The sequence below is a fragment of the Kitasatospora sp. UYEF31 genome (genome assembly GCF_057291755.1).
On the sequence record NZ_JBXAWK010000020.1, the window covers coordinates 1 to 56,614 of the forward strand.

Sequence of the window (56,614 nt, forward strand, 5' to 3'; positions counted from 1 at the left end):
ACCCGACGATCCAACCACACGCCGCAGCAGGACCTCACACGCCGTCACGGAAACGCGTCCTGCATCACGCTCCGATTACCCGCTGAATGTTTACGCTCCGACTTCAAGAACATCGCGGATCCGGCTCGACTGGCTCGCATTCAAGGCTTGATTGGAAACAGTCGGCGCATTCACTGCACCGATTCTCTCGGCGTTTCGTTGCTCAACCTGGCGCATCCCGGTGGCGTTCTTCCGCAGACCGTCACCAGTCTTCACGACGGTCTTGTGCAGCGTCCTCCCAGCCCGGGAGTGACCGTCGGCGATGGGCTGGAAGACCTTGGCGAAAGCCTGACCGAGGCGGTCCTTCTGCATGAAGTCGCCCTTGGCTGCGGCCTTCGAAGTGAGCGTGTCGTGCGCAGCTTGAAGGCGTTCCGCAGCCCGGTCCATGCCGCCGGCGGCACTGTCGAAACTGTCCGGTGTCAGGTGAAAGCCCTGCCCGCCGCGCGGGGGCGGACCCGCGGGCGGAGCGGTGCCTTTGCCTGGTGGAGTCGGGGCGCCGGGTTTGCCGCCAAGGTCCTTCGGGCCGCCGAGGTCGGGTTTCCTGCCTGGCGGCACACCCTTTCCGGGATCGACAGGCTGCCCCGAAGGCTTGCCGTCCGTTGACGGCGTACTGCCAGGAGTCCGGCTACCGGTCGACGGGCTGCTGGTGCCCGGACTTGTGCTGTGCGGACCCCCACCAGATCGACGGCCGCTCACCGCGCGACGGCGGGCAGGTATTTTTCGTCGGCCCCGACGCGAGGGCCCACGGCCACATCAACGAGGTTGTCCAGCGCGGCAACCCGGATACGCCACTGCCCCGTCGGTCAATCCGTGCACTACGCCACAAAATGCATGCAGTATGCATGTGACCGAATGCGATCGAACCTACCGCCGACAGCAGGCAGTGGGCCACCTGTGACGGAGCGGTGCGATGCGATTCACATCGAAGAACCGAACCCGAGATTGACGGAGCGTCAATTACCGCAATGCTGCGACCTTGATCGTCCACGATCATGAGGTGCCACTCCTCCGGCCTGCGGTGATTGCTTGGTCGGGCTACACCTAAAAGATGCGGACCTGGAACCAGGTATCGCCGCAGGTCAGTCGGGGTGACCGCCCAGCATGGAGCGGTGTGGCGAACGATCGGGGTCGATGTCGAGCACGGACCAGCCCGTCAACGTGCGCCCGGCCACCTTGATCCAGGGGAAACCGTCCGGCCGCAGATCCAGCAGGGTGTGCACGTGGGCGCGGACCTTCGCCCGCGCTGAGGCGATCTTCCCCAGTTGGACGGGGCCGATACCGTCCAAGGTGCGATGCAGGGTGGAGGCCGAGGCCGGATGCCCCAACACCAGTGCGGCCTGACGCATTACGTCGATCCCCGCGATCGAGCGTGAGCCCAGCAGTATCGAGCACGCCGCGGACACCAGCACCTCACCCCGGTCATGGACCGGATGGAAGTCCCGCCGGACCAACGCCGTCGACAACGCGTCCGTCAGCCCGACCTTGTCCGCCAGGCGCCGCACCGGCACGACGCCCGCTTTGCCCGCCAGCTTCCGTCCACCCGCAGACAGCGACAGACCATCCGACCACTGGGTAAGCTTCGACACCGGAAGGGTGCCTCCTTCCCTGCACGATTCAGTTCTAGACAAGCCGAATCATTGCAGGTCGGGGCACCCTTCCTTGCTGATCTCACACTCCGTCACCAGCATCTGCCCGCCTCGTGAATTCATGAGGTCAGGGAGCGGGTCGCCTCTGCGGCGGTAGGAGCTGAGCCGCGCGCATCTTGTGGATGAAACGCCACCGGAACCAGCCCAGGACATGCGGCCGGCCGTGGTCGACCCGCAGGACCAGGGCGGCCAGGAGCCTCTGGACCTCGTCCACCGTGATCAGCGCGAGCCGGGCCGCGCTGTCCCGGATGCTCCGGCCGGACCGCAGGCCGGGTCTTTTCCCTCCGACCACCTGTCATCCGACGTGCCGTCAACCGTCGCTTCGGCTTCGGGAGCAGGTTCGCACGACGGCATACGGTGTGCGTCGGCGATCCCCAGCCGGGCCAGGACTAAAAACGCGTGGGCGAACATGCGGGCGGTGACCTGATGATGCCAGGCCGTCCAGGTCCGCACCTGATAGTCGTCCAGCCCCACCAGCTGTTTCCCGTGCCGGTTGTCCTCCTCGATCTTCCAGCGCGGTCCGGCACACGCCACCATCACCGCCATCGTCGTCGCCACCGGGGCGTGCGCCAGGAAGTAGGTGACCTGATCAGGATCGCTGACGGACCGACGGACCGACGGATCAACAGGACGTGCGCGAACCCCGAGGCGGGAGGGCCGTCCTTGACGTCCACCCCGAACACCGCCCAGTCGTAGAACCGCGCCCCTGTGGCCCCGTCGCCGCACGACCGCCGCTCCCACCGGTCCGCGGTGACCCGTGACAACAGGTCGTCGGCCCGCTTCACGGTCTGCTGCCCGGCGATGATGTCACCGGGCAGTGTGGTGAGGGGCAGGGTGCGGGGCGCCGCCGCGACATACCGCGGGGACCGGTCCCGCAGAAAGTGCCGGACCTGGGCGTACTGGCCATCTCCGTCTTCCGCGTCAGCTCGAACGACGCCTGGCCGCTGACCATCGGACACGCGCCCGAACAGCGGCAGGCGTCCTTCGCGCAGCGCGAAAGCCCAGGACGAAGCACCACCTATACGTTTACAATACGTCCATGCGACAGACCGCTGTGTATCTCAAGGACAACCAGACCAGCGCCCTGAAGGAAGCAGCGGGCCGCCTGGAGCGGAGCGAGGCCGACCTCATCCGCGAGGGCGTCGATCTGGTCCTCACCCGTTATCGCGAGCCCATAGGGAGGTGCGACATGCCCGTGGCGCGCGGCGGCGGGCGCCTGGCCTCCAGGACGGATGAACTCCTGGGTGAAGGATTCGGCGGCACTGGATGATCGTGATCGCGGATACCTCAGCGCTGCTCGCCAGCATCGACGCGGACGACCCTGAGCACGAGCCCTGTCGGCGGGCGATCGCCGAAGCCTCACATCTGGTGATCTCACCGATGGTCCTGGCCGAGCTTGATTACCTGGTGGCCAAGCATCTGGGGGACAAGACCGCGATCGCCCTCTCGGAACACTTCGTGGAGAAGTGCGGCATCGGGGCGTACGAGATCGCCGACACACCCGCAGACGTCATCGCCGCGTCCAGGGTCACCCGCATCCGCTACCAGGACCTGGAGATCGGGCTCACCGACGCGGTCAACGTGGTGCTGGCCGCCCGCTACAGCACGAACATCCTGTTGACCTTGGACCGGAAGCACTTCCGGGCGCTGCGTCCGATCGCCGGTCCCCACGACGGCTTCCGACTGCTGCCCGACGATCTCTGATCAGTGTTCGCTCGCATCCGCTACCGGTCATCCGGCTCTGTCGCGCGTTGACCGGTAGCGCGCGCGGTCCCGCTGCTCAAGCTCAGCCCCGAGCCACCCGATGCGCCCTGCTGTAAACATTCGCCCGCCGCCCCCGCAAAAACCCCACCAGCGTCACCCCGGCGTCCTCGGCCAGCTCCACCGCCAGGCCCGAAGGCGCCGACACCGCCGCCATCACCGGAATCCCCGCCATCGCCGCCTTCTGCGTCAGCTCGAACGACGCCCGCCCGCTGACCATCAGCACATGCCCGGACAACGGCAACCGCCCCTCGCGCAACGCCCAGCCGACGACCTTGTCCACGGCGTTGTGCCGCCCGATGTCCTCCCGTACGCACAGAAGTTCACCCTCGGCCGTGAACAACCCGGCCGCGTGCAGGCCACCCGTGGACTCGAACACCTTCTGAGCCGCGCGCAACGTGTCGGGCAATCCGTACAGCACCTCTGAAGTGACGACCGTCCGGTCCGCGCCGACGTCGTGCCGCAGCATCTTCCGCAGGCCCTCGACCCCCGTTGTGCCGCAGATGCCGCACGAACTGGACGTCCACACACCCCGCTGCAAGCCCTCGGACAGTGGCGGCACATGCGCCGCCAGCTTGGCGTCGACGACGTTGTACGTGTTGAAGCCCTGCTCGTCGGTGCCCGCGCAGTAGCGCAGCGCCGGGAGATCCTCCTTCGCGGCGATCACGCCCTCGCCCACCAGGAAGCCCGCCACCAGGTCGAAGTCGTGGCCCGGAGTGCGCATGGTGACCGTCAGTGTGCGGCCGGAGATCCGGATGTCCAGGGGTTCTTCGGCGGCCAGGGTGTCGGTCTTGAGCACGGAGTCGTCCCCGTCCAGGCGCACGATCTTGTGTCGGCTGGTCAACCGGGCCACGGGAACCTCCTGAGTTGTCACGGCAATCGTTGCGGCAGCTGGCTTATTCGCGATCCATGCACATAATGTCCAGGTGAATATGGATCTGCATGAGCCCGCTGTGATCATCCTCGCCGACGAAGGCGTCACCCCCCAGGATGTCCTGGCGGTCGCCCGGAACGGCGCCCGGGTCGAGCTGGCCCCGTCCGCGCTCAAATCCATGGCGGCCTCCCGGGCCGTCGTCGACGCGCTGGCCGCCGAACCCCGCCCCGTGTACGGCGTCTCCACCGGCTTCGGCGCCCTCGCCACCCGCCACATCAGCCCGGAACTGCGGGCCAAACTGCAGCGCAACATCGTGCGTTCGCACGCGGCCGGCCTGGGCCCGAAAGTCGAGACCGAAGTCGCCCGCGCGCTGATGTTCCTGCGCCTGAAGACCGTCGCCTCAGGCCGTACGGGTGTCCGCCCCGAAGTCGCCCAGTCGATGGCCGACCTCCTCAACGCCCACATCACCCCCGTTGTCCACGAGTACGGATCGCTCGGCTGCTCCGGCGACCTCGCACCGCTGTCCCACTGTGCGCTGACGCTCATGGGCGAGGGCTTCGCGTACGGCCCCGACGGAGTCGTCAAACCCTCCGGCGAGCTCCTGGCGGCAGCCGGGCTCGCCCCCGTCGAGCTGCGCGAGAAGGAGGGCCTGGCCCTCCTCAACGGCACCGACGGCATGCTCGGCATGCTGCTCATGGCCATCGCCGACCTGCAGAACCTCTTCACCACGGCCGACATCACCGCCGCCATGACGCTGGAGGCGCTGCTCGGCACCGACAAGGTGCTCGACCCGGCCCTGCACGCCATCCGCCCGCACCCGGGCCAGGCCGCGAGCGCGCAGAACATGCTGCGGGTGCTCGAAGGTTCGCAGTTCACCGGCCACCACCAGGACGATAAGCCGCGGGTCCAGGACGCCTACTCGGTGCGCTGCGCGCCGCAGGTCGCCGGAGCGGGCCGCGACACGGTCACCCACGCGCTGACCGTCGCCGAGCGCGAACTGGCCGCGTCCGTGGACAACCCGGTCATCCTGGCCGACGGCCGCATCGAGTCCAACGGCAACTTCCACGGTGCGCCCGTCGCCTACGTGCTCGACTTCCTCGCGATCGCGGTCGCCGACCTCGGGTCCATTTCCGAACGTCGTACGGACCGGCTCCTGGACCCGACCCGCTCGCACGGCCTGCCGGCGTTCCTGGCCGACGACCCGGGCGTCGACTCCGGCCTGATGATCGCTCAGTACACCCAGGCCGCACTTGTGTCCGAGTGCAAGCGGCTCGCGGTGCCGTCCTCCGTCGACTCCATCCCCTCCTCGGCGATGCAGGAGGACCACGTCTCCATGGGCTGGTCCGCCGCGCGGAAACTCCGTACGGCCGTCGACAATCTGGCCCGCATCCTGGCCGTCGAACTGTTCACCGCGAGCCGCGCCCTGGACATGCGCCGCGAGGGTTCCGCGACCACGGCGGCCCCGGCCACCGCGGCTGTGGTCGACGCGCTGCGCGTGACCGTTCCCGGCGCGGGTCCGGACCGGTTCCTGGCACCGGACCTGGCCGGCGCGGAAGAGTTCGTACGGTCGGGCAGCGCAGTGCGGGCCGCGGAGTCCGTGCTCGGTACGTTGAACTGACGCAGGGATATTCCAGCGTGTCGATCATGTACAAAACACCCCTGTGAAGATCAGCGAGGGGACTTTTGTACATGATCGACGCACTGCTTCCGAAGGAGAGCGGCACATGGCGGTCGACGACAGTCCCTCGGCGCGACTGCTCGCTCTTTTTGAGGAGCACCGGCTCACCCCGACCCAGCGGCGCATCGCGCACTGCCTGGTCCGGCACGCCGGAGAAGCGGCGTACCTGTCGAGCGTGGAGATCGCCCAGCTCGCCGGGGTCAGCCAGCCGTCCGTCACCCGCTTCGCCGTCGCCCTCGGCTTCGACGGCTACCCGGCACTGCGCCGCCGCCTGCGCGACCTGGAACTGCCCGCCCGTACCGAATCGACCTCCGAAGTCGAACGCAACGAGTACCAGGCGGCCGTCCACGCCGAGATCGCCAACCTGAACCGCCTGGTGGAGACCCTCGCCGACCCGGGGCCCGTCGCCAAGGCCGCCAGGCTGCTCGCCGACTCCCGGCCGCTTGTGGTCCTCGGACTGCGGACGGGCATGGCGCCGGCGCAGGGCTTCGGCTACTTCGCCTCGAAGGTCCTGCCGGACGTCCGTGTCTTCGACGAAGGCGGCTCACTGCTCGCCGACCGTCTGGAGCAGGCCCGTGCGGCGGGGGCCACCGGGGTGCTGTGCTTCGCGCTGCCGCGCTATCCGCGGGAACTGACCGAGGCGCTGCGTACGGCGCGGGACCTCGGCCTGAACATCGTGACCATCGCCGACAGTCCGTTCGCCCCGGCCGCGGAACTGGCCGATGTGGCGCTGGTGGCGGGGGTGGGCTCGCAACTGGTGTTCGACTCGTGCGGGGCCCCGCTGCTGCTCGGCCAGGTGCTGCTCCAAGCGGTGTGCGATGTCACTCCCGGGCGCGCGCAGGCCCGCCTGGAGGAGTTCGAACGGCGGGCCGGCGAGCGCGCGCTGTTCGAGCCCTGAGGACGCTGGTTACCCCGGCCTCTGCCAGTTGGCCCCTGACCGTCCTGGCCCCTGCCACCTGGCTCTGACCGTCCTGTTCCAGGGTTTCAGCGGCCGCCCGGCCCGTGCGCCCGCTCGGCGTCGACGCCCTTGGCGCTCCAGCCGGCCGTCGGGGGAGCGGCCTCCGGCGGCCTGTCGTTCCCGCGCCGGTTGCCGCCGTAGCCCAGCAGGACGCCCACCAGCAGACCGATGCCGGCCGCGCCGCCCATGATCGTGCCCGTGTAGAGGTACCGCGGTGTGCTCAGCAGGAAGCCGCCCACACTCAACAGCAGCCCGGCGAGCAGTACGGCCAGCACGACGCCGCTCTCGCGGATCCGCCACCGGCCGAGGGTCAGTTGGCACAGTGCGACCACGACGATCAACGCGCCGAGCGCGGCGACCCCCCATACGCCCTGTTCCAGCTTCATGCTTCGTCCTGTTCTGCGAGTCCAACCCGGTCTGTCCTGTTTTTAGGTCAATCAGTGCGTTTGTTACCCAAGGTCAGTCTATTTCGATCTATATCTGACTGCACTGCCGTCGTTTGGCCTAGATTTTCAGCCGCAGGCCTTGGTGTCGAGCAGATCGCCGCCCAGTTGGTTACCCCTGCCTTCTGGTGGGCCGTCGACAGAGCGGATAGATTCAGTCCGAGCTGTCTTGAAGAGATCAATACAGAAAACCGTCGTGTACGGAGTGCCCAGCCGCACCCGTCCCGTCGAGGAGGCCTCCCCGTCATGTCTTTCAATGGCACCCCCCGTGTCGTCCGCGCTGCCCGTGGGACGAAGCTGACAACGCAGGGCTGGCAGCAGGAAGCCGCCCTGCGGATGCTCATGAACAACCTCGACCCCGAGGTCGCCGAGCACCCCGAGAAGCTGGTCGTCTACGGCGGGACCGGCAAGGCCGCCCGCGACTGGCGGTCCTTCGAAGCGATGGTGCGGACTCTCGAAACCCTCAAGGCCGACGAGACGATGCTGGTCCAGTCGGGCCGCCCGGTCGGCGTCATGCAGACCCACGAGTGGGCCCCGCGGGTGCTGCTCGCGAACTCCAATCTGGTGCCCGACTGGGCCAACTGGGAGGAGTTCCGCCGCCTGGAGTCGGCCGGGCTGACCATGTACGGCCAGATGACCGCCGGATCGTGGATCTACATCGGCACGCAGGGCATCCTGCAGGGCACGTACGAGACCTTCGCGGCCGTCGCCGCGAAGAAGTTCGGAAACACGCTTGAGGGCACGATCACCCTCACCGCCGGGCTCGGCGGCATGGGTGGCGCACAGCCGCTCGCCGTCACCATGAACGGCGGCGTGGCGATCTGTATCGACTGCGACCCGTCGCGCATCACCCGCCGCATCGAGCACGGTTACCTCGACGTCGCGGCGACCTCGCTGACGCACGCTCTCGAACTCGCCGTCGAAGCCCGCGACAAGAAGCGGCCGCTGTCGATCGGCCTGCTCGGCAACGCCGCCGAACTGGTCCCGCAGCTCCTCGCCATGGACGCGCCGATCGACATCGTCACCGACCAGACCAGCGCGCACGACCCGCTCGCCTACCTGCCGGTGGGCATCGCGTTCGACGACATGGCCGAGTACTCCCGGACGAAGCCCGAGGAGTTCACCCTCCGGGCCCGCGAGGCCATGGCCGCGCACGTCGAGGCGATGGTCGGCTTCATGGACAAGGGCGCCGAGGTCTTCGACTACGGCAACTCCATCCGCGGCGAGGCCAAACTGCACGGCTACGAGCGGGCGTTCGACTTCCCCGGTTTCGTCCCCGCGTACATCCGGCCGCTGTTCTGCGCGGGCAAGGGCCCGTTCCGCTGGGCCGCGCTGAGCGGTGACGCGCAGGACATCCACAAGACCGACAAGGCCGTCCTCGACCTCTTCCCGGAGAACGAGTCGCTGGCCCGCTGGATCAAGCTCGCCCAGGAGAAGGTCCACTTCCAGGGGCTGCCGGCGCGCATCTGCTGGCTCGGCTACGGCGAGCGCGACAAGGCCGGCGAGCGGTTCAACGACATGGTCGCTTCGGGCGAGTTGTCGGCCCCGCTGGTCATCGGCCGCGACCACCTCGACTGCGGCTCGGTCGCCTCGCCGTACCGCGAGACCGAGGCCATGCTCGACGGCTCGGACGCGATCGCCGACTGGCCGCTGCTCAACGCCATGGTCAACGTGGCGTCCGGCGCGAGCTGGGTGTCCATCCACCACGGCGGCGGCGTCGGCATCGGCCGGTCGATCCACGCCGGTCAGGTGACGGTCGCCGACGGCACCGAGCTCGCCGGTGAGAAGATCCGCCGGGTGCTCACGAACGACCCCGGCATGGGTGTCATCCGGCACGTCGACGCGGGTTACGACGAGGCCGTCGCCACCGCCGAAGAGCGTGACGTACGGATTCCCATGCGGGAGAGCGCACGTGACTTTTGAGCACATGTGGGCCGACCTGCTGCCGGTCGGGCGGGACAGCTCGACCGGCGGCTACCGCCGGTTCGCCTGGAACAGCGCCGACCTCGAATGCCGGGCGTGGTTCCGCGAGCAGGTCGAGTCGCGCGGGCTGACGTACGAAATCGACCGCAACGGCAACCAGTGGGCCTGGCACGGAGACCCGGCTGCCGGTGACGCCGTAGTCACCGGCTCGCACCTGGACTCCGTACCGGACGGCGGAGCGTACGACGGCCCGCTCGGCGTCATTTCGTCGCTGGCCGCGTACGACCTGCTGCGCGAGCGCGGATCGGTCTTTGAAAGGCCCTTCGCGATCGTCAACTTCGGCGACGAGGAAGGTGCGCGCTTCGGTGTGGCCTGTGTCGGATCCCGGCTGTCCGCCGGTGTCATGACGCCGGGTCAGGCGGTTGTGCTGAAGGACGCCGACGGGGTCTTCCTGCCGGACGCGATGGAGAAGGCGGGCTACGACCCGGCGCTCATCGGCCGGGACGACGAACGCCTCGACCGCATCGGCGCGTTCGTGGAGCTGCACGTCGAGCAGGGCCGTGCTCTGGTCGACAGTGACAACGCGGTCGGGGTGGCGAGCGCCATCTGGCCGCACGGCCGCTGGCGGTTCGACTTCCACGGCGAGGCCAACCACGCCGGTACGACCCGGCTCGAAGACCGCCGCGACCCGATGCTGACCTACGCCAACACCGTGCTCGCGGCGCGTAAGAAGGCCAAACTGGCGGGCGCGCTCGCCACTTTCGGCAAGGTGTGCGTCGAACCGAACGGCACCAACGCGATCGCGTCGCTGGTCCGCGGCTGGCTCGACTCACGGGCCGCCGATGAGACCACACTCGATTCTGTTGTCGCCGAGATCGAGCAGGCCGCGCGGGAGCGGGCCGTACGGGACGGTGTCGACCTGACGGTCGTCCGGGAGTCCTACACCCCGATCGTCGAGTTCGAGGGCGCGCTGCGTGACCTGCTGGCCAAGCAACTGGGTGACGTCCCGGTTCTCCCCACCGGGGCCGGGCACGACGCCGGAATCCTGTCCGCGCGCATCCCCACCGCGATGCTGTTCGTCCGCAACCCCACCGGGGTCTCGCACTCCCCGGCGGAGTTCGCCCCGATGCCGGACTGCCTGGCGGGCGTGGAAGCGCTCGCCGATGTGCTGGAGGGGCTGGCGTGCCGGTGAACTCCAGAACCGTGCTGAATCCTGCGGTGACCTACTGGGCGGAACAGGCCTATGTGGACGGCTCGGTGGCGCGCGGAGTACTGATCTCCGTCGCCGCCGGGCGCGTCGAGGCGGTCCGGGCGGGCCTCCACGCGCCGCCGCCCGGGGCGGTCCGGCTGGCCGGTCTGACCATCCCCGGCCTGGCCAACGCCCACTCGCACGCGTTCCACCGCGCCCTGCGCGGCCGGGTGCAGGGCGGCGAGCGCGGCTCGTTCTGGACCTGGCGCCAGACGATGTACCGGGCCGCCGAACGCCTCGACCCGGACAGCTACCTGGCGCTCGCCAGGGGGCTGTACGCGGAGATGGCACTGGCCGGGATCACCGCGGTGGGGGAGTTCCACTACCTCCACCACGGACCGGGCGGGGCGCGCTACTCCGATCCCAACATCATGGGCGAAGCGCTCATCGAGGCGGCGTCCCAGGCGGGCATCCGCATCACCCTGCTCGACACGGCATATCTCAAGGGCGGCCTCGGCAAGGACGGACACCTTCCCGTCGAAGGTGTGCAACAGCGGTTCAGCGACGGTGACATCGATGCCTGGGGTGACCGGGTACGGAGCCTCAAGCCGCGTGACCACGCCCGCATCGGTGCGGCACTGCACTCCGTCCGGGCTGTCGGCGCCGACGACATCGGCACGTTCGTGGAACACACCCGGGGAATGCCGGTGCACGTCCACCTCTCCGAGCAGCCGGCGGAGAACGAGGCATGCCTGTCGCACTACGGCCGGACGCCCACGGAACTACTGGACGAATCCGGTTTCTGGACGGAGCACAGCAGCGCCGTCCACGCCACTCACCTGACCGGCGGGGACATCAGCCGACTCGGTGGAGCGTCCGCGTATACCTGCTTCTGCCCGACGACGGAACGCGATCTCGCCGACGGCATCGGTCCGGCACCGCAACTGACCGCAGCCGGGGCCAGACTCACCCTCGGCAGTGACCAGCACGCGATCATCGACCTCTTCGAGGAAACCCGCGCGGTCGAGCTCAACGAACGCCTCCGCAGCGGCAACCGCGTCACCTTCCACGCCGACCAGCTGCTGAAAGCCGCGACCGAAGACGGCCAGCACTCCCTGGGCTGGGATGATGCCGGACGCATCGAAGTAGGCGCCCTCGCCGACTTCACCACCGTCGCCCTCGACTCCGTCCGCACGGCCGGTGGCGGCGACCCGCTCCAGACCGCAGTGTTTGCCGCTACCGCCGCCGACGTCCGGCACGTCATCGTCGGCGGCCGGGAGATCGTCCGCGACGGCCGCCACCTGCTCATCGACGATGTTCCGGGCGAGCTGACCCGGAGCATCACCGCGTTGCTGGGAGACCGATGACAGGGCCGGTGACACCGGTGGTGGCTAAGCTCGCCGGAGGCGCACATCTGACCGGCTTCACCATCGCGAGGACGTCATGACCGAAGAGATGCCCTGGTCCGAGGACGACATCACGGATTCCCTGGCCTACGCCAGAGAGATCATGGAGCGAATTCTTTCGGAGTCCCCGGAACTGGCCGACATGCACTGGGAATGGTCTGGCCCGGCCCTGGTGATGATGTCCGGCGACCCGGACCACATGCGGATCACGCAGGCGTTCCGGCGACTGGTCGAGCCGCTGTTCCCCGCCCTGCTGGCCGGAAACGACGTCAAGTTCAGGCAGCCTTTCGGGCCGGGCCGTGACCCCGACCTCTTCCTCATGGACGACGGGCAGTCGGCTGGCACGGTCGACGGGGATTTCGAGACCATGAGCGGGGTGAAGCTCGTTGTGGAGGTCACCTCACGGTCCACCCGTGGGATCGACTTCGGCGACAAGCTGAAGCAGTACGCGGCGTCCGGCGTCCCGGTGTACGTGATCATCGATCGCAAGGACCGCAAGGTCCACGTCTTCTCCGAACCGGACGAAGGACGCAGGGAGTACGAGGAGGAGTCCGTGCACCGACTCGGCAAACCTGTGAAGCTCCCGGCTCCGGTGGCGGCCACCGTGGACACCCAGGAGATTCTTAACTACTTCTCGTAAGAACCGTCGGGCTGCAGGTGACCGGGAGGTCGGTCGGCGGTGACTTCGGCCCGGGCGGTATCAACGCATTCACGGGTCTCAGCCAGGCAGTGTGCGCGGTTCTCGAGAATGAGTTCGCGCGCGCCGTCGACGAGGACTTCCGTTCGTCCGGCTGGACGAATTCCGTCAAGAACTCGCCGAGTGTGTACGTGTGGATGGTCATGGCAGTTCTTTTACGCGACGCGGATCCCGGACCGGTGAACTCAAGGGCGGTAGACGTCAGCCCGATGGTTGATACGGGTGATCCGCAGAACTCGCTTCTGCTCATCGACGTCGAAGACCACCCGGTACTCGCCTCGGCGGGCTCCTCGGCTGCCTTCGAGTTCGTCGTGGAGGGGTTTGGAGAGTCGCCATGGATCTTCGCTCAGCGGTCCGGTGATGAATTCGTAGATGGCGAAGGCAGCCGCCTGCGGAACGGCCCGGGGCGGCCCACAGGACAAGGACCGCATCGCACCCGATGCGAAGACGGGGGTGTAGCGGTCGCTCATCCCTCCTCTCCCTCTTCTGTGCGGCGGGCGAGGAGGGCTTTCAGTACCTCTTCAGCGCTGAAGTAGGTGCCGGATTCGATCTCCCGCTGCGCCTCCCGGATCTCCTCCAGAGCGCCAGGCTCGGCCAGAATCTCCTTGGTCATCTGCAGGGACTCGAAGTCGTCGACGGCGATGAGCATGACGTGCGGACGACCGTTGCGCGTGACGATGACACGGTCATGCGTTGCCGCGACCTCGTCAGCGATGGCGGAGAAGCGGGTCTTCACATCATTCAACGGCAGTATCGTCATGGTCTGAATTGTAGTTGACTAGAATTCAAGTCGCAAGATGAATTTCAGGAGTGCCCTCATGGCAACCACCCTCATCGACCACATCGGCTCACTCGTCACCAACGACCCGGACCTCGGCCCCGGCCCCCTCGGCCTGATCCCGGACGCCGCCGTTGTCATCGAGGACGGCCGCATCAGCTGGGTCGGCCGGTCAGTCGACGCGCCGGAATCGGACGCGAAGCACGACGCCGCAGGCCGTACGGTCATTCCGGGCTTCGTCGACTCGCACTCGCACATCGTGTTCGCGGGGGACCGGACCGCGGAATTCAACGCCCGCATGTCCGGACAGGCCTACACCGCCGGAGGAATCCGTACGACGGTCAAGGCGACCCGGAACGCCACCGACGAAGAGTTGCGTCGCAACACGGCCCGCCTGGTCGCCGAGGCGCGGCGACAGGGCACCACCACGCTGGAGATCAAGTCCGGCTACGGGCTCACCGTCGAGGACGAGGCCCGCGCGCTGCGGATCGCCGCGGACTTCACCGACGAGGTCACCTATCTCGGCGCGCACATCGTCGCGCCCGAGTACGCCGACGATCCGGCCGAGTACGTGCGGCTGGTGACCGGGCCGATGCTTGACGCGTGCGAGCCGTACGCCAAGTACATCGACGTCTTCTGCGAGCGCGGCGCCTTCGACGGTGACCAGGCGCGGGCGATCCTCACCGCCGGGATGAAGCGGGACCTGATCCCGCGGGTGCACGCCAACCAGCTGTCCGAAGGCCCCGGCGTGCAGCTTGCCGTCGAGCTCGACGCGGCCTCCGCCGACCACTGCACGTATCTCTCCGCCGAAGACGTGGACGCCCTGGCCGACAGCTCCACCAAAAGCACAGGCCGTACGGTCGCGACCCTGCTGCCCGGCGCGGAGTTCTCCACCCGCGCGGTCTACCCGGACGCCCGTCGGCTCATCGACGCGGGCGCGACGGTGGCGCTGTCCACCGACTGCAACCCGGGGTCGAGCTTCACGTCCTCTATGGCGTTCTGCATCGCGCTGGCCGTCCGCGACATGCGGATGACCCCCGACGAGGCCGTACGGGCGGCCACCTTCGGCGGCGCGCAGGCCCTGCGCCGCACCGACGTGGGCGTCATTTCCGTCGGGGCCCGCGCGGACCTGGTCGAACTGGACGCGCCCTCGCACGTCCATCTCGCCTACCGGCCAGGTGTTCCCCTGGTCCGCACGGTCTGGCACGGTGGCGACGTACTCGATGTGCTCAAGGCGTACTGACCACAGCGCTGTGATCCCGAAGGCAACCGGGCTGCCCCCTGTCGCTTTCCACGGCATGTCGTGGATACTCGCCGGTAACAACCCTTGATCCCAGACGTGCGGCCGGGACCCGACGGGCAGTACAGGCCCGGACATGCGCGTCTTACCTGAATAGGAGGCGCCTCGTGGGCCGCCTTGCGCAGACCGATGGGCTGACCGAAGTCCAGCAGGACATCCTCGAAGCCGTCCGCAACTTCGTGGACAAAGAGATCATTCCTGTCGCCAACGAGCTTGAGCACCGGGACGAGTACCCGACCAAGATCGTGGAGGGCATGAAGGAGATGGGGCTCTTCGGCCTCATGATCCCCGAGGAGTACGGCGGCCTGGGTGAATCCCTCCTCACCTACGCCCTGGTGGTCGAGGAGATCGCGCGCGGCTGGATGAGCGTCTCCGGCATCATCAACACGCACTTCATCGTTGCGTACATGATCAAGCAGCACGGCACCGACGAGCAGAAGCAGCACTATCTGCCCAAGATGGCCACCGGCGAGATCCGCGGCGCCTTCTCGATGTCCGAGCCGCACTGCGGATCCGACGTGGCGGCAATCCGTACCAAGGCCGTCAAGGACGGCGAGTTCTACGTCATCAACGGCCAGAAGATGTGGCTGACAAACGGTGGTTCGGCCAACCTTGTCGCCGTGCTGACCAAGACCGACCTCGGCGCCGACTCGGTCTACCGGAACATGACGACCTTCCTGGTCGACAAGGAGTCCGGCTTCGGCGAGACCCGCCCCGGCCTGACCATCCCCGGCAAGATCGAGAAGATGGGCTACAAGGGCGTCGACACCACCGAGATGGTGCTCGACGGCGTCCGCATCCCGGAGAACCGCATCCTGGGCGGCGTCCCCGGCAAGGGCTTCTACCAGATGATGGACGGCGTTGAGGTCGGCCGCGTCAACGTCGCCGCCCGCGGCTGCGGAGTCGCCCAGCGCGCCTTCGAACTGGGCATCACCTACGCCCAGCAGCGCGAGACCTTCGGCAAGCAGCTGTTCGAGCACCAGGCGATCTCCTTCAAGCTCGCCGAGATGGCCGTCAAGGTCGAGGCCGCGCACCAGATGATGGTGAAGGCCGCCCGCAAGAAGGACGCCGGCGAGCGCAACGACCTCGAAGCGGGCATGGCGAAGTACCTCGCCTCGGAGTACTGCAAGGAGGTCGTCGAGGACTCGTTCCGGATCCACGGCGGCTACGGGTTCTCCAAGGAATTCGAAATCGAGAGGCTTTACCGGGAAGCCCCGATGCTGCTCATCGGTGAAGGCACCGCCGAGATCCAGAAGATGATCATCGGTCGGCGGTTGATGGAGGACTACAAGCTGCGCGGCTGAGTCCCGCCCGCAGTGACACGTCCGGGGAGCCGGTCGCTACCGGCTCCCCGGACGTGCTTTTCATGAGCACTCGTATGAGGGAACCTGCCTCCACCAACCAGTCGATTCTGTCCCTACATGCGACTGTTAGTCCCCATGTGGGTACTGCGCACGGCCACCGGCCGGAAAGACGGCCTGACCGCCGCAGCCCGGCTCTACGCGTTGACAGCTGTCGCGTACGGATCCTGGGTCCTCGAATTCCTCCTCCCCACCAAGCTGAGCAAGGTCAACGGCTTCGCCAGTGAACTCTTCGCCGCCGACCAGCCGTTCCGCTGGCTGTTCGGCGGTGCCGACCTGCTGGCCGCCGTCTTCGCCGGAGTCGCCGCGGTGCTGTGCCTCAGTCAGGTGCAGGACACCCGCACCGGCCGCCGCTGGGCGCAGGCCGGCTGGTCGCTCGTCCTCGTCTTCGCCGTCGCCACAGTCGTCGACGTGCTGTCCCCACTGGACTGCGCGGTCTCGATCCCCGCCTGCGCGCGTGCCGAGGAGACCGGGCAGGTTTCCGTCTGGCACCACATCCACCTGATCAGCAGCGGAATCGCCAACCTGGCGGTGATCGGGGCCATGGCCGCGCTGGCGTTCGCCGAGCGGAACGGCGGCAGACCCGCGCTGCCCGCCCGTGCCGGACTCCGGCTCTTCTTCCTGACCGTGCTGGCGCTGGCCTGTACCGGGCTGCTCAGCCTTGGTGACATGGACGTGAGAATCCCCGGCATCCCGACCCGCGGACAAGGAGTGCCGCAGCGAATCCAGGTGTTCCTCGTGTGCGTGTGGTTCGCGTTCGCGGCCATCTCGCTGCGCCGGAACAACACCTTGAACACCTTCGACGACCGTGTTGCGGTCAACGCATGAGCGCCCTCCGCACACCACCCGGCTTCTTCAGGACGATCGGCGGCACAGCCCACCACATCGTGGTCGACGGCCGGGGCCCGCACGGCGTGATCCTCACCAGCGGCCTGGGCGGAGCGTGGTTCGACTGGGACGAAGTCGCCGCCACGCTGGCTGCGGAAAACCGTACGACCGTCCGTTTCGACCGCCCCGGATTCGGACTGTCAGCCGCCGACCGCAGGCCTCCGACACTGTCCGGCGAAGCCGAACGCATCGCCGCGGTCGCGGCGGCGGCCGGGCTGTGCCCCCCGTACACGGTCGTCGCCCACTCGCTCGCCGGATTCCACGCCGAAGCCCTGGCCCGGCTGCACCCCGGACTGGTTTCCCGGCTGGTTCTCGTCGACCCGAGCAACGAGCCGACGGCGCAACGGAAAGAACCAAACGAGCGTACGGTCCGGAGCATCGGAACGGCCTTCCGGAAAACCGGTCTCAGCGGCCTCACCGGGCCGTGGCTGCGGCACCTCGCGGTGCTCGCGGAGAGCCGCTCCCGGCACGATCCGGCCGATCCTTACTGGGCGCGGAAGGTGTACGGGTCCGGCCGGTTCATGACGGCTGTGCTCAGGGAGAACGCCGCATACTCCGGGCAGGCGGCGGATCTCCTCGATCTGCGGGCGCGCACGGATTTCCCGGACATCCCCGCCGTGGTGCTGACGGGGGCCGGCGGCTGGGAGCCGCAGGCCGCCCGGGACCGCTGGACGGCCCGGCAGCGCACCCTCGCCGAGGAGGTGCTGCACGGGAGGGTGGAGGTCATCGCCGACGCCGCGCACCTGCTGATGTTCGACCGCCCGGACGCGGTGGCGGCAGCAGTACGTTCACTCCCGCAGTAACGGTCGTGGGGTTTGCGGTGCGTCCGTTGCCCCGGAAACCCCCAGACCGTTACCGCGGGGTGCGGCTCGTCACAGCTCTACAGCCAGCCGTTGCGCCGGAACCCGCGGTGCATCAGCAGACACGTGACCGCGATGAGCCCGAGCACCATCGGATAGCCGTACTTCCAGTGCAGCTCCGGCATGGTGTCGAAGTTCATCCCGTAGACGCCCGCCACCATCGTCGGCACCGCGAAGATCGCCACCCAGGAGGAGATCTTCCGCATGTCCTCGTTCTGAGCCACCGTCACCTGCGCCAGGTTGGCCTGCAGGATCGAGGTCAGCAACTCGTCGAACGACGCGACCTGCTCACCCACCCGGGCGAGGTGGTCCTCGACGTCGCGGAAGTACTCCCGGATGTCCTCGTGGATCTGCCGCACCGGACGCTCGGCCAGCGTGTGCAGCGGCCGGGCCAGCGGCGCCACGGCCCGCTTCAGCGCCAGGACCTCCCGCTTGAGCTGGTAGATCCGGCCCGCGTCGCCCGCACTGCGCCCGCCGAAGACCTCGTTCTCCACATCGTCGATGTCGTCCTGGAGGGACGAGGTCACTTCGAGGTACGTGTCGACCACCCGGTCGGCGACCGCGTGCAGGACGGCCGACGGGCCGGTCTCCAGGAGCCCGGGCTTCTCCTGCAGCCGCTGCCGCACGTCGCCCAGCGCACCGTGCGTGCCGTGCCGCACGGTGATCACGAAGTCCTCACCGAGGAAGACCATGATCTCACCGGTCTCCACGACCTCACTGGTCGCGGTCAGTTCCTCGTGCTCGACGTAGCGGACCGACTTGAACACCGTGAACAGCGTGTCGTCGTAGCGCTCCAGCTTCGGCCGCTGATGGGCCTTCACCGCATCCTCGACCGCGAGCGGGTGCAGGCCGAACCGCTCGGCGATACCGGACAGTTCGAGTGCGGTGGGCTCGTGCAGCCCGATCCACACGAAGCTGTTCCGGTGGCTGCGCACGTAGTGGATGGCCGAGTCGGGGTTCTCGAAGCCGGACAGTCGGACACCGTCCTGGTAGACGGCGCAGTCCACCACACAGTTGCCCAGGTGATTGACGTTGCCGGCGGCCTCACCGGGCAGCCCGACGCGACGCGGAGGACGGACGGCGGAACGGAGGTCACGGATCATCGACATAGCGATTCCCGCCTTCTGTTTTGGTCGGCACAGGTCCTGACGCGCAGGACCGGCCGCGCTCCGAGCAGGCGGCATTCGGGAACGGTGGATCAGCCGCTGAAGGGCAGGCCGCAGCGGAGGTTCCGGAACGCGCGAGAGCACACGAGCACGGCGGAAGATGCCGTGGGTACGGAGGGGTTCGGTTCCCGGCCGTACGACCGCACGGGTGAAGAGCCCGACGAGGGCAGGAAGGTGCTGCGGGAAACCGTCGGGTCAGGACGCGGTACGGAGGAAGGCCGGGGTGATAGATCGGGGAGGGGCTGATGAGCCGCCTGTACTGCACGATGAGCCGCTATGCACGCCTACCACCTCCCTTGGCCGGTCCCCCGTGGGGGAAGAGCGCGGGGCCGAAGTCTCCGGCCCGGACGCGTATCCGTCGCGGCAGCCCGCTGTCGGGAGTGCCGCCAAGTCGTCGGGTGACGCCGTGTCGGTCGGACACTGGCGCCGTGTGAGCCGGTCACCGCCCACGCAGTCGGACAGCGCGTCGAATTCCTTCGACACCACCGCCGCGCAGGACCTGGACCGGACGACGCGTCAGGCTATCAGAGGGCCTGCGGGCCCGATGGGCCTTTGTCCGGGACGCCGTGTCGACATACGGGCATTCCCGCTGATCAAGCCCCTCACCACGCCGGCCCGGGTGCCGCCGTACGATGCGTTTCATGTCCGACCTCTTCTCCTCAATGCCGCCCGACCCCTTCGGCTCCGACCCCCGGGCGGTTGTGGAAGCGCGGCTCATCGAGACCTTCGGCGAACCGTCCGGACGTGCCGCGGTGACCTTCGTGGGCACCGACCGGATCGAGGTGCTGCGCTTCGGCCCGGACGCCGACGGCGTGGTGCGCTACGCGACCCTCGGCATGTCCGCGTCGCCGATGTCCGACCCGGCGGAGGCCTTCGCCGACCCGGTCCTCGGGCCCCGTGCCGAACTGGTGCTGTCCGTCCGCGGCACGCAGGACTCAGTGCTCCGGCGCATCGCTGTACTGGCCGCGACTCCGCAGGTCGAAGGGCTGATCGTCGCGCCGGGCGCGTCCCTGGACGTCGCCGAGCCACTGTGGGACGGCGCGCACTTCACCGCAGTCCTCGTCGGCGAGCCCGGCGGCCTGGTGGCGGACGCGGAACTGCCCGAGCCAGCCGAGCCGGTGCGCTTCCTGCCACTGCTCCCGATGACGGCCGCCGAGGCCGCCTGGAAGCGGGTGCAGGGCGCGGAGGCGCTCCAGGAGCGCTGGCTGAAACACGGCACGGACCTGCGGGATCCGGTACGCGCGGCGGTTCCGCTGAACTGAACCCGGTGGACGGGACGGAGCAGGTGACGGTCCCGGTGAGCCGAAACCGGTCGACGAGCCACAGTCGGGGACAGTCCCGGTGAGCCGAATGCGAAGACCGCCCGCAGCGTGGGGGGGAAACGCTGCGGGCGGTGGCATTTCCCGCCGGCTGTTACTTCGCCGGCGGCGTGACCAGGAGCACCGTGCACGGGGCGTGGTGGGTGATCGCGTCGCTCACGCTGCCGAGGAAGAACCCGGCCAGGCCGCCGCGCCGCCGGGCGCCCAGGACCAGCAGGTCGGCGTCGAAGTCCTTGACCTCCTGGATGACCGCGCGGGCGACGTCGTTGCGTACGGTGTGCACGCTGCGCCCGTCGACCTGCGTGAGGCCCGCGTCCCGCAGCCGTTCGGCGGCCTTGCGGATGTGGGCGTCGGACGTCGCCTCGTCCTCGTTCTCGACCACCGAGCCGACGGTGCCGCCGTCGACGACGTCGAAGGTCCGTACGTGGAGCACCCGTACCGGTGCTCCGGTGAGCCCGGCCAGCTTCGCCGCGTGGTCGAGCACCGACTCGGTCTCGTCGGTGGTGTCTACGGCGACCAGGATCCGCTCGTACATGGTGATGGTCCTTTCGGGGCTCGATCAGGCCTGCATTATTAATGCAGTTTACATTTACATCGCGGTGCGGGCTCGGACCGGGCCGGAGGTGTGACGGGACTCATCGCGGTCGCCTACCGACGGGTAACCCGGTTCCGCGATGATGAGCGCAGGTACTCCCCCAAGTACTCCCTCCCCACTCCCTCAGAGAGGACCAAGCGATGCAGTTCGGCCGCTACTACGAGGAGTTCGAGGTCGGCGCGACGTACAAGCACTGGCCGGGAAAAACGGTCACCGAGTACGACGACCACCTGTTCTGCCTGCTCACGATGAACCACCACCCGCTCCACCTGGACACCAACTACGCCGAGACGTCGACCGACTTCGGCAAGAACGTGGTGGTGGGCAACTACATCTACTCGCTGCTGCTCGGCATGTCCGTGCCTGACGTCTCCGGGAAGGCCATCGCCAACCTGGAGATCGAGTCCCTGCGGCACGTCGCGCCGACGTTCCACGGCGACACGGTCTACGGCCAGACCACCGTGCTCGACAAGTGGGAGTCCAAGTCCAAGGACGACCGCGGCGTGGTCTACGTCGAGACCAAGGGCTACAAGCAGGACGGCACCGTGGTCTGCGTCTTCAAGCGCAAGGTGATGGTGCCCAAGGAGGTCTACGGCGAGAAGCGTGGCGGCGAGCAGCCGGGCCGGCCGGAGATGCGCGAGAGCTGAGCCGACGCGCTGAGTCAGTGAAAGACGCGGGGCGTTCCGCCGTACGGGACGCCCCGTACGTCATCCGTGAGTCGTCCGTACGTCATTCGACTCCGGGGACGTTCCACTTGCGCAGCGTCTCCAGCAGGCCCTCTGCCATCGGCAGGCCCGCCAACTCGTGGCACGGCACCCAGCGGGCGTCGGCCGCGTCGTCGCCGGGCCGCAGCTCTCCGCCGTGCACGGTGCAGGCGTAGTCACGGATCTCGAACACCCGGCCGCCGGGGGCGGGGCGGTGCACCGAGCCGATCAGCGGACCCACCGTCACGAGCAGGCCGGTCTCCTCGACCATCTCCCGGGCGAGCGCCCGGGCGTCGTCCTCCCCGGGCTCCACTTTGCCGCCGGGCAGCGACCAGCGGCCGAGGCCGGGTTCGGTGCCGCGGCGCACCAGGAGCAACCGGCCCCGGTCGTCCAGGATGATCGCGCCGACACAGGGAATCGCACGCATGCTTTCGAGCGTAGAGCGGTCCCTGTGCTCCGTGCCCCGACCGGTGCCTGCGTGTCGGTGCACGGATGGGGGTACGAGAAGCGTGCGAGGGGGCGCACGTGCCCCCCGGGAAGCTGTGCAGGTGCTGATCGGGTGATCCTCCTTGACGGGTGGCCCGGGACAGGGGACCGTCTTGGGCATGAAGGGCGAGCCGAGTTGCCCCCGCTGCGGAGGTCGGGTCCGCGCCCCCGGCATGTTCTCCGACACCTGGCAGTGCGGTGTCCATGGAGCCGTCGCGCCGTCGCAGCCTGTGGTGCCACCCAGCGTCGACGCTCTGGATGTCGTGGTGCGCCGGTCCCGGGTCCCTGTCTGGATGCCCTGGCCGCTGCCGGTCGGGTGGATGTACAACGGCGTGGCACACGCTGGTGACGACCGGTCAGGCGCGCGTGGGACAGTCGTCGCCTGCTCCGGCCCAGGACCGTTGGGCGGTCCCGGTGAAATGCTCCTGGTGGCCGAAGAGATCGGTGTCGGCCTCGGTGCGCACTACGCGGGTCTGTCGGGTCCCGATCCGGGCGACGAACTGCTGAACACCCGCGCCGCCCCGGCCAAAGTGCACGCCGCCGGGCGGCCCACCGCGCTGTGGCACGTCGCGGACGCGCCCGACGACCGGGCGGTCTACGCGGGCGAGGCCATGGGCCTGTGGCTGTGGGTGGTCATGTGGCCGGCCAAGGCCGGGCACATGGTTTACGACGACCTGGTCCTCACCGATCTGCGGGATGCCGGGGCCGAGCTCCAGCTGCTGCCGTGCGGAGCGCTGTCCACGCACCTGATGAGCTGAAGCGGCAGACCTGGATGATGGAAGGGCCCCACCCCTTCTTGTGAGCGAGGTTCCCCGGCATGCGCATCGACCTGCACACCCACAGCACCGCGTCCGACGGGACGGACACCCCCACGGAACTGGTGCACAATGCCCGGGCCGCCGGTCTCGACGTGGTCGCGCTGACCGACCACGACACCGTCGGGGGCTGGGCGGAGGCGGCCGGAGCGCTGCCGCTCGGGCTGACCCTGGTGCGCGGTGCGGAGATCTCCTGTGTGGCCGACCCGACCGACGGCGGCGAAGGCGTCGGCATCCACATGCTGGCCTACCTGTTCGACCCCGACGAGCCGGTGTTCGCCCGGGAATGTGAGCTCATGCGCACCGACCGGGTGCGCCGGGCGCAGGTCATGGTGGAGAAGGTCCGGGCGCTGGGCGTGCCGATCACCTGGGAGCGGGTGGCGGAGATCGCCGGCGGCGTGGTCGGCCGGCCGCATGTGGCCACCGCGATGGTGGAGATCGGGGCGATCCCCGACGTGTCGGCGGCGTTCACCCCCGAATGGCTCAAGGACGGCGGCCGGGCCTTCGCGCCCAAGTACGCGATCCGGGCCGAGGACGCGGTACGGATGATCCGCGCGGCCGGCGGGGTTCCGGTCTTCGCGCACCCGGGGGCGGTCAAGCGTGGCCGTACGGTCACCGACGAGACGATCGGGAAGCTGGCGGCGGCGGGGCTGGCCGGGCTGGAAGTGGACCACATGGACCACGACGACGCCATGCGCAGGCACCTGCGGGAGCTGGCGGATGCGCACAACATGATCACAACCGGTTCAAGTGATTATCACGGCAGCCGCAAGATGGTCAGTCTCGGTCAGAACATCACGGACCCGGCTTCGTATGAAGCAATTACGGAACTCGCCACCGGAACGCTGCCACTGCGTTCATAAGGCGACGGCCGCGCGGTTAAGGTGCGGACGACGTCAGAAAGTACGGAGGGGAAACGGCAATGAGTGTTTCTGTACGCGGTGTGGTGGCCAGGGCCAAGGGCGCGCCGGTGACCATCGAGACGGTCATCGTCCCTGACCCGGGGCCCGGCGAGGCGCGGGTGAAGATCCAGACGTGCGGGGTGTGCCACACCGACCTGCACTACCGCGAGGGCGGGATCAACGACGAGTTCCCGTTCCTGCTCGGCCACGAGGCCGCGGGGGTCGTCGAGTCGGTCGGTCCGGACGTCACCGACGTCGCCGTCGGCGACTTCGTGATCCTCAACTGGCGTGCGGTGTGCGGCGATTGCCGCGCCTGTCGGCGGGGCCGCCCGCAGTACTGCTTCAACACGCACAACGCGACGCAGAAGATGACCCTCGAAGACGGTACGGAGCTGAGCCCCGCGCTCGGCATCGGAGCCTTCGCGGAGATGACCCTGGTGCACGCGGGCCAGTGCACCAAGGTCGACCCCGAAGCCGACCCCGCCGCGGCCGGACTCCTCGGCTGCGGTGTCATGGCGGGCCTGGGCGCGGCGGTCAACACCGGCAACGTCGGCCGGGGCGACAGCGTCGCGGTCATCGGCTGCGGCGGGGTGGGCGACGCGGCGATCGCGGGCGCCCGGCTTGCCGGGGCGGCGAAGATCATCGCGGTCGACATCGACGACCGGAAGCTCGCGACGGCCGTCAGGATCGGCGCCACCCACACGGTCAACTCATCGAGCGAGGACGCCGTCGAGGCGATCCGTGCGCTGACCGACGGCAACGGCGCAGACGTCGTCATCGACGCGGTCGGCCGCCCGGAGACGTACAAGCAGGCCTTCTATGCCCGCGACCTGGCCGGGACCGTCGTCCTGGTCGGCGTGCCGAACCCGGAGATGGTCCTCGAACTGCCGTTGATCGACGTGTTCGGCCGCGGCGGCTCGCTGAAGTCCTCCTGGTACGGCGACTGCCTGCCGTCCCGGGACTTCCCGATGCTGATCGACCTCTACCGCCAGGGCCGCCTCGACCTGGACGCGTTCGTCTCCGAGCGGATCACGCTCGACGACGTCGAAGCCGCGTTCGAGAAGATGCACCACGGCGAGGTCCTGCGCTCGGTGGTAGTCCTGTGAGCATCGAACATGTCGTCACGTCAGGGATCTTCTCCCTCGACGGCCAGGACTTCGACGTCGACAACAACGTGTGGATCGTGGGCGACGGGAGTGAGGTCGTCGTCATCGACGCCGCGCACGACGCCGCGAAGATCGCCGCCGCGGTCGGCGACCGGACGGTCAAGGCCATCCTCTGCACGCACGGCCACAACGACCACATCAACGCCGCGGCCGGACTGGCGCGGCTGACCGGTGCCCCGGTGCACCTGCACCCGGCGGACCGGATGCTGTGGGACACGGTCTACGCCGACCGCGCCCCGGACGCGGAACTGGCCCACGGCCAGACGATCTCCGTGGCCGGCACGGAACTGCGGGTGCTCCACACCCCCGGGCACGCGCCAGGGGCGGTGTCGTTGTACGGCTCTGAACTGGGCGCACTGTTCTCCGGCGACACTCTGTTCAAGGGTGGCCCCGGGGCCACCGGGCGGTCCTTCTCGTCGTTCCCGGTGATCCTCGACTCGATCCGCGAGCGGCTGCTGACGCTGCCCGCCGGAACCCGGGTCCTGGCCGGACACGGTGACGAGACGGTCATCGGCCTCGAAGCCGAGGACTACGACGAGTGGGTCGTCCGCGGGCACTGACCCGTACGAAATTGTTTCCAAGGTTCCACCCGAACGGCGAAGGGCCGGTACGCGATGCGTACCGGCCCTTCAGCTGTGTTCCCTGCGGTGTCCTGACCGGACACCCGCCGGGGCTTAACGGACGGCCACGGCCCGGACCGGCCGGATGTGCAGTCGCTCGCCGGTGTCGGCGGCCCGCTTGAGGGCCTTCTTCACCGTCTGGAGGTCTGCGTCGTGGCAGATCTTCGCGTCGGCGTGCGAAAGATTAGTGATGTGATAACGCATACGGCGTCTCCTTCTCCTCGGTTCCGATGAGACATCGGAAGTGCGTCGCGCCGGGTTGTGACACCCGGCCGACGCGTGTCTTGCGCCTTTGGAACCCCGGACGCGTCCGGGACTGCGACAGAAGGTCGCGAGGTGCAGTCAAGTAAGTGAACAACCGTCCGGGAGGAAACATTCCCGCACGTCGCGCGGCTGATCCCGGACGGGACGGACGTCTGCCCCGGGTCACCCGGCGTATCCCCGGGACGCGGTCCGGCCGGTCATAGGAGAATGGGGAGGACCGTACGGCGGGAACTGGACCCGCAGCGGCGACATCAGGCGTAAAGGACGATAGAGCGTGCACCCATCCGGCGACGGCGGCTTTCCGATCGGGGGCCCGGACATCAACGCCCCCGCGCTGTCCCACAGTGTTCTGGGCGACGGTGTGGAGGACCCGCGTGACGCGTTCCCGTCCGACGGGGACGACACCCCCTACGTGCAGGCGGCCGTCCCCGTGCGGATCGTCTCCGCCCCGCCCTACGCGGCCACCCACGCGGTGTTCGTCGACGTCGGCTACGTCTACGCGGCGATGGGCGCGTTGATCGCCGGGACCGCCGAGCGACGGGCCTTCCGCATCGACGCCGAATACCTGATCAGCTCGTTCATCGACGAGGCCCGCGCGGTCTTCCCCGAAGGCCGCCTGCTGCGCGTCTACTGGTACGACGGCGCCCGCAACCGGGTGCACACCGTCGAGCAGCGGCAGATCGCCGAACTGCCCGACGTGAAGGTCAGGCTCGGCAACCTCAACGCGCACAACCAGCAGAAGGGCGTCGACTCGCTTATCCGCAGTGACCTGGAGTCCCTGGCCCGCAACCGGGCCATCGAGGACGCGGTCGTGATCAGCGGCGACGAGGACCTCGTCTCCGCCGTCGAGGCCGCCCAGTCGTACGGTGTCCGGGTCCACCTGTGGGGTGTCGAACCGGCGTACGGCACCAACCAGGCCGACCCGCTGGTGTGGGAGGCGGACGTCACCCGCACCCTGCACCGCGACTTCGCCGAGCCGTGCGTTTCCCTCGTACAGGGGAGCACCACGCCGGCCGCACCTGTAGTGGTGGCCGGCGGCGCCGCGGTCACCCCCGACCGCGCGTGGCGGATCGGCGGCGAGATCGCCGAACGCTGGCTGGTGGTCCGGGGCCGGGAGAACATGGCCGACCTGCTCCCCGGGCCGCTGCTGCCGCCCGCCATCGACCGGGGCCTGCTGGTGGACGCCGAAGGCGTCCTGCAGACATCACTACGGCCGTACGAAGAGCTGCGGCGTTCGCTCCGCAACGGATTCTGGGAGCGGCTGAACCACGAGTTCGGGGTGGCCGCTCCGCCGGAGTGACAGGGACCTCTCCCCGGCTTCCCCAACAGTTGTGATCCGGTGACGGATGATCGCGGCCGTCCGCGATCATCCGTCACCGGATCATGACGTCGATGCGGCCGCCGAGTCCCAGAAGCCGGTCAGCGCCTTCGCGGTGAGCTCGGGGTCGTCCACTGCGGGGGAGTGCACGGCGTCCGGCACGATCACGTGCTCCACGCCGAGGCGCCGCGCCATCTTTGCCAGCCAAGGAACCGGCCACGCGTAGTCGCGCTCGCCGGACAGCACGAGCGTCGGCAGACCGGCCCGGACGACCCGCGCCAGCTCGTCGACCCGGTCCGGCTCGGTGCGCAACTGCTCGGCGAGCGACTTGAGCGCGACGGGCACGTTGCCCAGCCAGCGGGCGGTCAGGAACTCCTCGACGGCACTGCCGAGGTCGGTCGTGGCGCCCTCGGCCGCGCGCATGGCCTCCCACATCTCCGCCCGGCTCAGCAGCAGGACCACCGATTCGAGCAGCTCAAGCCGGGGGATCTCCGCGTCGTGGATCGCCGCCGGGCCCGAGGACATCAGGACCAGGGAGCGCAGCCGCTGCGGCGCGGCCAATGCGAAGGACCGGCAGACGAGGCCGCCGAAGGAGTGCCCGACCAGGTGGACGGGCCCGCTGAGGCTGTCGACGACCGCGCCCAGGTCCGCCACGAGCGAGTCGCGGCTGTACGCGTCGGGGTCGTCCGTACCGCCGGTCTCGAACTGACCTCGCTGGTCGAGGGCCACCGCGCGGTAGCCGTGCGCGGCGATCGGATCCAGGACCGCGAGGAAGTCTTCTTTGCTGCCGGTGAAGCCCGGCACGAGGAGGACAGTGCCTCTGTGTGCAGGGCCTGCGTCAAGCACAGCGAAGTCGCCACGAGCGGTGGACAGGCGGGCGGAACGCACCGAAGCGGGCAGTTCCAGGCTGCGGGGAGTGCTCACAGGATGAGGTTACCCACGGGTTACTGCCGTACTTCAACCGGAGAACACCGGTAACGCGGAAGCGGGGCCCGCGGCATCGCTGCGGGCCCCGCTCCGTGGAACTGTCTACTCGGCTGCGGCGGTCTCACCGGCAGCCGCCGGACGGCGGCGGCGACGGCGGCGCCGCGGGGCGTCACCGGTCTCGTCACCGGCGACGGCCGGGGCCGCGGCCTGCTCCGGAATGCTGACCGGCGCGATCTTCGGGGCCGGTACAGCCACGACGGGGGCGATCGCGGCGGCGATGACGGTGGTGGCGTTGGTGCCGTCCGTGTCGACGCCGCTCACCCGGCGGCGCGTACGCGTCCCCGGCTCACGGCGACGGCTCGGCTCGGCGGCCTTCTCCGTCGTGTCCTCCGTCTTGCGGCCAGGCCCTGCGGCCTTGGCCCCACGGCCGGCCGGCTTGCCGCGGCCGCCCTTGCTGGTCTTGGCACCGGTCTCGCCCAGGTCCTCGATGCCTTCGGCGCTCAGGCCCTCCCGGGTGCGCTGCGCACGCGGCAGGGTCTTGCCGGTCCCCGCGGGGATGTTCAGCTCCGCGAACAGGTGCGGGGAAGTTGAGTACGTCTCCACCGGCTCCGGGAAGGAGAGCTCCAGGGCCTTGTTGATGAGGCCCCAGCGCGGCATGTCCTCCCAGTCGACGAGGGTGACGGCCGTACCCGAAGCGCCCGCGCGGCCGGTGCGGCCGATGCGGTGCAGGTAGGTCTTCTCGTCGTCCGGGCACTGGTAGTTGACCACGTGCGTCACGTTGTCGACGTCGATGCCGCGGGCGGCGACGTCGGTCGCCACGAGGACGTCGACCTTGCCGTTGCGGAACGCGCGCAGGGCCTGCTCACGCGCGCCCTGGCCGAGGTCGCCGTGCACCGCGGCGGAGGCGAAGCCGCGCTCGGCCAGCTTCTCCGCGAGTTCGGCGGCCGTCCGCTTCGTGCGGCAGAACACCATGGCCAGGCCACGGCCTTCGGCCTGCAGGATGCGGGTCAGCAGCTCCGGCTTGTCCATCGCGTGGGCGCGGTAGACGTGCTGGCTGACCGAAGCCACGGTGTGGCCCTGGTCCTCCGGGGCGGACGCGCGGATGTGCGTCGGCTTGGTCATGTAGCGGCGGGCCAGGGTGATGATCTGGCCCGGCATCGTGGCCGAGAACAGCATCGTCTGGCGGCGCGCCGGGATGCGGTCGACGATCTTCTCGACGTCGGGCAGGAAGCCCAGGTCGAGCATCTCATCGGCCTCGTCGAGCACGAGGATCTTGACCTGCGACAGGTCGAGCAGCTTCTGCCCGGCCAGGTCGATCAGACGGCCCGGGGTGCCGACGACCACGTCGACGCCCTTCTTCAGCGCCTCGACCTGCGGCTCGTAGGCCCGGCCGCCGTAGACGGCGAGCACCCGGACGTTACGGGTCTTGCCCGCGGCCAGCAGGTCGTTGGTGACCTGCACGCACAGCTCGCGGGTCGGGACGACCACCAGCGCCTGCGGGGACTTGCCGGGCAGCTCGGTCGCCCGGCCGGCGTCGACGTCGGCGGCGGTGATCACGCGCTCGATGATCGGGATACCGAAGCCGAGTGTCTTGCCGGTGCCGGTCTTGGCCTGTCCGATGACGTCGTTGCCGGACATGGCGACCGGCAGGGTCGATTCCTGGATCGGGAACGCTTCGATGATGCCGAGTGATTCAAGTGCTTCTGCGGTCTCGGGGAGTACACCGAGTTCACGGAAAGTTGTCAGGGGTTCAGCCTGTTCTGTGTATGGGGACCTGGCGTCCTAGGGGGTCAGGACCGTGTTGTCAGCACTCCAGGCCGTCGTCGGCCTGGGGACAGGCTGCGCGATACGGAGCAGAGTTCTATGCGCTGTTCTAGGCGCGACTCACTGCGTCATCTCGAGCGCAGTTCACACGGGACTCAGCCCTCGGGAGGTCTCCCGGGCGGGTTGGTCGGAGCCGATCGTCCTCCGACCGGGCATCCGCGTACCAGACCAGTCTACCCGCCACCCGGCGGATGACACTGTGTCGCTGACTACGCTGCGGAGCATGAGTGACGGGACGCAGGACGACAAGCAGGCGGCAGCACAACCGCTGACCAGCGACGACACAGCCGGCAGCGGGATGGGCCAGGAGGCGGTGACCGAGCTCCTCGGAGTGCTCGCGTACGGCGAGATCACCGCGTTCGAACGGCTGGCGGAGGACGCGAAGATGGCGCCCTCGGTGGCCGACAAGGCCGCGCTGGCCGCGATGGCGGTCGCCGAGTTCCACCACTACGAGCGGCTGCGCGACCACATCGCGGGGCTCGGCGTGGACCCTGACGCGGCCATGGCGCCGTTCGTCGCCCCGCTGGACTCCTTCCACGCCCACACCAGGCCCAAGGACTGGCTGGAGGGCCTGGTCAAGGCATACGTGGGGGACGGGATCGCGGCGGACTTCTACCGGGAGATCTCCGCGCACCTGCCGGTGACCAGCCGGATCCTGGTGGAGGACGTGCTGGCCGACACCGGGCACGCCGACTTCGTCGTGGACGCGGTCCGCGGTGCGATCGAGCGTGACCCGAAGGTGGCCGGACGGCTCGCGCTGTGGGGCAGGCGGCTCATGGGCGAGGCGCTCAGCCAGGCCCAGCGGGTCGCCGCGGAGCGGGACGCGCTGTCCGCGCTCCTGATCGGCGGGCTCGGCAGCGGCGGCATGGTCGGTTTCGACCTGGCGGAGATCGGCCGGATGTTCGCCAGGATCACCGACGCGCACGCGGGGCGGATGGCCTCTTTGGGGTTGGCTTCCTGAACCCTGGAAAAGAAATATGGGGCCGTACGGATTTCTCCGTACGGCCCCATATTTCTTTTCCAGGGTTCAGGTCTTCTTCAGGCGCAGCGGTGTCACATGGTGCCGAAGCCCACCTTGCGGGAGGTCGGCTCACCCAGTTCGACGTACGCGATACGGTCGCTGGGGACGATGACCTTGCGGCCCTTCTCGTCCGTCAGCGACAGGATCGTCGACTTGCCCGCGAGCGACTCGGCGACCGCGCGCTCGACGTCCTCCGCGGTCCCGGTGCTCTCCAGCACCAGTTCGCGTGCGGTGTGCAGCACACCGATCTTGATCTCCACGGCTGTCCTCTTTCCCTGAAGGCTCCAGGCGCGACGCAGGTCCGGATGTCGGCTTCGCTTCGCTCAGCCGCCGTCCGGCGCCGCGCGTCGCCCGGCGGCTGTATCGAACGAAGAGCGGCTGCGCCGAAAAGCTGACCGGCGCGCGCCCGTACTCCCCTGGAAGGCTAGTCGAGGCGGTGTCCATTCCCGTGCCGCCGTGGGTACGCCGAGCGCGAACCCGGGCGACTCCGCGGAGTCAGTCGTGCTGGTCCTCGCGCCGGGGGAAGCGGGAGATGCCGCGCCAGCTGAGCGAGGAGATCAGCTGGGAGGCGGTGCCGCGCGGCACCGAGCGGCCCTGGCCCATCCAGTAGCGGGCGGTGACCTGGGCCATGCCGGTCAGGCCGATGGCCAGGAGCATCGATTCGTCCGGGCCGAGCCCGGTGTCCTCGGCGATGACCTTGCTGACCGCTTCGGCGCAGGTCCCGGCGACGTTCTCGATGCGCTCGCGGACCGCGGACTCGTTGGTCAGGTCGGATTCGAAGACCAGGCGGAACGCGCCACTCGGGTCGTCGACGAAGGCGAAGTACGCCTCGACTGTGGCGGCCACCCGGAGTTTGTTGTCGTGCGTGGACTCCAGCGCCGTGTGCACGGCGTTGAGCAGCGACTCGCAGTGCTGGTCGAGCAGGGCCAGGTACAGGTCGAGTTTGCCGGGGAAGTGCTGGTAGAGCACGGGCTTGCTGACCCCGGCGCGGTCGGCGATGTCATCCATCGCGGCGGAGTGGTAACCCTGGGCGACGAAGACCTCCTGTGCCGCGACGAGCAGCTGCGCCCGACGGGCGGTACGGGGAAGCCGCGTGCCTCGGGGGCGTGGTTCCGCATCCTGGATGGCTGTCACGGCGCTCCTCAGCATTGCTCGACTTTTTTGCTCTGCGGGCCCGTGGGCCCGGCTTCCCCAGGGGCGTTTTCCCGGAGGATGTGTGGTTCGTGCCACGTCATCCTACTTTTGAGTAACAGGCGGGCGCAGCTTTGTGGCGCAACGAACAACAGCTGAGATTTTGTGGGGTTCCCGCAAAGGGCCCGCGGGCTTGGGTTTCAGCGGTAGCCGTCCTCTGCGTCGGTCGCGGCTCATGAAACCACCCGCGTTCCCAAAGTCGCGCGTTCCCCGGGAAAACTCGGTCCTGGCCGTAACCCCTTCCGTGCGGCGTCGTTCTCACTGTCGTGACACCGGAGTCGCAGGCGACGTCACGGTCTGCGTGGTGCGTTGCGCCCGATACCTAATCGTGATGCAACAGGGTGATCACAGGGGGGCGCAAAGCGGTCACTGCGGGAGCAATCAGGCTCCATCCGCAGCTCAATCCGCCACTCCACTCTTCCGTTGCGGTGATCATCTCGTAATATTGCCCACCGTGACGACGCCGCAGATCATTCCGCCGACCGCGGACGAACCCTGCCCGGATCCGGTGCAGACGCTCTGGCCTGCACGAACCGTGCACGTGACGACCGGCACGGCAGTGTCCGTGCGGCGGGACGCGTCGGGTGACGACACGCTCCCCACGGCCGTGTTCGTCCACGGACTGGGTGGCTCCGCGTTCAACTGGACCGCGCTCGCCACCGAACTTCGGGACACGGTCAGCGCCGAGCTGGTCGATCTGCCCGGTTTCGGGTATTCCACCCCGCCGCACGACGGTGACTACTCCCTGTCGGCGCACTGCCGCGCGGTCGAAGGCCTGATCCTGTCCCTCGGCAGGCGCGCGCCCGTCCACCTCGTCGGCAACTCGCTGGGCGGTGCCGTGGTGACCCGCGTCGCGGCCCGCCGCCCCGACCTGGTCCGCACGGTCACCCTGGTCTCCCCGGCGCTCCCCGACCTGATGCCGCAGCGCACCGCGGTGCCCACCGGGCTGCTCGCCGCCCCCGGCGTAGGCCGGCTGTTCGCCCGGCTCACCCGCAACCTGCCGCCCGAGCGGCGGACCAGGATGTTCCTCGAACTCTGTTACGGCGAACCGGCCACGGTGGCCGAGGAGACCTTCGCCGCGGCGGTCGCCGAGTTCCGCCGCCGGCAGGGCCTGCCGTACGCCCTGGACGCGATGGTCCGCTCCACCCGCGGCCTCGTCGCGGCCTACCTGGAGCGGGGACCGCAGGCCCTGTGGCGGCAGGCCGCCCAGGTGACCGCGCCTGCGCTGCTGGTCTACGGCCGCCGCGACAAACTCGTCGACCCGGACAAGGCCGCCCGCGCGATGGGCACCTTCCCGGACGCCCGGCTGCTCGTGGTCCCGGACTCCGGGCACGTGGCAATGCTCGAACACCCGCGGATCGTCGCGCGGGCCTTCTGTGACCTGATCGCCGAACAGAGTTCCGCAAACGGTCACGACGACCGACGGAACACGACAGCGGGGGTGACCGCGCAGTGAACCGACACTCGGGGAATGCGGAAGGCCAGGAAGACGGCGGGCCGGCCGGACACTGGTCCGCTGTGCCCGGCGGCGACGCCTACGCACCGGACGACTGGGGACAGCAGATGCCGCAGGGCGGGGACGGCGCGTACATATCCGGGGCCGGGTACTCCGCACCGGGCGACGGGTCATGGCAGACCGGGGCCTACGAGGCCTACACCGCCGTTCCGGTCCAGGACGCGGCTTACGACACGGGCTACAGCACCGGGGCGTACACCGCCGCGGCGTACGACACCGGGTCCTACAGCACGGGCCAGTACGCCCAGGATTCCTACGGGACCCCGGCGTACGACTCCGGGCAGCAGGGACAGTACACGACGGGCCAGTACGCGGCGGAGCAGTACGGCTCAGGTCAGTCAGGTCAGTACGACACGGGTCAGTACGACACGGACCAGTACTCCACCGGCCAGTACTCCACCGGCCAGTACACGGCGGACCAGCAGGCGCAGCAGGTCCCGCAGCAGCAGTTCGGCGACTACGCGTCCGGCAGCGGGCAGTACGCGGTGCCCGGCTACGGCTACAGCGAGCAGCCGGGGACGACGTACGCCGCGGTCCAGTACGACACCGGGACGTCGTATGAGACAGGCGCGTACAACGCCGTGGCCTACGACACCGGGTCCTACAGCTCCGGCCAGTACGGCACGGACTTGTACAGCGGCCAGTCGTACGACACCGGGCAGTACGTCGCTGGTCAGTACGACACGGGTCAGTACGACACCGGGCAGTACTCCACGGGCGCGTACGACAGTGCCGCATACGGCAACACCGCGTACGACAGCGGCACTTACGCCGCTCCCGGAGTCGGCGGCCAGCAGTACCAGCCGCAGGCCGACCCGCTGCCCGCAGCGGTGCCGTACGAGCAGGTGCCGTACGAGCAGGTGCCGTACGAGCAGGTCCCGTACAAGGAGCCCGTCCCGCAGGGCGGCACCGGCGGCTTCGCGGTCACCCGGATCTCCGCCGCGCCGGTCGCCCCCGTCGTGGAACCGTCCGGACAGCCCGCGGATCGGCAGAGCCGCGGACACCGGGGTTCGGGGCAGAGCCAGGAGCTCCCGGCGGCCTACATCCCGACGCAGACCGGGCGGCGGGCCCGCCTCGCCGAGCAGGCCCTGTCCGACGAGCCGGCCCGTACTGAATCCTTGGGCTCCGAGCTCTACAACGAGCCGACGCATTCGAGGCGGGGCCGCCGTACGCTCGTCGCCGCCGGAACGGCCGTAGTCACCGGAGCCGTCCTCGCGGGCGCCGTGGTGATGCAGATCGGTGACGACGACGCAGGGAAGGCCCAGGCCGCGGGCAGCGACCAGGCCGCAGGCGCCGACGCCGCAGCCCGGGAGAACCAGGCCGCGTCCAGGGGGTCCGACCGTCCGGCGGTCGTCGCGAACCCGGCGGTGCCCCCGGCTTCCGCGCCGCCGACCGACCCGACGGCGATACCCATCCCGACGCCCGCCAACGGCGGGTCCACCACCGACCGGATGAGCCTCCAGTTCCCGCTGGACCCCAAGCTGACCCTGAACGGCAAATTCGTGACCATGCCGGGCGACCAGCCCGCGCCGGCGGTCCCCGCCGGGGTGAAGCTGAACAAGGTCTACAAGTACGCGGTGCAGATCGAAGAGGGCCTGCAACTGGACGGCACGTCGTTCGCGACGTTCGTGCACCAGACCATAAACGACCCGCGCAGCTGGGCCCACGAGGGTGATCTGTTCGAACGGGTCGACGACCCGTCGAAGGCCGAGTTCTACGTACGGCTGTCCTCCCCGGGGACGCTGCACAAGATATGCACCCCGTTCGTCGGCGACACCAGCGAGAACAACGTGTCCTGCAACGCGGGCGGGACCAAGTTCGTCATGATCAACGGCTTCCGCTGGGCGCAGGGTTCGCCCGCGTTCGGCCCGGACATGCTGGCCTACCGGCAGATGCTGCTCAACCACGAGGTCGGCCACCGGATGGGCCACGGGCACGACGAGGTCTGCCGGGCGGACGGCAAGGCCCCGGTGATGATGCAGCAGACGAAGTCGCTCAGGGAACGCGGCGGCCAGGGGGCCAGAGCGTGTCTTCCGAACCCGTGGGCCTACCCGGACGCGTGAGCGGCTGAAAGCCCTGGTCGTCGAGTCCCAAACTGCGGACCCCCGACGGGGAATCCCAAGGGGCGTGACACTGTTGCCAGGAGAAAGAACCAGTAGAGCCGGGAGCGTCCGGTCCGGGCGGGGGACCTGTGCAGGACCACCCGTCGGCCGGGTGCTTCGCGCCTGACCCTTCGGAGTCCGCAGTGTCGCTACCCCCGCTGGTCGAGCCGGCTGCCGAGCTCACCGTCGACGAGGTCCGCCGGTATTCCCGCCACCTGATCATCCCCGACTTCGGGATGGCCGGGCAGAAGCGACTGAAGAACGCCAAGGTGCTGTGTGTCGGCGCCGGCGGTCTGGGGTCGCCCGCGCTGATGTACCTCGCCGCGGCCGGTGTCGGCACGCTCGGCATCGTCGAGTTCGACACCGTCGACGAGTCCAACCTGCAGCGCCAGATCATCCACTCGCAGGCCGACATCGGCCGTTCCAAGGCCGAGTCCGCGCGGGACACCGTCGTCGGGATCAACCCGTACGTGCAGGTGAACCTGCACGAGGAGCGCCTCGAAGCCGACAACGTCATGGAACTGTTCGCGCAGTACGACCTGATCGTCGACGGCACGGACAACTTCGCCACGCGCTACCTCGTCAACGACGCAGCCGTGCTCCTGGGCAAGCCGTACGTCTGGGGCTCGATCTACCGCTTCGACGGCCAGGCTTCGGTCTTCTGGGCCGAGCACGGCCCGTGCTACCGCTGCCTCTACCCCGAGCCGCCGCCCCCCGGCATGGTCCCGTCCTGCGCTGAGGGAGGCGTGCTCGGCGTGCTGTGCGCGTCGATCGGGTCGATCCAGGTCAACGAGGCCATCAAGATGCTCACGGGCATGGGCGAGCCGCTGCTCGGCCGCCTGATGATCTACGACGCGCTGGAGATGACGTACCGCCAGGTCAAGATCCGCAAGGACCCGGAGTGCGCGGTCTGCGGCAAGAACCCGACGGTCACCGAGCTCATCGACTACGAGGCGTTCTGCGGCGTCGTGTCGGAGGAGGCCCAGGAGGCCGCCGCCGGTTCGACCATCACCCCGCGTCAGCTCAAGGAGTGGATGGACGCCGGCGAGGACATCCACCTCATCGACGTGCGCGAGCCCGGCGAGTACGAGATCGTCTCCATCCCCGGAGCCGTCCTCGTGCCGAAGAACGAGTTCCTGATGGGCCGCGCGCTTGAGGACCTGCCGCAGGACAAGAAGATCGTCCTGCACTGCAAGTCGGGTGTGCGCTCCGCCGAGGTCCTGGCCGTGTTGAAGTCGGCCGGGTTCGCCGACGCGGTGCACCTGGGCAGCGGCATCCTGGGGTGGATCAACCAGATCGAGCCGCACAAGCCGGTCTACTAGGTCTTTCAGAAACCGGAAAACCGGTGGGCGGTACGGATGTCAAATCCGTACCGCCCACCGGTTTTCCGGTTTCTGGTCTGGTTTCTGGTGAAGCGCCCACGATCTGACCACGGCAGAAGTGCCGGGGCCGTGTCGGGCGTCGCGAGCCTGGCCTGGATTTTCAGTGGCCTTCTAGATCGCCTGCTTGCGCTTAGATCGCCTGCTTGCGCTGCAAGTAGGTGAACGCTATCCACCCCGGCAGCACCGGCAGCCAGAACGTCAGGAAACGGAACAGCAGCACCGCCCCGGTGGCCGTCTCCAGGGGGAGCCGCACTGTTGTGGTGAGACCTGCGATCAGCGCGGCCTCGACCGCGCCGATGCCGCCGGGTGTGGGGGCCGCGTTGCCGATCGCGTTGCCCGCCAGGAAGACCACGGCGATCGCGGCGAACGAGGCCGAGCCGCCGAAGGCGCGGACTGACGCGTCCAGGCACAGCACGAACGCCGTCGTGAGCAGCAGCGAGCCGCCCAGGCCGGCCGCCAGTTTGGCTGGATTCTGCAGTACGTCGAGCAGCCGCGGCACGATGTTGGAGAACAGTTCGCCGACCTTGCTCGTGATGACCCGGCGCACCTGCGGCACGGCCAGCACAAGCAGGATCACCAGGGCGACGGCGAGCAGCCCGGCGATCACCGCGCCCGACGGGGCGAACGACGGGGTCTCCTCCGTGCCGGCGATGTAGCCGAACAGGGCGAGCAGTGCGATGTGGAACACCAGCCCGAACAGCTGGGAGACACCCACACTCGCCGCGGCCAGCGCCGGTGGGATCCCGGCCTTCTGCAGGTAGCGGGTGTTCAGCGCGACCCCGCCCACCGCGGCGGGGGCCACCAGTTTCACGAACGAGCCGGCCAGCTGCACGACAGTCGTCCGTACGACCGAAAGACGTTCCGGGACGAAGCCGAGGAGCATCAGAGCCGCGGCCAGGTAGGACAGCGAACTCGCGACCAAACCGATCGCGGCCCAGCCCCAGTTCGCCCGGTGGAAGATGGAACCCAGGTCGGCGTGGGTCAACTGGGACAGCAGGAAGTAGCCGGCGAACGCACCGCCCACCAGAGTGATGATCGTGCGCGGCCGGACCCGCTCCAGGCGGGCCGGCTCGGCTTCGGCCCGGGGCCGCACCGCCAGGATCTGCTCGCGCAGCCGGGACAGCAGTGTCTTGTCCTTGCGCAGCGCCGTCCGGGTCGTCCGGCTCAGCGCGACCTTCTGGAGCAGCGGCAGCGCGGCGGCGACGGTGTCGGCGCCCAGGATGCCGACGGCCGTCCGTACGGCCCGCTCCTCGCCGACCCGCAGCGCGAGCGTGGTCAGCAGCTGCGCGGTGTCGATCCGCATCGACAGGTCGCCTGCGGCGATCTCGCCGCCGCGCAGGTCGATCAGGTAGGCCCGGCCCGCGTCGGAGATCAGGATCGAGCCGCCGATCAGCTGGCGGTGGGTCAGCCGGTGGGCCTGGAGCTTCGACAACTGCGTCCAGACGTCCTCCAGGAGGGCGTCGGGGATCTCCGTGTCGGCCAGGTCGTCCAGCGTACGGTCGCCGGGGACGTGGCAGTACGCGAGCAGGGCCGCGTCCGAGCCGATCTCGGCGACGGCTACGAGCTTGGGGGTGGCCACCCCGGCGTCGGCCGCCGCGTACGCGATCAGCGACTCCTGCTCCATGGCGCGGCGCAGGGTCAGGAGCGCGCGGCGGTGGGTGAAACTGCGCAGCCGCAGCCGCCGGTACATGCGGTACAGCGACCCGGACGCCTGCTGGTCGCGGTCGAGGACGGCGACGTGGAGCTGCCGTTTGTCGGCGAGGGTGACGAGGTAGCGGCGGCTCTCGTCGGGCCCGTCGCCGCCGCGGACGGCCGAGACCGGGTGCAGGCCGAACCGTTGCAGGGTGGCGATGACCGCCGTGCCGGGCGGCCGGGAGTTGGTGGTGCCGACCATGTACACGGTCAGGTGCGCCATGGTGCGGCCGAACAGCAGACTCGTGATCAGGGCCAGCGGAGTGGTGAAGCCGCCGACCAGGACGGTCGCGGCGTTCAGCGTGATCAGAGCCCAGACCAGGGCCGACCACTGCGGCCTGCGGGACATTCCCACGGCGGTCACGTACGCCACGATCGGGGCGATGTAGCCGTGGATCGGGTCGGTGACGCCGCCGGTGCCGTCAGCCAGCGGCCGGGTGAGGGCGTCGGACAGGGAGTCGGGCCCGGGGCCGACGAGCCACCAGTCCAGGGCCATCGAGGTGGCGTAGGTGACCGCTGCCGCTATGACGCCGTCGGCCACGCGCAGGCCGTCGCGGCGCAGCAGCCGCTCGACGCCGTACGCGACCGGGACGACCAGGACCGCTATGGCGAAGAACCGCCCTGAGAGGTTGAGCAGCAGGTGCGGGTAGCCGGCCTGGGCCCCGCGGATGATGTCGGACTCAAGGCCGTTGGTCGTCTGCTGGGCGATGCTGATCAGGACGAACAGGACGGCGATGGCGACCACACCGACGAGGAACCGCAGCAGGTCGGAGGTTCGGTGGACGCGGAACGGCTGGGAGGGTTCGACCACCGACGGAGTGGTCGCGGGGGCACGCACGTGTCCGGGTGCGCCCATCCGGTTCTTCTCCTCGCACTCGTTGTGTTCTCTTAACACTGGTCCATCGTCGGCTTTGATGGTGGCATGCGCGCTGCTGATTGGACCGATGGGGCACGCGTAACCGGGTGGGATGGTTTTGGCTCCGTGGTGTTCCGGGGGTATTCCGGATTGTTGTGACGGAGGTTTGTCAGTGGTGTCTGGAAGGATGCGGCCGGTGATCGAACCGACTGCGGGTGTGCCGAATCCGTTCGCTGAGCGGGTGCTCGATGTGGTGCTGCGCATCCCGCCGGGGCGGGTGATGGCCTACGGCGACATCGCCGAATACCTGGGGGACGGCGGGCCGCGGCGGGTCGGCAGGGTGATGTCGTTGTACGCGGGTGGTGAGGCGCCGTGGTGGCGGGTGCTGCGGTCAGACGGGACCCCACTCGCGGGCAAGGAGACCGAGGCACTGGGCCGTTACCGGACTGAAGGGACGCCGTTGCGCCGGTCGGGTGAGCGGGTGGACATGGGCCGGGCGCGTTGGGACGGCAGTGTCGCTGAACGCGGCTCCGGAAGTGAACCCGGGTAAAGCCGTACGAAAGCAGTCAAGCCCGGTCGTACGTATGTCTTCTTCTGTTTCTTGAGGCCTTCGGTGTGCATGCGGAGGCCCGCTGGGGCAGAGTGGGCGGCCGTCCGCTCTAAGATCCGCGCCTTCCTCAAAGGTCCACCCTTGTGACAACCCCCCGCCCCGCGTACCGGCTCAGCCGCACCCCCGTCACGAACCCGCCGCCGCCGGTGCTCGACGCGCGGCAGCGGGCTGTGGTCGACCACCCGGGCGGCCCCCTCCTGGTGCTCGCCGGTCCCGGCACGGGGAAGACCACGACGCTGGTCGAGGCGGTCGCCGAGCGGGTCGGGCGGGGGATCGCGCCGGAGGAGATCCTGATCCTGACGTTCAGCCGCAAGGCGGCGCAGGAGCTGCGGGACCGCATCACCACCCGGCTGCCGCACACCACCTCTGTGCCGAACGCGACCACGTTCCACGCGTTCTGTTACGCCATGGTCCGGGCCTACCAGCCGCCGGAGCTGTTCACGTACCCGCTGCGGCTGCTGTCCGGGCCCGAACAGGACGTCTTCGTCCGCGAGCTGCTCGCCGGGGAGGCGGAGGAGTCCGCCGGGCGCTGGCCCGACGAACTGCGCGCGGCCCTGGGCACCCGCGGGTTCGCCGACGAGGTCCGCAACGTCATCGCGCGCAGCCGCGAGGTCGGCCTCGACCCGGAGGCCCTGGCCGCCTTCGCCCGGCGGATCGGCCGGACCGACTGGCTCGCCGCCTCCGGGTTCCTCGCCGAGTACCTCGACGTGCTCGACGCGCAGGGGGTCCTTGACTACGCGGAGCTCGTGCACCGCGCGGTGATACTGGCCGAGCAGCCGGAGGTGGGTGGGCAACTGCGGCAACAGTACAAAGCGGTGTTCGTCGACGAGTACCAGGACACCGACGCCGCGCAGGTGCGGCTGCTCCAGGCGATCGCCGGGCAGGGCCGCGACCTGACCGTGGTCGGCGACCCCGACCAGTCGATCTACACGTTCCGCGGCGCGGACATCAACGGCATCCTCAACTTCCACACGAGGTTCCCGAAGACCGACGGGGCCGACGCCGACATCCAGGTCCTCGGCACGTCCCGGCGGGCCGGGGCGGGGATGCTCAAGACCTCCCGGAAGTTCGCCGAGCGCATGCGGCTGCACGGCCTCCCGGCCGCCGCGCTGCGGGCCCACCGCGACCTCGTCCCCGACCGCGCCGGCACCGACGACCCCAGCCGTGTCGAGGTGTACACCTACCCCACCCCCGGGGCGGAGCTGGCGCACATCGCCGACATCCTGCGCCGCGCCCACCTTGAGGACGGCGTGCCGTGGGGCGAGATGGCCGTGCTGCTGCGTTCGGGCACGCACTCCATCCCGACGGTCCGCCGGGCGCTCACCGCCGCCGGGGTGCCCCTGGAGATCGCCGGTGACGAACTGCCGCTCGCCGCCGAACAGTCCGTGGCCCCGTTGCTGCTCGCCCTGCGGGTGGCCGCCGACCCGGACACCCTGACCACCGAGAACGCCCGGCTGCTGCTGCAGTCCCCGCTCGGCGGCCTGGACGCGGCCGACCTGCGGCTGCTCGGGCGCGCGCTGCGCGCGGAGGACCGGGCCGCCGGGACAGCCGTCGGCGACAGCAAACCGTCCGCCGAGCTGATCCGCGCGGCGCTGGCCGAACCCGGGCAGTTGGTCGCCCTGGAGGCGGCCGTCGGCTCGGGCGCGCTGCGCCTGGGCACCCTCCTGGTCAAGGCCCGGTCTGTGCTCAACGGCGGCGGCACCGCCGAAGAGGCGCTGTGGGAGCTGTGGAACGGCACCCCGTGGCCGGCCCGTCTGGAGCGCGCGGTGCTGCGCGGCGGCACCGCCGGGCGCAACGCAGACAAGGACCTCGACGCGATGGTCGCACTGTTCGGGGTGGCCGCCCGCGCGGAGGAGCGCTCCGGGCACCGCGGGGCACTGAACTTCCTCGAAGAACTGACGGCCCAGCAGATCCCCGGTGAACGCCTTGACGACCGCGCGTTGCGCGGGGAATCCGTACGCCTGCTGACCGCACACCGCTCCAAAGGACTGCAGTGGCGCCTTGTTGTGGTCGCCGGGGTGCAGGAAGGCCTGTGGCCCGACCTGCGGCGTCGCGGCTCACTGCTTGAGGCCGACCGGATCGGGGCCGAAGGCCTCGCCGAACCACTCTCGGCCGGCGCGCTGCTCGGCGAGGAACGGCGGCTTTTCTACGTCGCGGTCACCCGCGCCAGGGAACGCCTGGTCGTCACCGCGGTGAACTCGATATACGACGACGGCGAGCGGGCCTCCAGATTCCTGGAGGAACTGGGCGTCGAGGTCACCTCCGTCGCCGACCGGCCCGTCCGGCCGCTCGCGGTGTCCGCGCTGGTCGCCGAACTGCGCGCCACCCTGGTCGACCCCGCGCAGCCCGAAGCGCTGCGCCGGGCGGCCGGGCGGCGCCTCGCCAAGCTGGCCGACCTGCGCGACGAGGAGGGCTTCCCACTCGTCCCGGCCGCGCACCCGGAACGCTGGTGGGGGCTGGTGGAGCCGACCGACCCGGGCATCCCCGTACGGAGTCCGGGCGCACCGGTGCAGCTCTCCGGGAGTGCGGTGGAGAAGGTCCTCACGTGCCCGCTCAGCTGGTTCCTCAGCAGGGAGGTCAAAGCCGAATCGCCCTCGACCTCGGCGCAGGGCTTCGGCCTGGTGGTGCACGCGCTGGCCGACGAGGTCGGGTCCGGCACGACGGAGGCGTCCCTGCCGGTGCTGATGGACCGCCTCGACCGGGTCTGGGACGCGCTCGCGTTCGACGCCCCGTGGCAGTCGGCGCAGCAGAAGGAGGAGGCGCGGGCGGCGCTGGAGCGCTTCCTCACCTGGCACACCCTGGAGCGGCACCGCACCGCCGTGGCCACCGAGCACCCCTTCGACGTCGAACTGACGGTCGGGGAGCACCGCATCTCCGTACGCGGGTCGATGGACCGGGTCGAACGCGGCGCGGACGGCCTCGCGTACGTCGTCGACTTCAAGACGACCAAGCGGAAGCCCACCGCCAAGGAGGTCGAGGCACACCCGCAACTCGCGGTGTACCAGGCCGCGGTGGCGGGCGGCGCGCTCGACGACGTGGAGGCCTTCGGCGGCGCACGGCCGGCACTCGGCGGCGCCGAACTCGTGCAGCTGCGCCACGACCGGCCCAGGAACGCCCCGGGGCCCGTCGTCCAGCACCAGGCACCGCCGGCCGTCGGCGAGGACGGCGACACCTGGGTGTCCAGCATGCTCGCCGACGTCGCCGGGCGGGTCCTGGGGGAGCAGTTCACACCGGTCACCGGGGGGCACTGCGACCACTGTGACTTCCGCCGGTGCTGCAGCGCACGGACTGAGGGCCGGACGATCGTGGAGTAGGGCCACCTGCCGTCGGATGAACCTGTGGTGGCCGCCCTGCGCGGCGATGTCCCCCAGGACGTCTACCGTTACTCCGGTGCGGCGCGTACTTGAATCACCCGAGGACCTGAACGCCCTTCTCCTGCGGGACGGGGCATTCACCCCTGAGCAGATGGCGGCGATCACCGCACCGCTCGAACCGGCCGTGATCGTGGCCGGGGCAGGGTCAGGCAAGACCACCGTGATGACCGCGCGGGTGGTGTGGCTCGTGGGCACCGGCCGGGTGCGGCCCGACCAGGTGCTCGGCCTCACCTTCACCAACAAGGCCGCGGCGGAGCTCGCGGACCGCGTCCGCAAGGCGCTGAAACTCCTGTCGCCCGACGAGCCGACGCCCGTCGCCGGGGACGACGAGGAGGAGGACGCCGGGGAACCCTCGATCTCCACCTACCACGCCTTCTCCGGGCGGCTCCTGGCCGAACACGGCCTGCGGATCGGCCTGGAGCCCACGGCACGGCTGCTCGCCGACGCGACCCGCTACCAGCTGGCGATCCGGGCGGCCAGGAAGGCCCCGGGGCCGTTCCCGGAACTGACCGGCGGGCTTACGTCGATCGTGACCGACATGCTGGCCCTGGGCGGTGACCTCGCCGAGCACCTGATCGACGCCGGGAAGCTCCAGGAATTCGACCGGGCGCTCATCGCCGAAGTGGCCGCGCTGGCCAAACCGGCCCCCGGCGCGAAGACGGCCGCCGAGGCGGCCCGCAAGCGCATCGAACTGGCGACCCTGGTCGGCGCCTACCAAGCGGCCAAAGCCCGCCTCGACCTGCTCGACTTCGGCGACCAGATCGCCTGCGCGGCCCGCCTGGCCGAGGAACGGCCCGAGGTCGGCGAGATCCTCCGCGACACGTACAGAATCGTGCTGCTCGACGAGTACCAGGACACCTCGATCGCCCAACAGCGGTTCCTGCGCGCACTGTTCGGCTCTTCCGACATGGGTGCGGCCGGTGTACGCGAAGGTTTTGACGAAGCCCCGGGCCGCGGCCACCCCGTCACTGCCGTCGGCGACCCCTGCCAGGCCATCTACGGCTGGCGCGGCGCGTCGGTCGCCAACCTGGACGACTTCCCCGAGCACTTCCCACGCCGCGACGGCAGCGACGCCCACCGCTTCTCCCTCGCCGAGAACCGGCGCAGCGGAGGCCGCATCCTCGCGTTCGCCAACGAGCTCTCCGCACCGCTGCGCGCCCTGCACCCCGGCGTCCAGGCGCTGCGTCCGGGCCCCGGGGCGGACCGGACCGGCTGGCTGCGCTGCGCTCTGCTGCCCACCCAGTCGGACGAGATCGAGTGGGTCGCCGACCAGGTCCAGAACGCCGTCGCGACGCTGCTGGACAAGAACGGCGACCCGATCGCCTTCAAGGACGTCGCGGTCCTCGCCCGGACGGCCAAGGAGTTCGCCGGAATCCAGGCCGCGCTGGTGGCCCGGGAGATCCCGGTCGAGGTCGTCGGCCTGTCCGGGCTGCTGCACCTGCCGGAGGTCGCCGACCTGGTGGCCGTGTGCGAGGTGCTGGACGAACCGACGGCCAACGCCGCCCTCGTCCGGCTGCTCGCCGGGCCGCGCTGGCGGATCGGCCCGCGCGACCTGGCGATGCTGGGGCGCCGGGCGGCCCAGCTGGTGCGGGTGCCCGGGAGCGGGCGGGACACCGCGGACGCCCGGCTCGACGACGCGGTGGCCGGGGCGGACCCCACCGAGGTGGTGTCACTGTCCGACGCACTGTCAGACCTGGGTGAGGAGCTGAAGTTCTCCGCCGAGGCCCGGGTGCGGTTCGCCCGGCTCGCCGCCGAGATCCGCGAACTGCGCCGCCACCTCGGCGAACCGCTCATGGACCTGCTGCACCGCATCCTCGCGGTGACCGGGCTCGAAGTGGAGCTGTCGGCCTCGCCGTCCGCGCTGGCCGCCCGCCGCCGCGAGACTCTGCACTCCTTCCTCGACACTGCCGCGAGTTTCGCCGACCTGGACGGCGACCCGTCGGCCACCGCGTTCCTGGCCTACCTCCGTACGGCCGACCAGCACGACAAAGGCATGGACAGCAGCCTCCCCGGCGCGGGCGACTCGGTGAAGGTCCTCACCGCGCACAAAGCCAAGGGCCTGGAGTGGGAGGTGGTGCTGGTCCACGGCCTGGTGAAGTCCGTCGGCGGCGGCTTCCCCAGCAGCAAGAACCCGGACAAGTGGATGCGCTCCGCGAAGGTGCTGCCCTACCCCCTGCGCGGCGACGCCGGACACCTTCCGCAGCTTCCGGGGCTCGACAAGAAGGACTTCGAGTCCTTCGACGCAGACCTGAAGGGCTACAACAGTACGGAGGAACTCCGCCTCGGCTACGTCACCTTCACCCGGCCCAAACAGCTGCTGATCGCCTCAGGGCACTGGTGGGGTCCCACACAGAAGGGCCCGCGGGGTCCTTCCACGTTCCTCACCGCGTTGCGGGAGCACTGCGCGGCGGGCAACGGCGACGTCGCGGCCTGGGCCGAACCACCGGCGGAAGGCGCGGACAACCCGCAGTTCGCGACGGCGCAGGAGATCGCCTGGCCGCTGCCGCTGGACGCGGTGGCGCTGGGCGAGCGGCGCCGGGCCGCACTCCTGGTGCACGAGGAGATGCGGATCCTGGAGGCGGCCCGGCGCGGCGACCACGCCGGGGCACACCCGGTGTCGGAGGACGAACCGCCACTGCCGCAGGAGCCCGACTACGAGCATGAACACGGTCCTGAGCCTGACGACGACCAGCCTGACTACGACCAGCCTGACTACGACCCGTACGACCAGGCTGAGCACGAGTCATTCGGCGAGCACCTGCCTGCGGACGGCCACAGCACCCCGGCGGCTCCGGGCACTCCGTCCGCTCCGGACGAGCCGGTCCGCGCGGGGCACCCGGCGCGGGAGGAATCGCCGGCGCACGAGGAAATGCTTTCCTGCGAGGACATGAAGAAGATCGACTCCTGGGACCAGGACTTCGACCGGCTGGCCGAGGAACTGCGCCACAGTCGGTCCACCGTCCGCGAGGTGCCGCTGCCCGCGACCCTGACCGCCTCGCAGGTGATGCGGCTGGCCGAGGACCCGGACGGCCTCGCCCGCGAACTGGCCCGGCCGATGCCGCGCCCGCCGGCCCCCGCGGCCCGGCGCGGCACAGAGTTCCACGCCTGGGTCGAATCCCGGTTCGGCGAGCAGCCACTCCTGGAGCCCGACGACCTGCCCGGCGCGGCCGACGAGGAGATCACCGACGACGCCGACCTGGCGGGCCTCAAAGAAGCGTTCGCGCGTACGGATTACGCCGCGCGCAAGCCGTACCGGATCGAGTCGTCCTTCCAACTGCTCCTCGCCGGCCGGATCATCCGGGGCCGGATCGACGCCGTGTACCGGACGGCGGACGGCTACGAGGTCGTCGACTGGAAGACCAACAGGGTCCAGGACGCCGACCCCCTCCAACTGGCCGTCTACCGGCTCGCCTGGGCGGAGCAGATGGGCCTGCCGGTGGACAGGGTGACGGCTGCGTTCCTGTACGTGCGCACCGGCGAGGTCGTCCGGCCGGACGGTCTGCCGGGCCGCGCCGGGCTCGAACGCCTGCTCGCCGACGACCTGGACCAGGTCGGTCAGCCCGGCCGGACCACCGGTCCTAACGCCGATCCGACAGGGAATACGCCAGATTATGACGACAAATAGTGACGTCTTGGAAGACTGAGGTCTATGCACCGATAAAAATTGCCTCGTATTGTGTTCCAAACAGGCTGATTCTTAGCGGATCGGTGCAGACAGTACAGAACGTGACCAAGATTACCCAAGGGATGGAAAACCGCGGATGAACGGCGACGCAGCGGCACGCGGACGGATCCGCCGCAGACTCCTGCCGTTCGCGGGCAGGCTCCTGCGGATATTCCCGCCGGTCATCGTCCTGCTGGTCATAATCGTCGCCTTCAGCACACCTCCGAACGTCCACATCGGGCCGCTCCTCGCCGTCGCCCCCGCACTGGCCGGTCTCACCCCGGACTCCCCGCGGGGCCCCGCCCTCAACGGACTCCTCGCCATCACCGTCGCCCTGCTGCTCAGCATCGCCGGACAGGACGACGGCGGCGGCGAACCGTACATCAGCCTGCTGGCCGTCAGCCTGGTCGCCGTCATCGCCTGGGCCGGAGTGCACGTCCGCAACCGGCAGGAACGCACCCTCCGGAACGTCCGCAGCGTCGCCGAGGCCGCCCAGGAGGTCCTGCTCCGCCCGGTCCCGCGCCGCATCGGCCGGCTGAGCGCCGGGGTCCGCTACCGCGCCGCCGCGGCCGAGGCCCGCATCGGCGGCGACCTGTACGAAGTCATCCACACGCCGTTCGGGGTCAGGGCGATCATCGGCGACGTCCGCGGCAAGGGCCTGGAGGCCGTCCAGACCGCCGCCGCAGTCCTGGGCGCCTTTCGCGAGGCCGCCTACGAGGAACCGCACCTGCACGGCGTGACCCGGCGGCTCGCAGCCTCGCTGCACCGCCGCCTGGACCGCGACGACGAGGAGTTCGTGACCCTCGTCCTGCTCGGCTTCCCGGACACGGGCCCGGACGCCGGGAACCTCCAGGTCGTCAACTGCGGACACCCGTCCCCGTTGCTGCTGCGCGCGGCCGGCTGCCAACCGCTGGACCCGGCGGAGACGGTGCCGCCGCTGGGCATCCTCGACCCGATGCTGATGGACATCCCGGTGCTGCGCGTCCGGCTCCAGGGCGGCGACCGCGTCCTGCTGTACACCGACGGCATCACCGAGGCCCGCGACGAGGCCGGGGTGTTCTACCCGCTGACCGAGCGGGCCGCCGACAGCCTCCTGGGCGTCGACGACACCCTCGACCGCCTCGAAGCCGACGTACAGCGGCACGTCGGGCACCCGCTCCAGGACGACGCGGCGATGATGCTGCTGCAGTACACCCCGTTCGAGGCCCGCCTGAACACCCGGTCGGACGAGGACCTGGAAGAGCCCGTGAACCTCGGCACTGTCACCGCGTAAATCCGAAGTTGCTAACCCTGACGCTCCCGGCCGCCGAGGTCGATCTCCACCACCAGCGCGCAGTGGTCCGACACCCCGAGCCGCACAGCCTCGGTCCGGTGCACCGCGCCCGGCCCCACCCCCAGGCCCAGCACGTGGTCGAACTGCACCCGCGGCCCGTACGACGGATAGGTCGCCACCCGCGCCAACTGCCGCCACCGCGCGGTGCGCCGCCGCCCGTGACCGGTCACCGCCTGCGGGATCCTCCCCGGCAGGTTGAAGTCACCCATCAGCAGTTGCGGCTCCGGGAGATCGGCGGTCGACCGCCTGATCCGCGCGAGCTGCGAGACATTCCATCCCGGTACGAACGACAGGTGCGCGGCGAGCACGGTGAAAGGCCCGTACGGACCGGTGATCTCCGCGGCCAGCACCGACCGCGGTTCGTCCGGTACGGAGACCAGCCCGCGGCGGCCCTGCACCCGCAGTGGAAGACTCACCGGAGCGGCCGGGAAGCGCCGCCCCCGCCAGCGGTTGACCGGCAGCTTGGACAGGAGCGCGACGCCGTACGACGGACCGCCCAGGCCGACGTCGTCCGGACCGTACAGCAGTTGCCCGATCGGGTCCGGCGGATCGGTGACCCACCCCGCGCCCTCCGCCGGGACCCCGTGCACCGACGCCTGGAACCGCCACTCGTCCATGCCGAGCGCCGCCGCCGCGACCGCGGTCTGGTCGGCTCCTTCGGACCGTTCCTGGTGCCGGTCCACCTCCTGCATGGCCACGATGTCCGCGTCCAGCGCGGCCAGCGCCCCGGCGAGCCGGGCCGGGCCGCTCGACCCGCTGTCCAGGTCCATCCCGTGCAGCAGGTTCACCGTGGCCACACGCAGTGTCTTCCGCTCAGGCATGCCCCGACCGTACGACGGTTGACGACCCGGCGTCCTCGATCAGCGGCATCCGGCGTCCGCACGGAGCCGCTGGGTTGACAAGCATGACTGATCCGGACAGCGCCGGCTGGTCGGCTCCCAGGCCCAGGTCAAGATCGAAGAGGCCGTACGGGAACCCGTGACGGTGGTCCGGGTCCGGAGGCTGACCGCTGGGAAGACCTGACGTCCACCCGGAAGCGGTAGGGATACGGTGGTCAGCACCATCGCGTCGATCATGCTCGGAATCCGGTGAGTTGATCTCCAGTCACCGGATTCCGAGCATGATCGAAGCGGCTGTCGGAGGAAAGGTCGGTCCATGGGGAATCCGCAGCTGGCGCTGTCGCGCGCAACACTCGACCGGGCGGCTGAACGCCGAACGGACCAGGACTGGCTGTCCGCGGTCTGGGTTGATCCGGCGACCCGGGTGCTGCTCGTCGCCGACGGCAGGGCCAGGTTCGTCAGGGGTGCCGCCACCGTACGACCGACGCTCGTCTTCGTGCCGCCCGCCGACGCCCCGCCCGGCGAGCGGTACCTGCTCGGCACCGACCCCGCGGGTATCGCCTACTTTGCCGTCTCCGTCGCGGAACTCCCCCCGTACGACGGTACTTGCGGTGAAACCGCCGACCTGCGCGCCCTCGGCGGGACACTGTCGGACACGGAAGCCGGGATGATGGTCCACGCCGTGGGCCTCGCGCACTGGCACCGCTCGCACCCGCGCTGCGCGCGCTGCGGTGAGCCGACGGCCGTCGCGTCGGAAGGGCACGTGCGCCACTGCGCGGCATGCGGAGCTGACCACTTCCCGCGCACCGACCCGGCGGTGATCATGCTGGTCGTCGACCGCGACGACCGCTGCCTGCTGGCCCGCAACGCGGCGTGGCCGCAGAAGCGGTTCTCCTCGCTCGCGGGGTTCGTCGAACCGGGGGAGTCGCTTGAACACGCGGTCGCCCGCGAGGTCTTCGAAGAAGTGGGCGTACGCGTCGAGGACGCCGTCTACATCGGCAGCCAGCCGTGGCCGTTCCCGGCGAGCCTGATGCTCGGCTTCCACGTCCGCGCGCTCGACAGTCGCGTCCGGGTGGACGGCGACGAGATCGCCGAGGCCCGCTGGTTCAGCCGCGCGGAGCTGAAGTCCGCGATCGAGGCGGGCGAGGTGCTGCCCCCCGGTGGCATCTCGATCGCCCGGCACTTGTTGGAGCTCTGGTACGGGGAACCGATCGGCGAGCAGCACCACTGGTAAAACGACAGCAGGTCCAGCTCAGGTACGGAGATCAGGACCGTCGTCCGGACGACGGAAGCCCCCGCGTCCGCGGGGGCTTCCGTACAGGATCTTCGAACTCGGGCGGCCGGAGCTCAGGAGGCCGGAGCTCAGGAGGCCGGAGCTCAGGAGGCCGGAGCTCAGGAGGCCAGGGCTTCCTGGATCTGCTTGAGGCTGGGGTTCGTCATCACGACGTCCGCGCTACCGCTGGCCGGTACCACCGACACGGTCGGGACCGTCTGGTTACCGCCGTTGATCTCCATCACGAAGTCCGCCGACGCGGGGTCGTCCTCGATGTTGATCTCGCTGTACGCGATGCCTTCGCGGTCCATCTGGCTCTTGAGGCGGCGGCAGTAACCGCACCAGGTCGTGCTGTACATCGTCACGCTGGCCGACATCGTGTTCAGACTCCTCGGGTTGGAAAGCTGCTCGTGCAGGTCACAACGTACGGGGGCCCACGTTTTCTTCCACCGGCCGCTCCTGGGCGCACAGCCCGCCGGGCGGAGTCCGGCCGCGTAGTGAAGGCGACGGCCGGAGGGCTTCGTGCGGAACGGGCGAAGTCTGTAGGACGTGGCTTCGTGGAGCAGTGAACAAGGGACAACCGGCTTCGGATGTCCCCGGGCCCTGAGACACTTGGCCGGTGATCGAAGCCACCCCCACCCCGGATTCCGTCCTGGACGCCCTGGACCCCGAGCAGCGCCAGGTCGCCCGGGCCGTCGACGGCTCGGTCTGCGTGCTCGCGGGCGCGGGCACCGGCAAGACCAGGGCGATCACCCACCGGATCGCGTACGGATCGCTGACCGGCGCGATGCAGCCGCAGCAGGTCCTCGCCGTCACTTTCACCGCCCGCGCCGCCGGTGAGATGCGCGGGCGGCTGCGCGAACTGGGCGTGGCGGGGGTCCAGGCCAGGACCTTCCACGCCGCCGCCCTGCGGCAGCTCCAGTACTTCTGGCCGAAGACGTACGGCAGCGAGCCGCCGCGTCTGCTCGACAGCAAGGTCCCGTTCGTCGCCGAGGCCGTCCACGAGTGCCGGCTGCGCGCCGACCGCACCGAGCTGCGCGACATCATGGGTGAGATCGAGTGGTGCAAGGCCACGCAGATCGCGCCGGACGACTACCCGGCGGCGGTTCTGAAGGCCGCCCGGAAGATTCCCCGCGAATCCGCCGAGATCCAGCACATCTACGCCGCGTACGAAAAGATCAAGTCCAGCCGCGGCCGGATGGACTTCGAAGACGTGCTGCTGCTGACCATCGGCCTGCTCGACGACCGTATCGAGGTCCGCGAGGCCGTCCAGGCGCAGTACCGCCACTTCACCGTGGACGAGTACCAGGACGTCAACCCCCTCCAGCAACGGCTGCTCGACCTGTGGTCGGAGCGGGCCCGCAGCCTGTGTGTGGTCGGCGACGCGAGCCAGACCATCTACTCGTTCACCGGTGCCACCCCGGCTTATCTGCTCGGCTTCCGGCACAAGCATCCGAGCGCGACCGTGGTCGAGCTGGTCCGCGACTACCGGTCCACACCGCAGGTCGTGAATCTGGCCAACCGGCTGCTGACGCACGCCAAGGGCGAGGCGGCGAAGTACCGTCTCGAACTCATCGCCCAGCGGCCGGAGGGTCCGCAGGCGCAGTTCGAGGAGTACCCCGACGAGCCGGCTGAGTCCGAGGGCACCGCCCGGCGGATCAAAAAGCTGATCGAGGACGGCGTCAAGCCGGCGGAGATCGCGGTCCTGTTCCGCACCAACTCGCAGACCCAGGCTTATGAGCAGGCGCTGGCCGAGCAGGGTGTCCCGTACGTGCTCAAGGGCGCGGAGCGGTTCTTCGAGCGGGCCGAGATCCGGCAGGCGGGCGCGCTCCTGCGCAGCCAGGCGCTGGGTGCCCGCCTCGACCCCGAGGCGGGCGGGCTCGCCGCCGAGGTGCGCGCGGTGCTCAGCACCACCGGCTGGTCGACTGTGCCGCCGGCCGGGTCCGGGCAGGTGCGGGAGCGCTGGGAGTCGGTCAACGCGCTGGTGACGCTCGCTGAGGAGTTCGCCGCAACCCGGCCCGACGTCACGCTGCGGGCCTTCACGGACGAGCTGGCCGAGCGGGCCGCGGTCCAGCACGCGCCCAGCGTCGACGGGGTCACACTGGCCTCCCTGCACGCGGCCAAGGGTCTGGAGTGGGACGCGGTCTTCCTGGTCAACGTGACCGAGGGCATGATGCCGATCGCGTACGCGGACACTGACGAGAAGGTCGAGGAGGAGCGGCGGCTGTTGTACGTCGGGATCACCCGGGCCCGCGTGCACCTGTCCTTCTCCTGGGCGCTGGCCCGGGCTCCGGGCGGCCGGGCGGGGCGCAAGCCGTCCCGGTTCCTTGACGCACTCCGTACGCCGGGCTCGTCCAAGCGGGACCGCGAGGCGCGGTTCTCCGCGCCGAAGCCCAAGGGCGAGAAGCAGAAGCGCGGCAAGGTCCGCTGCCGGGTGTGCGGAAAGATGCTGCTCGAAGCGGTGGAGGTCAAGCTCGGCCGCTGTGAGGGGTGTCCGTCAGATGTGGACGAGGCACTGTTCGAGCGATTGCGGGAGTGGCGCAAGGCGCGGGCCGGCGAGCTGGGTCAGCCCGCCTACTGCGTGTTCACCGACGCGACCCTTACGGTGATCGCCGAAGCCCGCCCCGACGGGGTCAAGGGCCTGTCCCGGATCTCCGGGGTCGGCCAGTCGAAGATCGACAAGTTCGGCGCGGACGTGCTCGCGATGATCGCGGGGCGCGAGCCGGGCGAGGGCGGCGATCTGCTCGGTCCGGCACCGGACGAGCTGCCGCTGGACGGACCGGACGAAGCGTCGGTTGTGACGTCGGAAGGACCGCTGGACGAAGCCTCGGCTGCGGCCTCGGACGGGGCTTCGAACGGGCTGTCGGACGCCGTGATCCCGGACGCGGAACCGCCCGCTGACCTCTTCGGGGACAAAAGTGATGTTCCGGACGGCTCGTGACACCTCGCCTGAGGGAATCACGAGGTGGTGTGAGGGAACTCCCTCCATGAGAACGCCCACGTCAAAAATGGTTTGCGCACTTGTTGTAGACCCATCTAATCTCACGAGCACGGCAGGTTGAACGGCCCGGCTTTCTGACGGATGCTGGGTTCGGCGACGTCGTGCTGGTTTCAGCACCGCGCTGTTTACAACGCTGTACCGCCCGAAACCATGTCCATATCCACTCCGACGTCGCCACCGTGCGGTGACGTCGCGATCGTACGAAGGGAGGCGAATGTCGTGATTATCAGGACCCAGAAACTCGTGGACGCACCTGTCTTCGTCAACGCTGCCGCCTCTTCGTCGGTCGAGTTGTCAGTGCGCTCTGCTCAGCTGGTTCGCACCACGTCCTCCCCTCTCTTCGTAGACACCGCCTCGGCCTATGCCGGGACCGATGCCGCCGCCCACACCGTTGCCGCGCCCCCCACGGGTGCCGACAGCGCGACGGCTCATGACACCGGTGCGGAAGCAGCGACCAGCGCAGTGGCTGCGCGTGGCCTGCGACGAGAGCAGCTAATCGGGAACCGTCGACCGGCGGTCCTGGCTACCTGTGAGCGGACGCAGGCCTCCAAGCAGCAGCAGTGGACCAACGGCATGAGCATGTCCGGCTTTGCCGGACGGATGAACCTCGGCTCCGGGCACCCGCCCTGGAAGAATCGAACCTGACCGACAGTCAGGATCGGCTCCTTCAGGGCCGCGGAACCCGTAACCGGGATCCGCGGCCCTTTTTCTTTGAGCTGAAGCTCCCGGAGCAGCAGCTCTACGGCCGCAGGTCCCCGGGTTGATCCACTCAGACGACAACAGCAGTCACACGAAGAACAGAAATCACCGGAGGAAACACGATGACCACCAGGCAGCTCGACAGACCCCCCACCGAAGTACCCACCCCCGCCGTACCGGAGGTAGACCTTATGACCCTCACCGCTTTCGACACCCTTCCCGACGCCGTCGCCGAGCGCGTCCCGTGCCGCTCGTACGACCCCGAGGTCTTCTTCGCCGAGACCCCTGAGGACGTCGAGTACGCCAAGGCCCTGTGCCGCGAGTGCCCGCTGCGTGAGGCCTGCCTGCAGGGCGCCCTCGAGCGCCGTGAGCCGTGGGGCGTCTGGGGTGGCGAGCTGTTCGTGCAGGGCGTCGTCGTCGCGCGCAAGCGCCCCCGTGGCCGTCCGCGGAAGACGGAGGTCGTCGCGTGAGGTACGCAATCTCACTCCGCCGTCCGAACACCCGCGCGCTCACGAACCGAGCCTTCCCGCTAGGCCAGGAACCCATGAACACCGAAGTCAAGACCCAGATCAGCGTCGAAACCGAACACGCCGCAGCACACAGCCACCGGAGCCTGGAAATGCATCTCATGAACGAAGCCCTCGCGAGGGCCCATATGCAGCAACGACAGCGGGAGGCCGAACGCGAACGGTTGGCCTACCACCTCTTCATGGCCAGGAAGATGCGGAAGCGGGCCGAGAACGCCTCCCTCCGCGCCCGCCGGGCCCTGGCCCTGGCGGTCATGTAAGAACCGCACGGCAAGCGGGTTCCGCCGCGACGACGGCGGGATCCGCGCCTGGCCGCGCTGATTCGCAGGCCGCACATGCGGGAACACCTTCCGCCGCGACGACGGCGGGATCTCCCGCCGGCCGCGCTGGGCGCCCGCCGCACAAGCAAGGGACAACTGACGACGGGCCCGGCTCCTGGGAACAGGAGCCGGGCCCGTCGGGCTTTTCCGCGGGTCAGTCGGCGATCTCGGCGGCGGTCTCGTCGGGTTCCGCGAAACCCGGCAGCCAGTCGAGCATCTCCTCGCGGAACGGCGCGGTCGCGTTCAGCTGGCACAGCACGCCGATCGTGCTCAGCGTGACCCTGTGTATCAGCAGGTAGCTCGGTGGCAGGTTGAGCTGCCGGGCGAGCTGCGAGGCGGGGTTGCGCGGGTCGCCGACGCGCGAGGCCTGCGCCCGCAACCACGGGCGGGTGAAGGTGAACTCGTCGACCCCGGACGGTTCGAGCAGCGGCACGAGGTAGTCCAGGACCTCTTGGGCGTCCAGCTGGATCGACGGCTTGATGAAGCCTTCGGCGCGCAGGACTTCGACCACGCCGTCCGCGTCGCCCGCCAGGGCGAGCCGCATGGCGACGCCCACCGGGGCGGGCAGTCCGTCCGGGAGGCGGCTGACCGTGCCGAAGTCCAGGACGCCGAGGCGGCCGTCGTCGAGCAGCCGGAAGTTGCCCGGGTGCGAGTCGGCGTGCAGCATGCCCGTGCGCGCGGGCCCGGAGAACAGGAACCGGCTGAGGAGACGCCCGGCGCGGTCCCGCTCCTTCTGGGTGCCCTTGTCGATGATCTTCGACAGCGGGGTGCCGTCCATCCAGTCGGTGACCAGGACCCGGTCCGTCTGGTGGACCACCGCGGGCACGTAGATGTCCGGATCGTCGCCGTACTCCAGCGCGTGCGCCTGCTGGGCCTCGGCCTCAAGCTGGTAGTCCAGCTCTTCGGCGACCCGGGCCTTCAGCTCGGCGATCAGCGGTTTGACGTCGATGCCCGGGATCAGCGCACCGGCGAACCGGGCCACGTGGCCCAGCTGGTTGAGGTCGGAGATCAACGCATCCCCGGCGCCCGGGTACTGGATCTTGACGGCGACGGCACGGCCGTCGTGCCAGACCGCCTTGTGCACCTGGCCGATCGAGGCCGCCGCGGCGGGTTTGTCGTTGAACTCTTCGAACAGGGAACGCCAGTCGCTGCCCAGGTTGTCCACAAGTGTCTTGTGCACCGTGCGGGCCGGCATCGGCGGCGCGGCGTCCTGAAGCTTCGTCAGGGCCGCCCGGTAGGGGGCCGCGACCTCTTCGGGCAGCGCCGCTTCGAACACGGACAGCGCCTGTCCGAGTTTCATCGCCCCG

Annotated in this window: 53 protein-coding genes (1 of these 53 cut by a window edge); 33 read left to right on the plus strand and 20 right to left on the minus strand. The window is 69.5% G+C overall.

Annotated features, from left to right (window positions below; all coding sequences use genetic code 11):
- The coding region (locus tag AC0Z36_RS12525) for a hypothetical protein (protein ID WP_485462888.1) at positions 1-642 on the plus strand (642 nt) is incomplete at its 5' end.
- Positions 643-1,118: 476 nt separating this feature from the next.
- On the opposite strand, the gene AC0Z36_RS12530 is transcribed toward AC0Z36_RS12525, so the two are convergent.
- The 4 genes from AC0Z36_RS12530 to AC0Z36_RS12545 all read right to left on the minus strand — a co-directional run bounded on the left by AC0Z36_RS12530 (position 1,119) and on the right by AC0Z36_RS12545 (position 2,644).
- Positions 1,119-1,625 (minus strand): hypothetical protein, encoded by a 507-nt coding sequence (locus tag AC0Z36_RS12530; protein WP_485462889.1) that lies wholly within the window; start codon positions 1,623-1,625, stop codon positions 1,119-1,121.
- Positions 1,626-1,752: 127 nt separating this feature from the next.
- Positions 1,753-1,899: a hypothetical protein gene (locus AC0Z36_RS12535; protein ID WP_485462890.1), complete on the minus strand. Its 147-nt coding sequence runs from the start codon at positions 1,897-1,899 to the stop codon at positions 1,753-1,755.
- A 5-nt stretch (positions 1,900-1,904) separates the two neighbouring features.
- A complete protein-coding gene (locus tag AC0Z36_RS12540) occupies positions 1,905-2,243 on the minus strand; it encodes a hypothetical protein (protein ID WP_485462891.1) in 339 nt (112 codons plus the stop codon).
- Positions 2,222-2,644, minus strand: coding sequence for a hypothetical protein (locus tag AC0Z36_RS12545; protein WP_485462892.1), 423 nt, complete (start codon positions 2,642-2,644; stop codon positions 2,222-2,224). The genes AC0Z36_RS12540 and AC0Z36_RS12545 overlap by 22 nt, the downstream gene beginning before the upstream one ends.
- Before the next feature lie 80 nt (positions 2,645-2,724).
- On the opposite strand from AC0Z36_RS12545, the gene AC0Z36_RS12550 reads away from it, so the two are divergent.
- The gene (locus AC0Z36_RS12550) at positions 2,725-2,955 is read left to right on the plus strand and encodes a hypothetical protein (protein ID WP_485462893.1); all 231 of its coding nucleotides are present in this window, start codon (positions 2,725-2,727) and stop codon (positions 2,953-2,955) included.
- Complete coding sequence (locus tag AC0Z36_RS12555; protein WP_485462894.1) at positions 2,952-3,389, plus strand: PIN domain-containing protein; 438 nt, start codon at positions 2,952-2,954, stop codon at positions 3,387-3,389. The genes AC0Z36_RS12550 and AC0Z36_RS12555 overlap by 4 nt, the downstream gene beginning before the upstream one ends.
- Positions 3,390-3,471: 82 nt before the next feature.
- On the opposite strand, the gene fdhD is transcribed toward AC0Z36_RS12555, so the two are convergent.
- Positions 3,472-4,299, minus strand: coding sequence for a formate dehydrogenase accessory sulfurtransferase FdhD (gene fdhD, locus AC0Z36_RS12560; protein ID WP_485462895.1), 828 nt, complete (start codon positions 4,297-4,299; stop codon positions 3,472-3,474).
- Positions 4,300-4,378: 79 nt separating this feature from the next.
- Here fdhD and hutH point away from each other — a divergent pair, with 79 nt between their 5' ends.
- Entirely contained in the window at positions 4,379-5,938 is a 1,560-nt protein-coding gene (gene hutH, locus AC0Z36_RS12565) for a histidine ammonia-lyase (RefSeq protein ID WP_485462896.1), read from the plus strand.
- Positions 5,939-6,044: 106 nt separating this feature from the next.
- Positions 6,045-6,896, plus strand: coding sequence for a MurR/RpiR family transcriptional regulator (locus tag AC0Z36_RS12570; protein WP_485462897.1), 852 nt, complete (start codon positions 6,045-6,047; stop codon positions 6,894-6,896).
- A gap of 86 nt (positions 6,897-6,982) precedes the next feature.
- Here the strand turns inward: AC0Z36_RS12570 and AC0Z36_RS12575 are convergent, their stop codons facing one another.
- Positions 6,983-7,342, minus strand: a complete 360-nt coding sequence (locus tag AC0Z36_RS12575) for a hypothetical protein (protein ID WP_485462898.1) — start codon at positions 7,340-7,342, stop codon at positions 6,983-6,985.
- 303 nt (positions 7,343-7,645) lie between these two features.
- Between AC0Z36_RS12575 and hutU the strand changes: the two genes are divergently transcribed.
- From hutU to AC0Z36_RS12595, 4 genes are all read left to right on the plus strand, one after another.
- Positions 7,646-9,322 (plus strand): urocanate hydratase, encoded by a 1,677-nt coding sequence (gene hutU / locus AC0Z36_RS12580; RefSeq protein WP_485462899.1) that lies wholly within the window; start codon positions 7,646-7,648, stop codon positions 9,320-9,322.
- A 4-nt stretch (positions 9,323-9,326) separates the two neighbouring features.
- On the plus strand, positions 9,327-10,514 hold the full coding sequence (locus AC0Z36_RS12585; protein WP_485462970.1) for an allantoate amidohydrolase: 1,188 nt from the start codon (positions 9,327-9,329) through the stop codon (positions 10,512-10,514).
- Positions 10,511-11,878: a formimidoylglutamate deiminase gene (locus AC0Z36_RS12590; RefSeq protein WP_485462900.1), complete on the plus strand. Its 1,368-nt coding sequence runs from the start codon at positions 10,511-10,513 to the stop codon at positions 11,876-11,878. The genes AC0Z36_RS12585 and AC0Z36_RS12590 overlap by 4 nt, the downstream gene beginning before the upstream one ends.
- A 76-nt stretch (positions 11,879-11,954) precedes the next feature.
- The gene (locus tag AC0Z36_RS12595; protein ID WP_485462901.1) at positions 11,955-12,557 is read left to right on the plus strand and encodes a Uma2 family endonuclease; all 603 of its coding nucleotides are present in this window, start codon (positions 11,955-11,957) and stop codon (positions 12,555-12,557) included.
- A gap of 242 nt (positions 12,558-12,799) precedes the next feature.
- Here the strand turns inward: AC0Z36_RS12595 and AC0Z36_RS12600 are convergent, their stop codons facing one another.
- On the minus strand, positions 12,800-13,084 hold the full coding sequence (locus AC0Z36_RS12600; protein ID WP_485462902.1) for a type II toxin-antitoxin system RelE family toxin: 285 nt from the start codon (positions 13,082-13,084) through the stop codon (positions 12,800-12,802).
- The gene (locus AC0Z36_RS12605) at positions 13,081-13,374 is read right to left on the minus strand and encodes a type II toxin-antitoxin system Phd/YefM family antitoxin (RefSeq protein ID WP_485462903.1); all 294 of its coding nucleotides are present in this window, start codon (positions 13,372-13,374) and stop codon (positions 13,081-13,083) included. Before AC0Z36_RS12605 ends, AC0Z36_RS12600 begins: the two co-directional genes overlap by 4 nt.
- 58 nt (positions 13,375-13,432) lie before the next feature.
- On the opposite strand from AC0Z36_RS12605, the gene hutI reads away from it, so the two are divergent.
- The 4 genes from hutI (at position 13,433) to AC0Z36_RS12625 (ending at position 17,744) form a co-directional block, all read left to right on the plus strand.
- On the plus strand, positions 13,433-14,635 hold the full coding sequence (gene hutI / locus AC0Z36_RS12610; protein WP_485462904.1) for an imidazolonepropionase: 1,203 nt from the start codon (positions 13,433-13,435) through the stop codon (positions 14,633-14,635).
- A 164-nt stretch (positions 14,636-14,799) separates the two neighbouring features.
- Complete coding sequence (locus tag AC0Z36_RS12615) at positions 14,800-15,996, plus strand: acyl-CoA dehydrogenase family protein (protein WP_485462905.1); 1,197 nt, start codon at positions 14,800-14,802, stop codon at positions 15,994-15,996.
- Positions 15,997-16,131: 135 nt separating this feature from the next.
- Entirely contained in the window at positions 16,132-16,881 is a 750-nt protein-coding gene (locus AC0Z36_RS12620; RefSeq protein ID WP_485462906.1) for a DUF998 domain-containing protein, read from the plus strand.
- Positions 16,878-17,744 carry an alpha/beta fold hydrolase gene (locus AC0Z36_RS12625; protein ID WP_485462907.1) on the plus strand — a complete coding sequence of 289 codons (867 nt, stop codon included), beginning with the start codon at positions 16,878-16,880 and terminating at the stop codon, positions 17,742-17,744. Before AC0Z36_RS12620 ends, AC0Z36_RS12625 begins: the two co-directional genes overlap by 4 nt.
- A 77-nt stretch (positions 17,745-17,821) precedes the next feature.
- Here the strand turns inward: AC0Z36_RS12625 and corA are convergent, their stop codons facing one another.
- Positions 17,822-18,910, minus strand: a complete 1,089-nt coding sequence (corA, locus tag AC0Z36_RS12630; RefSeq protein WP_485462908.1) for a magnesium/cobalt transporter CorA — start codon at positions 18,908-18,910, stop codon at positions 17,822-17,824.
- A gap of 698 nt (positions 18,911-19,608) precedes the next feature.
- Here corA and AC0Z36_RS12635 point away from each other — a divergent pair.
- Entirely contained in the window at positions 19,609-20,229 is a 621-nt protein-coding gene (locus tag AC0Z36_RS12635) for a suppressor of fused domain protein (RefSeq protein WP_485462909.1), read from the plus strand.
- A gap of 151 nt (positions 20,230-20,380) precedes the next feature.
- Here AC0Z36_RS12635 and AC0Z36_RS12640 read toward each other — a convergent pair whose 3' ends face one another.
- Positions 20,381-20,821 (minus strand): universal stress protein, encoded by a 441-nt coding sequence (locus AC0Z36_RS12640; RefSeq protein ID WP_485462910.1) that lies wholly within the window; start codon positions 20,819-20,821, stop codon positions 20,381-20,383.
- Positions 20,822-21,021: 200 nt separating this feature from the next.
- Between AC0Z36_RS12640 and AC0Z36_RS12645 the strand changes: the two genes are divergently transcribed.
- Positions 21,022-21,528, plus strand: a complete 507-nt coding sequence (locus AC0Z36_RS12645) for a MaoC family dehydratase (protein ID WP_485462911.1) — start codon at positions 21,022-21,024, stop codon at positions 21,526-21,528.
- Positions 21,529-21,610: 82 nt separating this feature from the next.
- Here AC0Z36_RS12645 and AC0Z36_RS12650 read toward each other — a convergent pair whose 3' ends face one another.
- Positions 21,611-22,012, minus strand: coding sequence for an NUDIX hydrolase (locus tag AC0Z36_RS12650; RefSeq protein WP_485462912.1), 402 nt, complete (start codon positions 22,010-22,012; stop codon positions 21,611-21,613).
- A gap of 178 nt (positions 22,013-22,190) precedes the next feature.
- Between AC0Z36_RS12650 and AC0Z36_RS12655 the strand changes: the two genes are divergently transcribed.
- Genes AC0Z36_RS12655 through AC0Z36_RS12670 form a run of 4 tightly spaced genes read left to right on the plus strand, consistent with a single transcriptional unit; the run spans position 22,191 to position 25,514 of the window.
- On the plus strand, positions 22,191-22,829 hold the full coding sequence (locus AC0Z36_RS12655; RefSeq protein ID WP_485462913.1) for a DUF6758 family protein: 639 nt from the start codon (positions 22,191-22,193) through the stop codon (positions 22,827-22,829).
- A 59-nt stretch (positions 22,830-22,888) separates the two neighbouring features.
- Positions 22,889-23,749, plus strand: coding sequence for a PHP domain-containing protein (locus tag AC0Z36_RS12660; RefSeq protein ID WP_485462914.1), 861 nt, complete (start codon positions 22,889-22,891; stop codon positions 23,747-23,749).
- A 59-nt stretch (positions 23,750-23,808) separates the two neighbouring features.
- A complete protein-coding gene (locus AC0Z36_RS12665) occupies positions 23,809-24,894 on the plus strand; it encodes an S-(hydroxymethyl)mycothiol dehydrogenase (protein ID WP_485462915.1) in 1,086 nt (361 codons plus the stop codon).
- On the plus strand, positions 24,891-25,514 hold the full coding sequence (locus AC0Z36_RS12670; protein ID WP_485462916.1) for an MBL fold metallo-hydrolase: 624 nt from the start codon (positions 24,891-24,893) through the stop codon (positions 25,512-25,514). The genes AC0Z36_RS12665 and AC0Z36_RS12670 overlap by 4 nt, the downstream gene beginning before the upstream one ends.
- 114 nt (positions 25,515-25,628) lie before the next feature.
- On the opposite strand, the gene AC0Z36_RS12675 is transcribed toward AC0Z36_RS12670, so the two are convergent.
- A complete protein-coding gene (locus AC0Z36_RS12675) occupies positions 25,629-25,778 on the minus strand; it encodes a hypothetical protein (protein WP_485462917.1) in 150 nt (49 codons plus the stop codon).
- Positions 25,779-26,250: 472 nt separating this feature from the next.
- Between AC0Z36_RS12675 and AC0Z36_RS12680 the strand changes: the two genes are divergently transcribed.
- Positions 26,251-27,138 carry an NYN domain-containing protein gene (locus AC0Z36_RS12680; protein ID WP_485462971.1) on the plus strand — a complete coding sequence of 296 codons (888 nt, stop codon included), beginning with the start codon at positions 26,251-26,253 and terminating at the stop codon, positions 27,136-27,138.
- An 81-nt stretch (positions 27,139-27,219) separates the two neighbouring features.
- On the opposite strand, the gene AC0Z36_RS12685 is transcribed toward AC0Z36_RS12680, so the two are convergent.
- Positions 27,220-28,080: an alpha/beta fold hydrolase gene (locus AC0Z36_RS12685; protein WP_485462918.1), complete on the minus strand. Its 861-nt coding sequence runs from the start codon at positions 28,078-28,080 to the stop codon at positions 27,220-27,222.
- 105 nt (positions 28,081-28,185) lie between these two features.
- Complete coding sequence (locus AC0Z36_RS12690; RefSeq protein ID WP_485462919.1) at positions 28,186-29,721, minus strand: DEAD/DEAH box helicase; 1,536 nt, start codon at positions 29,719-29,721, stop codon at positions 28,186-28,188.
- 409 nt (positions 29,722-30,130) lie between these two features.
- Here AC0Z36_RS12690 and AC0Z36_RS12695 point away from each other — a divergent pair, with 409 nt between their 5' ends.
- On the plus strand, positions 30,131-30,868 hold the full coding sequence (locus AC0Z36_RS12695; RefSeq protein WP_485462920.1) for a ferritin-like fold-containing protein: 738 nt from the start codon (positions 30,131-30,133) through the stop codon (positions 30,866-30,868).
- Positions 30,869-30,960: 92 nt separating this feature from the next.
- Here AC0Z36_RS12695 and AC0Z36_RS12700 read toward each other — a convergent pair whose 3' ends face one another.
- Positions 30,961-31,188, minus strand: a complete 228-nt coding sequence (locus tag AC0Z36_RS12700; RefSeq protein WP_485462921.1) for a DUF3107 domain-containing protein — start codon at positions 31,186-31,188, stop codon at positions 30,961-30,963.
- Between the two features lie 235 nt (positions 31,189-31,423).
- On the minus strand, positions 31,424-32,062 hold the full coding sequence (locus AC0Z36_RS12705) for a TetR/AcrR family transcriptional regulator (protein WP_485462922.1): 639 nt from the start codon (positions 32,060-32,062) through the stop codon (positions 31,424-31,426).
- A 511-nt stretch (positions 32,063-32,573) separates the two neighbouring features.
- Here AC0Z36_RS12705 and AC0Z36_RS12710 point away from each other — a divergent pair.
- The 3 genes from AC0Z36_RS12710 (at position 32,574) to moeZ (ending at position 37,059) form a co-directional block, all read left to right on the plus strand.
- Entirely contained in the window at positions 32,574-33,575 is a 1,002-nt protein-coding gene (locus AC0Z36_RS12710; protein WP_485462923.1) for an alpha/beta fold hydrolase, read from the plus strand.
- A complete protein-coding gene (locus AC0Z36_RS12715; RefSeq protein ID WP_485462924.1) occupies positions 33,572-35,698 on the plus strand; it encodes a DUF3152 domain-containing protein in 2,127 nt (708 codons plus the stop codon). Before AC0Z36_RS12710 ends, AC0Z36_RS12715 begins: the two co-directional genes overlap by 4 nt.
- A 182-nt stretch (positions 35,699-35,880) precedes the next feature.
- A complete protein-coding gene (gene moeZ / locus AC0Z36_RS12720; protein WP_485462925.1) occupies positions 35,881-37,059 on the plus strand; it encodes an adenylyltransferase/sulfurtransferase MoeZ in 1,179 nt (392 codons plus the stop codon).
- A 190-nt stretch (positions 37,060-37,249) separates the two neighbouring features.
- On the opposite strand, the gene AC0Z36_RS12725 is transcribed toward moeZ, so the two are convergent.
- Positions 37,250-39,667, minus strand: a complete 2,418-nt coding sequence (locus AC0Z36_RS12725; protein ID WP_485462926.1) for a lysylphosphatidylglycerol synthase transmembrane domain-containing protein — start codon at positions 39,665-39,667, stop codon at positions 37,250-37,252.
- Positions 39,668-39,854: 187 nt separating this feature from the next.
- On the opposite strand from AC0Z36_RS12725, the gene AC0Z36_RS12730 reads away from it, so the two are divergent.
- From AC0Z36_RS12730 to AC0Z36_RS12745, 4 genes are all read left to right on the plus strand, one after another.
- A complete protein-coding gene (locus AC0Z36_RS12730; protein WP_485462972.1) occupies positions 39,855-40,217 on the plus strand; it encodes an MGMT family protein in 363 nt (120 codons plus the stop codon).
- 143 nt (positions 40,218-40,360) lie between these two features.
- On the plus strand, positions 40,361-43,591 hold the full coding sequence (locus tag AC0Z36_RS12735) for an ATP-dependent helicase (RefSeq protein ID WP_485462927.1): 3,231 nt from the start codon (positions 40,361-40,363) through the stop codon (positions 43,589-43,591).
- Between the two features lie 46 nt (positions 43,592-43,637).
- Positions 43,638-47,276: an ATP-dependent helicase gene (locus AC0Z36_RS12740; protein ID WP_485462928.1), complete on the plus strand. Its 3,639-nt coding sequence runs from the start codon at positions 43,638-43,640 to the stop codon at positions 47,274-47,276.
- A 136-nt stretch (positions 47,277-47,412) separates the two neighbouring features.
- Positions 47,413-48,588, plus strand: coding sequence for a PP2C family protein-serine/threonine phosphatase (locus AC0Z36_RS12745; protein WP_485462929.1), 1,176 nt, complete (start codon positions 47,413-47,415; stop codon positions 48,586-48,588).
- Positions 48,589-48,599: 11 nt separating this feature from the next.
- Here AC0Z36_RS12745 and AC0Z36_RS12750 read toward each other — a convergent pair whose 3' ends face one another.
- Positions 48,600-49,469 carry an endonuclease/exonuclease/phosphatase family protein gene (locus AC0Z36_RS12750; protein ID WP_485462930.1) on the minus strand — a complete coding sequence of 290 codons (870 nt, stop codon included), beginning with the start codon at positions 49,467-49,469 and terminating at the stop codon, positions 48,600-48,602.
- 334 nt (positions 49,470-49,803) lie between these two features.
- Here AC0Z36_RS12750 and nudC point away from each other — a divergent pair, with 334 nt between their 5' ends.
- Positions 49,804-50,721 (plus strand): NAD(+) diphosphatase, encoded by a 918-nt coding sequence (gene nudC / locus AC0Z36_RS12755; protein ID WP_485462931.1) that lies wholly within the window; start codon positions 49,804-49,806, stop codon positions 50,719-50,721.
- A gap of 158 nt (positions 50,722-50,879) precedes the next feature.
- Here the strand turns inward: nudC and AC0Z36_RS12760 are convergent, their stop codons facing one another.
- Complete coding sequence (locus AC0Z36_RS12760; protein WP_485462932.1) at positions 50,880-51,137, minus strand: mycoredoxin; 258 nt, start codon at positions 51,135-51,137, stop codon at positions 50,880-50,882.
- A gap of 242 nt (positions 51,138-51,379) precedes the next feature.
- On the opposite strand from AC0Z36_RS12760, the gene AC0Z36_RS12765 reads away from it, so the two are divergent.
- The 4 genes from AC0Z36_RS12765 (at position 51,380) to AC0Z36_RS12780 (ending at position 55,247) form a co-directional block, all read left to right on the plus strand.
- Positions 51,380-53,701: an ATP-dependent DNA helicase UvrD2 gene (locus tag AC0Z36_RS12765; RefSeq protein WP_485462933.1), complete on the plus strand. Its 2,322-nt coding sequence runs from the start codon at positions 51,380-51,382 to the stop codon at positions 53,699-53,701.
- A gap of 303 nt (positions 53,702-54,004) precedes the next feature.
- The gene (locus AC0Z36_RS12770; RefSeq protein ID WP_485462934.1) at positions 54,005-54,406 is read left to right on the plus strand and encodes a hypothetical protein; all 402 of its coding nucleotides are present in this window, start codon (positions 54,005-54,007) and stop codon (positions 54,404-54,406) included.
- 176 nt (positions 54,407-54,582) lie between these two features.
- Positions 54,583-54,930: a WhiB family transcriptional regulator gene (locus AC0Z36_RS12775; protein WP_485462935.1), complete on the plus strand. Its 348-nt coding sequence runs from the start codon at positions 54,583-54,585 to the stop codon at positions 54,928-54,930.
- Between the two features lie 74 nt (positions 54,931-55,004).
- Complete coding sequence (locus AC0Z36_RS12780) at positions 55,005-55,247, plus strand: hypothetical protein (protein WP_485462936.1); 243 nt, start codon at positions 55,005-55,007, stop codon at positions 55,245-55,247.
- 214 nt (positions 55,248-55,461) lie between these two features.
- Here the strand turns inward: AC0Z36_RS12780 and AC0Z36_RS12785 are convergent, their stop codons facing one another.
- On the minus strand, positions 55,462-56,614 hold the 3' portion of the coding sequence (locus AC0Z36_RS12785; RefSeq protein WP_485462937.1) for an ABC1 kinase family protein. 188 nt of this gene lie beyond the right edge of the window; 1,153 of the gene's 1,341 nt are visible here — the last part of the coding sequence; its start codon lies off the right edge, out of view — the gene reads right to left on this strand; it ends in the stop codon at positions 55,462-55,464.

What these genes read in the sequence shown, in the direction of transcription:
- AC0Z36_RS12550 (WP_485462893.1), top strand. Translation starts at nt 2,725, where the DNA reads ATGCGACAGACCGCTGTGTATCTCAAGGACAACCAGACCAGCGCCCTG.
- AC0Z36_RS12555 (WP_485462894.1), top strand. Translation starts at nt 2,952, where the DNA reads ATGATCGTGATCGCGGATACCTCAGCGCTGCTCGCCAGCATCGACGCG.
- hutH (WP_485462896.1), top strand. Translation starts at nt 4,379, where the DNA reads ATGGATCTGCATGAGCCCGCTGTGATCATCCTCGCCGACGAAGGCGTC.
- AC0Z36_RS12570 (WP_485462897.1), top strand. Translation starts at nt 6,045, where the DNA reads ATGGCGGTCGACGACAGTCCCTCGGCGCGACTGCTCGCTCTTTTTGAG.
- AC0Z36_RS12575 (WP_485462898.1), bottom strand. Translation starts at nt 7,342, where the DNA reads ATGAAGCTGGAACAGGGCGTATGGGGGGTCGCCGCGCTCGGCGCGTTG.
- hutU (WP_485462899.1), top strand. Translation starts at nt 7,646, where the DNA reads ATGTCTTTCAATGGCACCCCCCGTGTCGTCCGCGCTGCCCGTGGGACG.
- AC0Z36_RS12585 (WP_485462970.1), top strand. Translation starts at nt 9,327, where the DNA reads ATGTGGGCCGACCTGCTGCCGGTCGGGCGGGACAGCTCGACCGGCGGC.
- AC0Z36_RS12595 (WP_485462901.1), top strand. Translation starts at nt 11,955, where the DNA reads ATGACCGAAGAGATGCCCTGGTCCGAGGACGACATCACGGATTCCCTG.
- AC0Z36_RS12600 (WP_485462902.1), bottom strand. Translation starts at nt 13,084, where the DNA reads ATGAGCGACCGCTACACCCCCGTCTTCGCATCGGGTGCGATGCGGTCC.
- AC0Z36_RS12605 (WP_485462903.1), bottom strand. Translation starts at nt 13,374, where the DNA reads ATGACGATACTGCCGTTGAATGATGTGAAGACCCGCTTCTCCGCCATC.
- hutI (WP_485462904.1), top strand. Translation starts at nt 13,433, where the DNA reads ATGGCAACCACCCTCATCGACCACATCGGCTCACTCGTCACCAACGAC.
- AC0Z36_RS12620 (WP_485462906.1), top strand. Translation starts at nt 16,132, where the DNA reads ATGTGGGTACTGCGCACGGCCACCGGCCGGAAAGACGGCCTGACCGCC.
- AC0Z36_RS12625 (WP_485462907.1), top strand. Translation starts at nt 16,878, where the DNA reads ATGAGCGCCCTCCGCACACCACCCGGCTTCTTCAGGACGATCGGCGGC.
- corA (WP_485462908.1), bottom strand. Translation starts at nt 18,910, where the DNA reads ATGTCGATGATCCGTGACCTCCGTTCCGCCGTCCGTCCTCCGCGTCGC.
- AC0Z36_RS12635 (WP_485462909.1), top strand. Translation starts at nt 19,609, where the DNA reads ATGTCCGACCTCTTCTCCTCAATGCCGCCCGACCCCTTCGGCTCCGAC.
- AC0Z36_RS12640 (WP_485462910.1), bottom strand. Translation starts at nt 20,821, where the DNA reads ATGTACGAGCGGATCCTGGTCGCCGTAGACACCACCGACGAGACCGAG.
- AC0Z36_RS12645 (WP_485462911.1), top strand. Translation starts at nt 21,022, where the DNA reads ATGCAGTTCGGCCGCTACTACGAGGAGTTCGAGGTCGGCGCGACGTAC.
- AC0Z36_RS12650 (WP_485462912.1), bottom strand. Translation starts at nt 22,012, where the DNA reads ATGCGTGCGATTCCCTGTGTCGGCGCGATCATCCTGGACGACCGGGGC.
- AC0Z36_RS12655 (WP_485462913.1), top strand. Translation starts at nt 22,191, where the DNA reads ATGAAGGGCGAGCCGAGTTGCCCCCGCTGCGGAGGTCGGGTCCGCGCC.
- AC0Z36_RS12660 (WP_485462914.1), top strand. Translation starts at nt 22,889, where the DNA reads ATGCGCATCGACCTGCACACCCACAGCACCGCGTCCGACGGGACGGAC.
- AC0Z36_RS12665 (WP_485462915.1), top strand. Translation starts at nt 23,809, where the DNA reads ATGAGTGTTTCTGTACGCGGTGTGGTGGCCAGGGCCAAGGGCGCGCCG.
- AC0Z36_RS12675 (WP_485462917.1), bottom strand. Translation starts at nt 25,778, where the DNA reads ATGCGTTATCACATCACTAATCTTTCGCACGCCGACGCGAAGATCTGC.
- AC0Z36_RS12690 (WP_485462919.1), bottom strand. Translation starts at nt 29,721, where the DNA reads ATGTCCGGCAACGACGTCATCGGACAGGCCAAGACCGGCACCGGCAAG.
- AC0Z36_RS12695 (WP_485462920.1), top strand. Translation starts at nt 30,131, where the DNA reads ATGAGTGACGGGACGCAGGACGACAAGCAGGCGGCAGCACAACCGCTG.
- AC0Z36_RS12725 (WP_485462926.1), bottom strand. Translation starts at nt 39,667, where the DNA reads ATGGGCGCACCCGGACACGTGCGTGCCCCCGCGACCACTCCGTCGGTG.
- AC0Z36_RS12730 (WP_485462972.1), top strand. Translation starts at nt 39,855, where the DNA reads ATGCGGCCGGTGATCGAACCGACTGCGGGTGTGCCGAATCCGTTCGCT.
- AC0Z36_RS12740 (WP_485462928.1), top strand. Translation starts at nt 43,638, where the DNA reads ATGTCCCCCAGGACGTCTACCGTTACTCCGGTGCGGCGCGTACTTGAA.
- AC0Z36_RS12745 (WP_485462929.1), top strand. Translation starts at nt 47,413, where the DNA reads ATGAACGGCGACGCAGCGGCACGCGGACGGATCCGCCGCAGACTCCTG.
- AC0Z36_RS12750 (WP_485462930.1), bottom strand. Translation starts at nt 49,469, where the DNA reads ATGCCTGAGCGGAAGACACTGCGTGTGGCCACGGTGAACCTGCTGCAC.
- nudC (WP_485462931.1), top strand. Translation starts at nt 49,804, where the DNA reads ATGGGGAATCCGCAGCTGGCGCTGTCGCGCGCAACACTCGACCGGGCG.
- AC0Z36_RS12760 (WP_485462932.1), bottom strand. Translation starts at nt 51,137, where the DNA reads ATGTCGGCCAGCGTGACGATGTACAGCACGACCTGGTGCGGTTACTGC.
- AC0Z36_RS12775 (WP_485462935.1), top strand. Translation starts at nt 54,583, where the DNA reads ATGACCACCAGGCAGCTCGACAGACCCCCCACCGAAGTACCCACCCCC.
- AC0Z36_RS12780 (WP_485462936.1), top strand. Translation starts at nt 55,005, where the DNA reads ATGAACACCGAAGTCAAGACCCAGATCAGCGTCGAAACCGAACACGCC.